We start from the raw sequence: 57032 nt of genomic DNA, 5'->3' as shown, positions 1-57032 counted from the left end.
CGACTCCTGGTACCTGGACCACACCGGCCGGATCCCCGGCGGCCTGCTGGTCGAGGCCGGCCAGGCCGACCTGCTCCTCATCAGCTGGCTGGGCGTCGACCTCCTCAACCGGGGCGAGCGCGTCTACCGGCTGCTCGGCTGCGAAGCCACCTATCACGGCAGCGCACCACGGGCGGGACAGACCCTGCGCTACGAGATCCGCATCGACGGCCACGCGGAGCACCGGGGCACGCGGCTGTTCTTCTTCCGCTACGACTGCTTCGCGGGCGACGAGCCGGTCGTCAGCATCCGCAACGCACAGGCGGGATTCTTCACCGACGCCGAACTCGCCGCGGCCGGCGGCATCGCGTGGACCCCGGGCGCGGCCCTCTCCCGCGACCTGCCCTTCGACCCGCCCACGCCGCCTCCCACCGCCGCGCGGTTCGACACCGACGCCGTACGGGCCCTCGCCGAGGGTCGCCCGTACGACTGCTTCGGACCCGCCTGGGACGTCACCCGCGCCCACGTGAGGACACCCCGCATCGACGGCGGACGGCTCCTGCTGATCGAGGAGATCACCGCGTTCGAGCCGACCGGCGGCGCACTGGGACGCGGCTACCTGCGCGCCGAGACGCGGCTGCACCCCGACGACTGGTACTTCGAGGGCCACTTCAAGAACGACCCCGTCATGGCAGGTTCCCTCATGAGCCACGGCGTGCACCAGGCCATGGCCTTCCACCTCGCCGCCCTCGGGCTGACCATCGAACGCGACGGAGCCCGCTTCGAGGCCGTACCCGGCGTCACGGCCGTGTCGCGCTGCCGCAGCCAGGCGACCCCGGCGAGCCGGCACGTGGTCTACGAGATCCACGTCGGAGGCCTGAGCACCGGCCCGGAACCCGTGCTGTACGCGGAAGCCATGGTCAGCGTCGACGGCGTCAACGCCTTCCACGGCCGGAACCTGGCGCTGCGCCTGGTGCGGGACGCCCCGCTGGACCACTGGCGGGAACTGGGACCGCACCGTGAGCAGACCACCGGCGCATGCCCCGAACCCCAACTCCTGGGCGGCCTCGTCGGCTACCACGAACGCCGCCCGGCGGTCACCGAGAACGGCTTCGCCCTCGACTACCCCTCGCTGCTCGCCTGCGCCTGGGGCCGCCCCGGCCAGGCCTTCGGGCCGTCCGCTGCCGCCTTGGACCGGGCACCGACCACCATCCATCTGCCGGGCCCGCCCTACCACTTCATGAGCCGCGTCGTGTCCCTCGACGTCTCTCCGGGCCGGCCGCGGCCGGGCAGCGTGGTCGTCGCCGAGTACGACGTGCCCGAGGAGGTCTGGTACTTCGAGCAGAACGGCACCGCCGTGATGCCCTGGGCGGTCCTGATGGAGGTCGCGCTGCAGCCGTGCGGCTGGCTGGCGGTCTGCACCGCCGACACCCGCTCCCTCACCACCGGGCCCCGGCTCGTCTTCCGTAATCTGGACGGCACCGCCCGACTGCACCGGCACGTGCGGCCGGGTGTACGTATCGTGCGTACCCGAGTGGAACTCACCGGCTCCGCCGGGCACGGGGACACGACGATCGTCTCCTTCACCGTCGACTGCACGGCCGACGGGGCGCCTCTGCTGACCGCGACAGCGTCGTTCGGGTTCTTCCCGCAGACCGCGCTCGCCCGGCAGGTCGGCCTGCCCGCCGATGCCGATGAGCGCGCGCAGTGGGCCGCACCTTGCGACGTGAGTGCCGACCTCACAGCGCAACGCCCGGCCGGTGGCGCGCGGCTTCCCGGCCCCATGCTGCGGATGCTGGACCGCGTCACCGGCCACTGGCCGGACGGCGGCCCGGCGGGCCTGGGCCGGCTGCGGGCGGAGAAGCCGGTGGACGCCGGTGCCTGGTACTTCAAGGCGCACTTCTTCAGGGACCCGGTCCAGCCCGGTTCGCTGGGTGTGGAGGCGATGGCCCAGCTGTTGCAGTTCCACCTGATCGAGACCGCCCCGGCGGCGGCGATCGCCGGCGGCACCCTCGAACCCCTGACGGGACGGGAGTTCACGTGGCGGTATCGAGGCCAGGCCGTCCCCGCCGACGGGCAGATCACCGTCGGCATCGACATCACCGAGCAGGGCGAAGACGAACAGGGACACCACGCCCTGGCCGACGGCTGGCTCTGGGTGGACGACCGCCGCATCTACCGTGTGCGGGGGCTGGGGATGCGACTGGGCCGCACATGAACCGGGAGGAGCTCACGTCCAGGCGTGAGCACCGGAGAGCGCGGACGGCCGAGTGCGCCTCCTGGAGCACTGATGCAGCCACCGGTAAGCGTTTGTGTACGGAGGGTGAGGAAATCCTCTCGGTGCGTCTTGAGGCGGCAGCCGCCGCCCCGACTCTCAGGAGGTCCGCCATCAACAGCATTCGTCGCGTGGCCGCCGCTGCCGCGGCAGGCATCCTTCTTGCCCTCGGGAGCGTGGCCGTCGCCACGCCTGCCCATGCCGACAACGAGGTCGGGAAGGCCTACTGCGCCTTCGTCGGGGTCGTCTACGCCCCGGCGCAGTTCGCCGGGTGTGCGGATCTGGAGTGAGAGCCCATCCGCCATGGCGCGCCGACTCCCTGCGTGCCGCGTACCGGGGTCTCCGCCGGCCAGGGCCGGCGGGGGCCCCGCGCCGTTGAACGGAGCAGCCCATCGCCTTCGGCATTCACGGTGTCAAGTAGGCGTGGAAGACGTTCTCCGGGTCCCATGCGGCCTTGAGTTCCTGCAGGCGGTCCCAGTCGGCGGGCGCGTACGAGAGCCGGGCCCGGGAGGCGTCGGCTTCCAGGTCCGTCTCGGCGATGTAGTGGCCGCCGTGGCCCGACGGATCGACCGAGGCCATGGCATCCCGCAGCCACTGCGCGTTGGCCCCGTCCGCGGCGGGGTCGTTCCAGATCGCGTAGCACACGAGGTAGGACTCACCGAGCGTGGAGAAGGCCATGTTCCGCAGGAGAGCGGGGTCTTCGGATACGGGCAGCACCGGCGCGAGGACGACGGATTTGTCGGAGGGCGCGTGGGCTACCGCGTCGGCCATGCGGTTCAGTTGGGTCTCGTAGGTCTCCCCTGACCACAGCGTGTCCGCCGCGTACCGGTGCGCCGAGGGCCATACCGCGTCGGCGCCCTGGTGCAGGCGGGCGAACGACGTCGGTTCGGGCGCCTGGAGGAGGACGGCGCTGTCGGCGAGGGGGCAGGACTTTGCCGGCGAGAGAGCGGCGAGTGCTTCCTCGTGTGTCGTGGCGAACGCGGTCATGCCGACCAGTACCCGTGGACCGGGCGGGGCGGTGGCGGTCGGTTCGCCGGAAGCCGTGAGGACCAGGGCCGTCTCGACGTTCGCCGGGAGTTCGCGTGCGACCCCTTCCGCCCAGGCCGCCACGGGGCCGGTCGCGGCCAGTGGGAAGGTGAGGCTGGTGGTCACGACGGCCCCCGGGTGGGGGTGCAGGCGGAGCCGGAAGCGGGTGACGACGGCGAAGAAGCCGGGCCCCGCGCCGCGGGCGGCCCAGAAGAGGTCGGGGTTCTCGGTCTCGCTGCACGTGACCGTCCGGCCGTCGGCGGTGACGGCCTGGATCTCCAGGACGTCGGCGCATGACGGTCCCCACGCGCGGGAGTTCCACCCGAGTCCGCCGCTGAGCAGGAATCCGCCCACCGCGACGGAAGGACAGTGGCCCACGGGAAAGGCGAGGTCGTACGGGGCCAGTGCCGTGACCAGGTCCCGCCCGGTGGCGGCGGGCCCCACCGTGGCCGTCATCGACCCCGGGTCGATGCTGCACCGGCGGAGCCCGGAGAGGTCGAGCAGCAGGCTCCCGTCGCGCAGCTGGGAGCCGGACCAGTTGTGTCCACCGGAACGCGTCGAGACGCGCATCCCCTCGGAGCGTGCGCAGGAAAGGGCCTCGGCGACGTCCCGCTCGGAGGCTGCCCGCACGATGGCCTCGGGGAAGCGCTCCGGCTTGAGCCCGTTCCACACGGCGGCGGCCCTGGCGCTGTCGTAGGCGGGGTCGCCCCGCCGGATCAGGGCTCCTTCGAAGCGTGCTGCGGGAGAACACCCGGGCATCATGACCTCCTCGAGGGGCCGGCCGGTCGCGGCCGGTGGGTCGCGGCCAGTGGGGCCGGTGGGGGGCGGTCAGTGGACGGTCAGGCCGAAGATCACGATGAACAGCAGATAACAGAGCACCACTACTGCCGCCCCCGCCACATGGACGCGGACACCGCGCGCGCGGCTGGGCACGAGCCAGAACGCGAGGCACTTGTTCACCAGAGGCATCAGCAGCCAGGTCAGTGCGCTGACGCTCAGCACGTTGCCGATGAACAGGCCGACGTACCCCGGGACGTTGAGCTCGTCCAGCTCGGCACCCACGGTCAGGTTCAGCACCATGACGGTGGGATAGAGCGCCAGGATCACGGACATGGCCTGCTTCCAGTTGGGCGGAGCGGTGTCCTGCGCTCCCTTGCCGAAGCGGAACCAGCCGCTGAACGCGGAGCCGACCTTGTGCACGTCGTAGGAGACGAAGTAGGCGCGCCCTTCCTCGAGCAGTCTGCTGCGGACATCGGACTCGAGCCATTCCTCGAGGTGCGCGCGAGAGTCGAACCGGAAGACGACGACCCAGCGTTCCTGAACCCCTTCGACCGGTTTGAACAACTCGGACCCCATGAATCCGGGGTACTTCTCCTGCGCCTTGAGGACCTTCTCCTGCCAGCGCAGGAAGCCCTCTTCGCGTCCGGGCTTCACCTCGTGGGAGACGACGGCGGTGACGGTCTCGGGGGCCTGTTCGGCGGGGGCGCCACCACGGAGCACCTCTTGTGTCGGTGGCCCTTCGAAGAATCTCCGGCCTTCCGCGAGAAGTTCCTGCCGGCGGTCCGACTCCAGCCAGGCGGTCAGGTAGTCGATCCCGGAGAACCGGAAGACCGTCACCCATTCGTTCTCGGAACCGGCGCCCGGCGGGTACACCTCGGAGCCCTCGAACCCATCGAATTCGCGGGCGGCCTCATTCGTCCGGTTCTGCCAGCGCTGATACTCGTCGACGTGGCCCGGTCGCACTTTCTGCGAGGTCACGACGGTGGCGTGATCGGCCGCGGAGTCACGGCTTGCACGTGGACTCACGTAGAGTAGCCTAGTTCATATAGTATTTATGCGGCAAACCGGGCATGTGATTGCCTGCTCCGCGAGCCCCTCCACAGCGGGAGACCGACACCGATGGGAGCTCCGTGATGGAACACAAAGAACTCATCACCGAGGCGGTGCGCCTCGCCACCGAGTCCGTGGAGAACGGCTGGGGCGGCCCCTTCGGTGCAGTGATCACCCGCGACGGGGAGATCATCGCGCGTGGACAGAACCGGGTCCTCCTGACCGGCGACCCCACGGCCCACGCCGAAGTCGAGACCATCCGCAAGGCCGTGCAGTACCTCAACCCCGAGGCGCCGTCGATCGCCGAAGACCGTCAGAACGAGAGCACCCTGGCCTACGTCCCCCGCCCTGACGGCTCACCGGACCCCGTGCCCGAGCGGGCCCGCATGCTCCAGGGCTGCTCCATCTACATCAGCGGCGCTCCGTGCCCGATGTGCATGAGCGCCATCTACTGGTCCCGGATCGACGCCGTGTACTTCAGCCGCAGCCTGGAGGACACCCGAAGCATCGGCTTCGACGATTCGTTCCAGTACGAGGACTTCGGGAAGCCGCTCGACGAGCGGAGGATCAAGATCGAGCAGATCCATCCCGAAATCGGCGCCCACGCCTACGACGCGTGGACGAACAAGCCCAACCGGCACCCGTATTGACCTGGCGGACGCGCCTTCGGGCTCGCGAAGCCGGCACGGCGTCGGCCCTCCGGCGCGTCAGCCACGTCTGGCGGCGCATGGTGAGCAGGCCGACGAGGTCGAGGTTCTTCAGCACGAGATTGATGGTGACCTGGGCGGCGATGTGCCACCGGGGAAGGGCGTGCCTGCGCGCGAACTTCCGTGCCGCGCCCGCCTGACGCAGGACGTACCACGCCGCCACGGCCGCCGGCACGAGCGGCTGCCCGTGGACGACCAGCACGACGAGGTAGATCTCGCACAACCAGAACCCGCCGCGGCTGATGACATCGGTAAGCGTGCCGACGGCGAGGTAGGGATACCGCCAGACCCAGCCCGTGACGAGGGCGGTGAGTCTCACCCGCCAGAAGTTACGGGCGTTCCTCAGCCGTTGGCCGAGAAACTCACGGCCGGTGCCCGGGTAGCGTGAGCACACCATGGCAGTGCGCTGGTAGACAGTGCGGTAACCGGCCCGCAGGGTCAGCTCGGTCAGACGGGTGTCGTCCCCGACGACGCACCGGCGCCCGAGGAAGGACTCGTTGACGAAGGCGTCGGCGGCCTCCGCGAGCACCGTACGCCGGTAGACCGCGGTGCGCCCGATGAGGCACATCATGGCCCGGCCCGCCGCGGTGAACGCGGACAGCCTGCCCTGTCCCTTGAAGCGTTCTCCCGCGTACTCCCAGAAGCTGTCCGGATCGAGGGCGTACTGGGCGGTCGCGACGCCGCCCACCCGCGGGTCGGCGAACGGGGCACACACCGCGTCCGCCACGCCGGGCGCCCAGACGACGTCGGAATCGACGAGTGCGACCAGGTCGGCGGAGACGGCCTGCCATCCCCGCCGCAGCGCCTCGCGCTTGTCCGCCCTGTCGGTGGTGAGGACGCGCACGGGAAAGCGGCGCGCCATCTCGAGGCAGGCGTGGTCGTCCACGTGTACCACGCAGACGACTTCGGTCACCTCGTTGGAGAGCCACGATTCCAGCGCCCGCCGGAAGAGCAGCGGGTCCTCACGGTAGACGGGCGAGACCACGGCGAGCGGCCGGCGGTAGGCGGCCGTGACGGGCCGGTAGCGTCGTCCGACCCGTCGGTGGGCCGCGTTCACGGCCCACCCGAGGGCGGCGAGGGCGGCGGGCGGCACGGCGGTCAGGGGTACGGTGCGAACGAGGGCACAGGGTGGTCCTCCGCGCTCCGGCCGACGAGACGGCAGGACGTGATCGGTCGGTGTCCTTCGCCGTCCACGGTTCCCGTTCGCCGGGAAACTCGAACGTGCCGCCGCCCTCATGTCCCGTTCTCGCCGGTCGGCCGACCGGTCGGCGCGAGGACATCCCGGGCCCGGTGTGAACCGCCGGACGATCTGCCATGCTGCCGACCATGGTCGGCATATCTTCCTCGCCGGGGCCGCAGCGTGTTCCTGGACCACAGGAACCACCGGCACCGGCCCGCATCGTGCTGCACGCCATCAATGGCGTCGGGGCCGGTCACCTGGCCCGCCAGACCGCGTTGGCGCGGCATCTACGGTCGCGGCAGCCCGGGCTGGATCCGGTCATTCTCGGTTCCGGTCCCGCCGTGGAAGAGGTCTGCGGCGACGTGCCGGTGATCGAGCTGCCGTCGATGGGACGGGCGGGACGGTACCGCGACGAGCCGGCCCATCCCGACATGCTGGCCGCCATCACGGCGATGACGCACGCGGCTCTGGCGGGCCTGCGCCCCCGGGTGGTCGTCCACGACACCCTGGTATGGCCGACTGTCGAGCGGGCGGCGGCACTGGTCGGTGCGCGGCAGGCGATCTGTCTGCGGCCGCGCCGGGATCTCGCCGACTACCTGGCCCGGCCGGACTGCCCGCTGCGGCGGATGGACTTCGTCTTCGTTCCCGACGATCCGGCCGGACATCCGGAGTTCAGGCACCAACTCGCAGCGGCCGGAATCCCGGCAGCCTGGACGGGTCCCGTCTTCCGGACCGCCGCTGCCGGACCGGCGGAGACCCGCGAAAGGCTGGGCGTCCCCGTCCCGGATCGGCTGGTGGTGGTGATGTCCGGCGGCGGGCGCGGCCACGGGCCCGAAGCACGGGAGCACTTCGACTACAGCCTGGCCGCCCTCGCGCAGGTGACCGGGCCCGGGCTGTCGGTCCTGCTGGGGCTCGGCCCGATGTTCCGCTCCCGGTTGGAGATCCCGGCGGGATTCCCGCACCGCCTCACCGTGCTGCGCGGCTCCCGCGAACTACCCGACGTCCTGAACGCGGCGGACCTGGTGATCTGCCGCGGAGGCTACGGGTCCTTGCACGAGGCCACGGCGGGAGGCGCCAGAGTCCTCGCCAGTCCCGCCCCGCGGAACTTCGACGATCAGCGGGCCCGGGTCGAACAGTTCGCGATCGACAGCGCCTGCGAGGTCGTGGAAAGCACCGTCCCCGAAGACTTGGCGGTGCAGATCGGCCGCGCGCTCAAGGCCGGGAAGGTCCGGGGCGGGGCGAAGACGCCGTGGCGGGAGTCGCTCGACCAGGTGGGAGAGCGGCTGGTGCACCTGTCGCGCCAGGACGGGGACGTTCCCCGGGGCCTGGCCGATCAGTTCATGTACCGCTGAGCCGCAGAGCCTCACTTCCACGCCTCGAAAGCCAAGAACCTCGCGCATCTCGCGGCCACCGGCCGCTACCTCGTCAACCTCGACGCCGACAACCACATCGGCGACACCATCCCCACCTGGCGCACCCTCTGGGAAGAGGATCCGCACCTGGTGATCCGGGGTTTCAGCCCTAACGCGGACGGCCGGCTGGACCCGGGCAACGGTTCGTACGGACGCATCGGACTTCCCCGCGCAGCCTTCGACAAGCTCGGCGGATACGACGAGAACCTGCTTCCGATGGGCTGCCAGGACAGCGACCTGCTGGACCGGGCACGCGCCCACGGCATGCGCGTGGTCCGCGTGCCCCAGCAGGTGCCGTTCGCCATCCGCAACACCGATGACGAGAAGGTGAAGTACACCGGGAGCTCCTTGAGCTGGCACGACATGTGGCAGCGAAATCTCCGCCAGGCCGAGGAGAACCTGCGTCTCGGACGGCTCACGGTGAACCACGACCGCACACCGGTCAAAGTCCTGCTCAACTTCACCCGGCAGATAGAACTCTGACCCACGGGCTGGAGGATCCGGGGCCTCTGTCTGAGAAGCCCCGATGCGGCGCGTTCTGCGGCGCAATGCGCCTGTTGTGCTCACACGCGCCGGCATCGTGCTGACGAGGCGCCGTGCCGGCGGTAGTGCTGCCCGGGAAGCATGGGGCCCGTTGCGTGACCTGTACCTGTCGATTGGCGGGGGGCCGAATCATCCTCGACAGCACTCGAGAAAGAGGGAGCGACATGACGGCGCAACAGGTGGAACAGGGGAAACTCCAATCCCAGGACAACGCCCGTCCGTTCTCCGCTCCATCCGCCGCAACCCTACGGTGGCGCGGAGCAGCGGTAGCGGCGCTCATTTCGCTCTACGGATTGATTGCCTGTTACGCAGCCGATTCGTCGCTCCCGACCAATGCGCTGACGCTTCCCGGGCAGAATCAGCAGGCTATTCGCTCGCTACTCCCGGAAGGATGGGCGTTCTTCACCAGATCTCCGCGCGAGAAGGATGTTCTGCTGTGGCGACGGGTGGGAAATCAGTGGCAACAGTGGTCCCTGAATCAGGCATCCGCAACGGAGTGGTTCGGGGTGAAGAGAGAACAGCGCGCCCAGAGTGTTGAAATGGGGTTGCTTCTCTCGCGGGCTGTGGAAAAGGGGGCGCACTGGAGTGACTGCGAGGCCGTTGATGTGGCGAAGCCTCTCGGGGAGATCGTTCGGCAGTGTGCGCATTCTCCAGGGAAAGCGGGTCCCCCGGTGAGGGTGCGCAGTGGGAGCCCAACGCCGACTCTGTGCGGTCCGATTGCCCTCACCAGGCAGGAACCACTGCCCTGGAGTTGGGCGCGCTTCGGCGTCGAGGAGCAGATGCCGGTGCAGATTCTCCGCATGGAGGTGTCATGCTGAGGCGTGATCGTGATCCGCTGGCGCGGCTCGGAGTGTGGGCGACACAGACACTGTGCACATCCCCCTTCACCAATGTCTACGGTGTGGCCCGTAGCCTGCTCGCTGCGGGAACCCTGATCACGTTGGTGTTGAACTCAAGCGACACTCTCTTCACCGCGGGAAGCGGAATGGAGCCGCCGCCCCAGTGCGAAGGAATCTCGGCCGCTTCCGCCTATTGCTTGTGGGGGCCGGAGCCGGGGCGATGGTTCTCCATCGCCGTCCTTCTCGTGGTAATTACTGGATTTTTCCCACGATGGACGGTCGTACCCCACTGGTATGTCGCCTTCAGCCTGAACGTCTCGGCCTCCATTGTGGATGGAGGCGATCAAATCGCAGCCGTGCTGACGCTGCTGCTCATCCCCGTCGGCCTGTGCGATGGACGGAGAACCCACTGGAGGGAACCGACGCCGGTCGGCACTGCCCCGGGCAACTGGATGCTCACCGGGTGGGTTGTGGGTTGGATCGGCATCTTCGCCATCCGTTGCCAGGCAGCCGTCGTGTATTTCCATGCCGGCGTCGCAAAACTCGGGGTCGCCGAATGGGCGGACGGAACTGCCATGTACTACTGGCTTTCCGATCCGGTGATGGGAGCGCCCGCCTGGCAGCGGTTCCTCATTGATCCGGTCATCCGTAACGATGTCACGGTCTCCCTCTTCACCTGGGCGGTCCCTCTGGGCGAGGTCGCATTGGCGATCGCGCTCGTGCTCCCGTCGCGTCGTTGGCGACCCTTTCTGTGGGGATCCATCATCTTCCATATCGGCATCGCAGTGACCATGGGGCTCATCTCCTTCTCGCTCACGATGATCGCCCTGGACATCATCTTCCTGCATCGTGCCGATCAACGGCTCTCCTGGCCGACCTGGACCAAGCCGATCCAAACGCATTCCCTATCGACGGCGGAACTGACGAAGGGGCCCACGGAATGATGCGATCCAAATTGAAGCTGGTCTCGTGGGGGCTGGCAGTGTCGACGGCAGCAGGATGGCTGTGCGTGGCTTCGCCCACGTTCGCCAGTGAGCAGAGGGCGCTTTCTTCTGCTCGTCAAGACGCCGTCGCGTACGATGCGCGAACCGTGTTCCGTGGTGTCTTCTTCGGGCATGGTCCAGTCGGAGCCGCGCTGTCCCGCCACTTCCCCGGTCTCCCTGCCGCCACTGCCCGGTCGACGGCCGAAGAGAACAAGCTCATGGATCGACTGGACGAAACGCATCCGGGCGTCATCGAGGACTTCCGGGCAGCCGTGACCAGCGGCTCCCACGTCCGCACCAAGCAAGCACTCGTCACCACCAGCCGCGTCGTCGTCGACACCGTCCGGCCCAGCGGCAGCCCTCTCGACCCGGGTGACCCGTCGGGGAAGTGCCTCGCCCTCTACCTGGCGGTGGCCGTCTGGCAGTACGCCTACGTCGATACGTACCTGTGGGAGTTGTACAAGTTTTGGCGAGCGCAAGACGCGGATCGCGTTCTCAGGGCCGACGACTTGGTCCACGACGTCATTCGGATGTCGGGACGCCACTGAACCGCTTACGAGCGAAGGGATCTGTGAGACGCGATGAAACTCAGAGTGCGATGCGTGGCGTGGGGACTGGCCATGTCAATGGTGGCAGTGGGGCTGCATGCGGCGTCGCCCACGTTCGCCAGTGAGCAGAAGGTGCTTTCGTCCGCTCGTCACGACACCGTCGCTTACGATGCGCGGACCGTGTTCCGTGGTGTCTTCTTCGGGCATGGTCCGGTCGGGGCCGCGCTCGCTCGCCACTTTCCCGGTCTCCCCGCCGCCACTCCTCGATCGACCGCCGAGGAGAACAAGCTGATGGATCGGCTCGAGGAAACGCGCCCGGGCGTCATCGAGGACTTCCGGGCAGCCGTGACCAGCGGCTCCCATGTCCGTACCAAGCAGGCGCTCGTCACCACCAGCAGCGCCCTCATCGACACCGTCCGGCCCAGCAGCGACGAACTGGAAGACACGCAGCCCAGATTCCTCTTCGCCTTCTTCTTCGTGCGCCTGGTGTTGGTGCTCTACGTTCGCGTCACGAAATTCAGGGCCGCTACGGAGGAAGGGGCTCTGGGGCTGGACACGTTGACGCACGACGTCATTACGGCGGCGCATGCCTGAGCCTTGAGCAACGAAGCCCCTCTCCTGGCGGCAGGAGAGGGGCACGAGATCACTTCTTGCGGCGCTTGCGGGGCGCGGGCACGGTCGGTGCCTCGGTCTCGCGGGCGGCGGCGAAGAAGGGCGCCATTACTTCTTCGTACTGCTTCAGGGATTCGGGACCCAGGTCGACCTCGAGCCACTTGGGCACCTGGATTTCCTTGATTTCCGTCACCGGGGAACCGTCCTCGTCCACCTCCCCGGTCAGGTCCTCCATTTCCTCGGCCACCGTTACGGCGAACTTGACCGTGGTCAGATTGTCGGTGACCTCGGGGGCGAGGTCGTCGAAGTCGATCCGCTTGACGTAAATCGTCGTCGTGATCGTCTGACCGCCGACCTCGATCGTCTTCACGCCTTCTTCCACGCTGGGCTGACCCTTGTGGGATTCGTCGACCTCAATGAATTTGGTGCCCATGGACGGCGCCTCTCCTTTCTCACTGCTGTGGGTAAAGTCTAGTGCAGCAAGGGTTGTTGACGCCAATTCAGATGAGGGTGTGCCGTCCTTGCGTGCCCTTTTCGTGTGGGAGAACCGAATCACGGGCTGTACGGATAACTACCTTTTGGTGAAAATTGTGTGTCCGTCACCACGGAATGCCGCTGGTGTGCTGCAGCCCCCCGACGCCTGCGCGATCGGGGCGTCAGCTACTCGCACGACTCCTCGAGGTACGTGCGCGCCATCGCGCCGGCGCGCGTGAACCAGTCGGCGAGCACGGCGACTTCGTCCGGCGTGTAGTCCGCGAAGAGCTCCGCGAGGAGCGTGTAGTACGGCCCGTAGACGGCTCGCACCCGCTCGGCGGCGGCCGGGACGGCGACGACGCGCACGCGGCGGCGGTCGGCGGGGTCCGGCTGCCGGGTGACGAAGCCGCCGCGCTCCAGACGGTTGAGGACTCCGGTCACCGCACCCGTCGTGACGTGCGCGCGCCCGGCCAGGTCGCCGGCGGTGACCGGGGAGTCCCCGGCCTCCAGGACGTACGCGAAGCAGATGAGGTCCGTCACGCTCAGGCCCAAGTTTCTTGCGAACTCCTGCTGTCCGACGATGCTCGTCGCGATGAGGCCGTCCATGGCGCTGATCGCGTCCGAGGCGGTGGCGGCGGGGCGGTTCTTGCCCTCCATTGAAAATCCCTTAGTGTGTAAGATAAATTCCTCACTTGCTAAGCCATCATAAGTCTGGCGCCGTAGCGGGGCCGCGGCATGCCGTGGCCCGGGCGGCGGGTAGGAGGGGGCAGGTATATGAGCGGACATCAGCACGACGAGGGCCACACCATCGCCGGATGGACCGGTTGCGTCATCGCCACGGCCGGGGCCGCGGTCGCCGGCGCGGGCATTTGCGGCTGGCGCCCGGGGATCTGGCTGGGGCTCGGCGTCATGGCATCGGCGTTGCTGGTCACTTGGGCCCTGCATCTCGCAGGCTGGGGCAAGCCGCCCGGCCCGCGGCCTGCAGACCAGTGGGCGATGAAGGTACGGGACCGCGCCGCGCGCCACGGGCACACGGGCTGCCTCGGATGCCGACTGGCCGGACGCCGCGGCGCTCCGCGACGCACGGACGCCGCACCCGAGGCCATGCCCGCCGACATCGCTTCTCGTACGAGCGCGCCCGCCGATCTGTCGTCCTGACGGCAGTCAGGACGACAGGACCGCAGCCGCCGCCGGCGCGCGGTTCCAGCGCATGCGGGACCACGGCAGGGCCAGCCGGCTCTGGTCGGGCACCTCTCGCGGCGCGAGGTCCTCGATCCGGGCGGCCTCGCGGTGGCGGGCGTAGACGGTGTCGACGTAGCGGTGGCCGGTGTCGGCGGCGATGAAGAGGATCGTTCGTTCGGGGGAGCGGTCGCGTTCGTGGCGGGCGGCGAGGTAGCCGGCGCCGGTCGACAGGCCCGCGAAGACCGCGTGTCGGCGCAGCAGGTCGACGCTGCCGGCCAGGGCCGCGTCGAAGGAGATCCAGTGCAGGGTGTCGTACAGCTCGTGCGAGACGTTCCCGAAGGGGATGGAGCTGCCGATCCCGGCGATGATGATCTCGGGGTCGGAGACGTGCTCCGCGCCGAAGGTGACGCTGCCGTACGGCTGGACGCCGACCAGTTCGACATCCGCCGAACCCGCCGAACCCGCACGCAGGTAGCGGGCCAGGGCTCCGGTCGAGGCCCCCGAGCCGACGCCGCCGACGACGGTGAGCCCGTCCGTGCCGGTCGCCTCGCGGATCCGGTCGGCGATCGCGCGGTAGCCGAGGTAGTGGACGTCGTCGTGGTACTGCCGCATCCAGTGGTACTCGGGGTGTTCGGCGAGGATCTCGTGGATCCGCTCGACGCGCCGCTTCTGGTCGAGCTTCAGATCGCTGCACGGCTCCATCTGCTCCAGCGTCGCCCCGAGTACGGCGAGCTGGGTGCGCAGCGTGTGGTCCACCGTCGTCGAGCCGACGATGTGGCAGCGCATGCCGTGCCGGTGGCAGGCCAGGGCGAGGGCGTACGCGTAGATGCCGCTGGAGCTGTCCAGCAGGGTGTCCCCGTGGCGCACCGCCCCGGTGTCCAGCAGGTGGCGTACCGCGGCGAGGGCGGAGACCACCTTCATCGTCTCAAAGCGCAGGCAGACGAGCCGGTCGTCGAGGCGTATCAGGTCCGGGCGGCCGATCGACTCCGCGATGTGTTGGTCCATCCAGGATCTCCTTGGTGGTGGTGAACGTCGTGAAGGTCCGGGTGGCGGGGATGCCGTGGGCGTCCAGGGCGCGCAGGCAGCTGCGGACGCGGTGTCGCAGGCCCGGCGCGGCCGGGTCGAACAGCACGCCCGCCACCGCTCCGCTGTGCGCGATCTGGACACCCGCCGCCCCGACCCGGCGGGCGATTGCGGTCAGGGCGTCGAATTCCGGGTGGCCGAGCACTTGTTGGCCGCGCCGCGCGCTGGCGGTGGCGACCTGGCCGAGCAGCCGTACGTCGCCGGTCGCCACCGCCCGGCGCAGCCGCGTGCGCATCCGCTCCCAGGCCCGTACGTCACTGTCGCCGGGCTCGCGTACGGGCAGGGACAGGGTGTCCACGGGCGCGCCCCCGCCGAGGGCGCAGCCCACCACGACCAGCGGCGGCAGGGCCGGGCCGAGGACCTCCAGGACCCGGCCCTCCCGCTGGGCGAACAGCACCGGGCGGCCGTCCAGCATCAGCGGATCGCAGGCCGACTCCGCGCGCACGGCCAGCCGGGCGACCGTGTCGGGGGCCGGCCGCAGCCCGTACGAGTCCGCGACCGCCCGCACGGCGGCGATCACGTCGCTGGTGGAGCTGCCCATGCCCAGGCCCACCGGTATGTCACCGGTGAGCCGCAACTCCCCGCCGCAGGGCGGCCGGCCGGTCCGCTCCGCGCACTCCGCCACCGCGAGGGCCGCGGCCCGCGCGGCCTTCGTACGGTCGGCGGGTACGACGGTGAGCGCCTCGGGCGCCGTGCCGGGCCGGCGGACGAACTCGGCGCTGCTGCCCGGCCCGGCCATCGGCAGGGTGACCAGGCCCGCGCAGCGCCGCCCTTCGTCGTCGAGGAAGACGCCCTGGAGGATCTCGCCGTGGTGGCAGGGGGCGTACCCGGTGCCGGTGACCTCCCCACCGGCACCGGCACCGGGCACGGCCGTGCGGGCGGCGGGAATCATGCGCCGCCCACCGTCCGGTAGCGGTACAGACCCGTCTCCTCGGCGCTGAACTGGGAGAAGGGGAACGGTTCCGCGGACAGGGCGGTGACGCCCGAGCCGAGGAAGGCGCGGGCGACGGCGCTGCCGGTCTGCGCGTAGACGATCAGCGGGATGCCCCGGGACCGGCAGCGCTCCAGGATGGTGTCGAACGAGCCGTTGCTGAGGGTCATTCCGGTGGCGACGACGGCCTCGGCGCGGTCCAGCACCTCGTGCATGTCGTCGGTGACGGGGTCGCCCCACTGGGTGGCCTTGAGGTTGAGGTCGCAGGGCAGCGGCCGGCCGCCGCGCTCGCGTATCGCCGCGATCAACGGGTTGACGACGCCGATGAGGCCGACCTTCGCGCCCTCCTCGATGTCCAGCAGGCCGGCGATGGCCGCGTCGCGGGCCTTCGCACGGACCTCCGGGGTACCGGCTGGCAGGGTGACGGGCTCGGCGTCGCCCGCCTCGGCGGCCACGCGGTGGGGACGGGTCTCGGAGAGGTAGGCGTCGAGGGCGGCGATCCGCAGCGGACGCGGGGCCTCGCGCAGCAGGACGTCGAGCGGGGTGCCGGAGGAGTCGCGGCAGATCGCGGGGTCGATCTCGCCGGCCTCGAAGGCACAGCCGCCGAAGGAGCCGCCGAGGCGGACCAGGACGTACTGGTTGAGGTAGGTGGTGTCGCCGCCGGCCAGGCGGGTGCCGTGGTGGATCCAGAACACGCTGGTCGCGACGAGTTCGGAGGGGAGCGGGCCGTGTTCGCCCGCGAGGACGGCCTCGACGAGGGCGTCGACGGTCGGTGCGAGGGAAGGGGCGGGGGAGGTCCGGGTCATGGGATTCCTATTCATAGGGATTCACAGGGAGGGGTGGCGCGGTCCGCGGTACGTGACCACCGGGCGCCCCAGGGCGTCGGTGGTGAGTTCGGCGTCCACCTCGAAGACCTCGGCGAGCCGCTCGGCGGTCAGGACCGCGGCGGGGGTGCCGGAGGCGATCAGGCGGCCGTGGTGCAGGAGCAGCAGCCGGTCGCAGTACCGGGCGGCGAGCGACAGGTCGTGCAGCGCGACCAGGACCGTCTGCTCGGTACCGGTCAGCAACTGCATCAGTTCCAGCTGGTGTTTGACGTCGAGGTGGTTGGTGGGCTCGTCGAGCAGGAGCCCGTACGGCTGCTGGGCCAGCGCGCGGGCGATGTGGGCCCGCTGCCGCTCGCCGCCCGACAGGGCCTTCCAGGAGCGGTCGGCGAGCGCGGTGAGCCCGACGCGCTCCAGCGCGGCGGCGACCACCGCCCGGTCGGTGGCGTCCGGTCCGCGCCAGCGGTCCCGGAACGGGGTCCGCCCCAGGCCCACGACGTCGGCGACCCGCAGATCGCTGTCCGCGCCCGAGTCCTGTTCGACGAAGGCGACATGGCGGGCGATCCGGCGCGCACTCCAGTCCCGTACGCACTCGCCGTCGTAGCGGACCGTGCCCGCGTCGGGGGCCCGCAGGCCGGCCAGGCAGCGCAGCAGCGAGGACTTGCCCGAGCCGTTGGGGCCGAGCAGCCCGACCGTCTCGCCGGGGGCGATGTCCGCGCTGACCTCGCGTACGACCGGGGTGCCCGCCACCGACCAGCTCAGCTCTTCGACGGTGATCCTCACAGTTCACCTCTCTTGCGCAGGACGAGGAGGAAGAGCGGCACGCCGAGCAGTGCGGTGATCACGCCCACGGGGACCTCGCGGGGTGCGAAGGCGATCCGCGCCAGCGCGTCCGTCCACACCAGGAACACCGCGCCCGCGAGCGCCGCGTACGGCAGCAGCATCCGGTGCAGCGGCCCGACGAGGAACCGCACACCGTGGGGGACGATCAGCCCGACGAAACCGATGGCGCCGACGGTGGCCACCGCCACCGCGGTCAGCGTGGCCGTGACCACGAGCAGCAGCATCCGCGTGCGTCGCACGCCGATCCCGAGGGACGCGGCGGTGTCGGTGCCGAACGCGAGCCCGTCGAGGGCGTTCGAGCAGAGCCACGCGCCCAGCAGCCCCAGCGGGGTGACGATCGCGCAGACCACGACGGTGTTCCAGCGCGCCGGCGCCATCGAGCCCAGCAGCCAGTGGGTGACGGCCCGCGTGGTGTCCGCGTCCGCCGAGGCCATCAGGACGAGCGAGGTCAGGGCGGTGAAGAGCTGGCCGACGACCACGCCGGTGAGGACGATGCGGACCGAGTCCAGGCCGGTGCGCCGCAGCAGCGACAGCAGTAGCCCGAAGGAGAGCAGCGCGCCGGCGAGCGCGCCGCCGGTGATCCCGAGCGCGCTCGCGCCCACGCCGAGGACGATCACGGCGACGGCTCCCGTGGACGCGCCCGAGGAGACGCCGAGCAGGTAGGGGTCGGCGAGCGCGTTGCGGGTGACCGCCTGGAGCACCGTGCCGCACACGGCGAGCGAGGCGCCGACGAGCGCGGCCATCAGCACGCGCGGCAGCCGCAGGTCCCAGATGAGGGAGTCCATCAATGGGGGCAACGGCTCCACGTCCAGGCCGAGATGGGTGCCGAGGACGCGGGCGAGGTCGGTCCAGCCCACGTCGGCGGTGCCGATGCGCACGGCCGCCGTGACCGAGCCCGCCAGGGCGAGTGCGGCGAGGAGGAAGAGGACCGCCCGGGTCGCAGTGGACCTGCCGGACCGCGGGGTGGTGACGGAGCCCTCCGTCACCACCCGCCCGCGGGCCGTCGGAAGCAGGACATCCACCGACCCCGCCCGGGCCACAGGGTCAGCGGACATACCCGAGGTCCTTCATCCCCTTGGCCAGCAGTCCCAGGGCGTGCACCGAGCGCACGGACGGGTCCAGCTCGATGCCCGGCACCTCGAGGATCTTGTTGTCACGGACCGCCGCGAGCTGGGAGACCACCGGGTGCCCGGTCATCGCGGCGCGCTTCTCGGCCGCGCTGTCGCCCGGCCGTCCGCGCTCGGACAGGTCGCCGATCACGATGAAGTCGGGGTCGCGCTTGGCGACTTCCTCCCAGGAGACCTCCGGCCAGTCCTCGTTCACGTCGTCGAAGGCGTTCTTCGCGCCGACGATCCGGCTCATCTCGCTGGGCAGGCCGCTCTTGCCCGCCACGTACGGCATGCCGTTGAAGACGGAGTAGAGGTAGACCACGGTGGGCCGGTCGTCGCCCCGGGGAACCTTGGAGGCGTTCTCCCCGGCCCTGGCGACCGCCGCGCGCTGGTCGGCGGCGAGCTTGCGGGCCCGCTCCTCGGTGCCGAAGACCTTGCCCAGGTTCTCGTAGTCGGAGAAGAGCAGCTCGAAGGGGGTCTTGCCGGCCGGGTTCTGCTGCGGGCAGTCGACGGCGCTGACGAAGGTGGGGACCTTGAGGGAGGCCAGCTCCTCGCGGGTGCCGGCGCGGTCCTTGGTGTAGAGGTCCGTGGAGCCGGCGACGACGAAGTCGGGGGTGGCGGCGCGCAGCTGCTCACCGGTGGCGATCTTCGGGGCGATGACCGGGACCTTGGCGTACGCGGCCCCGTACTGCGCGGGCATCTTCGTCTTGAGGTTGGCCGTTCCCGCCATCCGGTCCTGGAGCCCGAGTTCGAGCAGGGTCTCGGTCGAGGTCTGGTCCAGGGTGACGGCCCGCTTCGGGGGCCCCGCGACGGACACCTGGCGGCCGCAGCTGGTGACGGAGGCCGCCGGGGCGGCGGCCCGGGCGCCGGGCTCGGCGTCCGTCCTGGAGCCGTCGCCGGCTGCCGTGGAGCAGCCCGCGGTGGCGAGGGCGATGGTCAGGGCGATGCCGAGGCGGGCTGGGTGGCGCATGGGTTCTCCGGTCTGGGAGGGGAGGGAGGGGAGGCGAGCGGAAGGCGTGGGTGTTGTCGTGCACCGGGCAGGAGTGCCGCGTTCGAAGGGTACTGTAATGGTATTCATTTTCATTAACGAATCCGGGTGCGGTTCGCCGAGCCGCCACCCCCACCCCCGAGGAGCAGCCACACCGTGCCGACCACACCCGCGCCGACAGCGGCCAAGACCGATGCCCCGCCCCCGCGTTCGGTCCTCCGCGACACCGCGTTCCTGCGCCTGTGGGCGGGCACCACCGCCTCCGGCCTCGCGACCTGGGCCCTGCCCTTCGTCCTCGGACTCGCCGTCCTCCACCGCGACCTCGGCGCCGCCGGCCTCGGCCTGGTCCTCGCCGCACGCACCGCCGGCTTCCTCGTCGCCGTCGCCGTCGGCGGCGTGCTGGCCGACCGGCACTCCCGCCGCGCGGTCGTCCTCTGGTCGGCCCTCGCGGCCGCGGTCGCCGCGCCCCTCCTCGCCGCCGGTCTCGGCCGCTCGCTCGTGCTGATGACGGCCGCCGCCGCCCTCGCGGGCGCCGGCCAGGGCGCCTGCCGCCCGGCGTTCCAGGCGCTCACCGCCGAGACCGTCGCCCCCGAGCGCCGTCAGCAGGCCAACGCCGCCATGACCATGGCGGTACGGAGCGCCACGCTCACCGGACCCGCCCTGACCGCGCTGCTCGCGGCCTTCCTCGACGTCTCGACGCTCCTGCTCGGCATCGGCCTGCTCTGGCTGGTCGCCGCGCTCGTCCCGGGCAAGGGGGGCGATGCGGTGAACCTCGCCGCCGAGCCCGCCCCGCGCGCCGGCTTCCGCGCCGAGTTCCTCGAGGGGATACGCGAGGCGCGCCGCCACCCCTGGTTCCTCGCCGGACTGGCCGCTCTCGTCGCCGTCATCGCCCTCGGCTACTCCGCCACCAGCGTCGCCCTGCCCCTGATCAGCCGGGACCGCTACGACACCCAGTGGGTGCTGGCCGCGGCCATGACCGCGTACACCGTGGGCGCGCTCGGCGGGGCCCTGGTCATCGCCCGCTGGCGGCCGCGTTCCCAGGGCTGGGCCGCCTTCGCCGGGCTGGCCGCGTACGGCGTCGCGCCGCTGAGCCTGATGCTGCCCGTGCACCCGGTCGTGGTCGTGGCCGCGTACGCCGTCGCCGGGATCGGCATCGAGCTGTTCAACGTGCCCTGGTTCACCGCCACCCAGCGCGAGGTCGCCCCGGAGAAGCTGGCCCGCGTCTCCTCGCTGGACTTCCTCGTCTCCTACGGCCTGGCGCCCATCGGCCTGGCCCTGATCGCCCCGGCCATCGACGCGTTCGGGGTCACGCCCGTCCTCGCCGTGTGCGCCGCCGCCTGCTTCCTCGTACCGGCCGCAGCGGCGCTGGTGCCGACCGCCCGTCACTTCGCGCGTACGGCTCCGAAGACGGCGGACTGACCGGGCAGGTCACAGCACGCTCCCGCCCCGAGCGGGCATGCCAGGGCCCCGGCCGGTCTTTCCGCTACCGGCCGGGGCCCTCGCCGGCCGAGCGGCTCATCCCCGCCGAGGGCGCCGACATCATCGCCCACCAGGACCTCGCGCCGTGGAACCTCGTGGCCGGCGGCGAGGACGCGTGGGCCTTCATCGACTGGGACACGGCCGCGCCCGGCTCCCGGCTCTGGGATGTCGCCTACGCGGTGCACGGCTTCATCCCGCTGTCCGCGGATCCCGACTGGCAGCGCACCGATGCGGCGGACCGGCTGCGGGTCTTCGCCGAGGCCTACGGGCTCGACGAGGCCGAGCGGCGTCAGTTGGTGCCCCTGCTGGGGCGTCGGACGCGCTCCATGCATGACTTCCTGCGCGACCGGGCAGCCCAGGGCGATCAGCCCTGGGCCACCCTCTGGGCCGAAGGTCACGGCGACATCTGGCGAAGCGATGCCGAATACATCGAGCAGCGCGAAGAACTGTGGGCGCGTGCCCTGCTCGCGGGCTGAGCTCGGCTCAGAGAGCCACCTGCCTGGTCACCGTTACGCGGTGACCTTGGCGAAGATGCGGTCCAGCGCGGCGTCCGGCAGCAGCCGGGACAGCGCCATGGCCGTCCTCGCGTCGGCGCCGACGTGGTAGCGGGGCCTGGTCCGGGAGGTGGTCAGGACGCGGAAGACCGTACGCGCGAAGTCCTCGGGCCGTGTCCCGCTCGACTGCGCCCGCTCCTCGTTCATCTGCAGGAAACGCTCGAACGACGCGCGGTACAGGCCGGCGACGTCGGCAGGGGCACGGTTGAGGAGCTCCTCGCCGGCCTCCCGTACCTTGTCCCAGATCGGGGTCGCTATCGCGCCCGGCCGTACGACACTGACCGAGACGCCGAAGGGGCGCAGTTCGCGGCGGAAGGCGTCGCTCATGCCCTCCTTGGCGAACTGGCCCGTCGCGTACGCGCCGAGGTAGGGAGCCGCGAGAGCGCCCAGGCCCGAGGAGACGTTGACGACGCGCCCGCCGGTGCGGCGCAGGTGGGGGAGGAAGGCCTGGGTGACGGCGACCGCTCCGACGACGTTGACGTCCAGCTGCGCGCGCAGCCGCTCGGGCGTGACGCACTCCAGCGGTGCCGACACGCAGGTACCGGCGTTGTTCACCAACCCCCACACGCCCTGCTCGCCGGCCGCGTCGACGACCTCGGCCGTCGCCGTCCGGATGGACTCCTCGTCGGTCACGTCCAGGAGCACCGGGCGCAGGCGGGTGGAGGAGGCGTCGGCGCGGAGCTTCTCGCCGTCCTCCGCCCTGCGGACACCGGCGAAGACGCGGAAGCCACGCCGTTCCAGATGGAGCGCGCACTCCCTGCCGAGCCCGGACGAGGCACCGGTGAGGACTACGGCGCGTCCGGCCGGAGGGATGGGCTTCGGCTGTCGGATCAACGGTTCTCTCCTTCTGTGCAGTGGATGGCGGACAGCACCGTGCGTACGGACTCGTCGGCGATGCGCCGTGCGCGATCGGCGGGCACGATGCCGTCGACATAGCTGAAGTTCCACGCGAGCCGGCCGTGGCTGGTGTTGGCGGTCGCCACGACGGCGCCCGTCACCGAGACGGCCGCGACCAGCTGGGTGTCGGAGACGCGCCAAGGGCCTATCCGGGCGGGGAAGTCGTAGCGGCCGAGGTTGGACAGGCACAGGTTGAGCGGCCCTTGCTCGTCCATGTACCGCATGAAGGGCTCGTAGTCGGCCGAGGACTTCGGCCCCGCCCTTCCCAGCAGGTTGATCACGGACAGATGTTCCTCGCGCTCGCGGCGCGCCACCAGGTCCCGGCCGATGGCCCCGGCCATGGGCCACAGCGGCGTGCCGGGCCGGTAGAGCACGCGGGACGGGAGGGTGGCCGCGTAGGAACCGGCCTCGTCGTAGGAGACGGCGGGGTCCAGTTCACCGCGGAAGTCGACCGGGGAACCGATCGAGAAGTAGGCGGGCTCCGAGGTCCCCGCCTCCCGGGCGACGGCGGTCACCATGGCGGCGGCGAGGGCTCCGTGCACCGTGGTGCCGTGCCGCCTGCAGGCCCGTACCAGCAGCTCCAGCTGCTCGGCCGTGAGGGACCGGTGCACCATCCGGGTGCGCCGCTCCCCGAAGGGCACCGGGTCGCTGGGGACCACCCGCCGCGGCCTCAGCCGCTCGGTCTCCTCCTGGTCGCGCTCCATCAGGGCCGTGAGAGCGGCCGCGCCCTCCGCGCCCCGGTGGCGGCGGGGGAGCAGGTCCTCCGTGGCGGGCAGCGCCCGCAGCGAGGTGCGGGGCAGCGCCTCGCCGTCGCCCAGCCGGGCGGCGAGCTCGATCCACTGCCTCATCATGGACAGGCCCGTCATGCCGTCGGCGATGCAGTGCGAGGCCGTGAGCAGCAGGTCGTGGACGTCCTCCGGGTGCCCGGGGCCCGCCTCCCGCGTGATCACGACGGCGCGCACCAGCGGCCCCTCGCGCCAGTCGATGCGCTCGACGAGCTCGTGCTCGTCGACCTCTCGCTCCCACCGGGTGTCGGCCGCGGGGTCCGTCGGCGAGACCGTGACCTGGCGCAGCGGGATCGGCCGCCCACCCACCGGCCGGAACGCGGGCTCCACCCCCGCCGTCCCGTCCGCGGCGCCGGTGACGGCGACGCGCAGCAGGGGGTGCCGGGCCTGGAGGGCGTCCAGGGCGCCGCGCAGCAGCGGCACCGGCAGGGGGCCGTGGAGCCGGGCCCGGAAGACGCCGCTGAGCGACGATGCCCGGTCGGCCGTCCAGTACCAGCGCTCCAGCGGGCTGAGCGGGCGCCGCACGCGCGGCTCGGGGTCCGGGACTGCGGGGAAGGTGAGGGCCTCCTCGTTCTGCCGGGCGAGCTCCTCCCTGGGCGTCAGCCGGAAGTAGTCGTCCCGGACCTTCCGCAGGCCGGGGGTGTCGGCCTGTTCGAGGTCGCTCATCGACCGGGAGGCGGCGACCATGGCCCGGGTGCGGTCGCGGCGGCGGTCCTCGTACGTGCGCAGGGCCAGCGGCAGGTCCTCGCACGCCCCCGGCTCGGCGAGCGTGTGCGCCAGGACGACGGCGTCCTCGATGGCCATGGCCGAACCCTGCCCGAGCGTGGTCAGCATGGGGTGGGCGGCGTCGCCGAGGAGGGTGACGGGCCCGTCACCCCACCGCTCCAGGAAGGCGCGGTCCCGGGAGGGCACGGCGAGGATGTCCTCCGGCGGGGTGGCCTCGATCACCGCCCGCACCTCGTCGGCCCACCCCGCATACGCCTCGGTGATCTCGTCCTTGGTGCCGTCCCACGCGTGCGAGCGGGCGGCGGGCATGTTCTTGGTGCCCCACCAGTAATAGCGGCCGTGGCCGATGTCGATGAGGCCGAAGCGCTGCCCGCTGCCCCAGTAATGGCGCACGGCCCCCGGGGTGAGCACCGGATGGTCGAAGGGGACGATGCCGAGCCAGCAGACGTAGCCGCTGTCCTCGGACGCCTCGGGGCCGACGAGGTGGGCGCGTACGGCCGAGTGGAAGCCGTCGGCGCCGATGAGGAGGTCGCCGCGGGCCGAACGCCCGTCCGCGAAGCGGACGGTGACGCCGTCGCCGTCGGCCTCGACGCCGGTGGCGGTCGCGCCCAGGTGGAGGGGGACGCCGCCGGCCGCGTCGAGCAGGGCCTCCTGGAGGTCCGAGCGGCTCAGGCAGACGCTGGGCGCGCCCACCTTGTCGCAGATCTCCTTGAACGGCAGGTCCCGTATCCCGCCGCCCAGTTGGTCCAGGACCAGGAAGGACTCCGCGACCTGGCCGCGCTTGTCCAGGCCGAGGTCGATGCCGAGCGTGGCCAGCGCGTTGACGGCGTTGCTCATCACCGAGAGACCGGATCCCGCCGCGCGGAGCTCGGTGGCGCGCTCGTACACCTCGACGTCGACTCCGACCCGTCGAAGGGCCACGGCACAGGCCAGGCCGCCGATGCCGGCGCCGATGACGAGGGCCTTGGCAGGCTGTCGTCCCGTCATGGCGTCACTTCCCCTCTACGGAGGCGGCCGGGCCGCTCCCGAGCAGCTCCACGACGGTCCTGGCAACGTGTTCCACGTACGGTTCCTCCATGATCGTGAGATGGTCGCCGGGCACGTCGACGACGCGGAGCCGGCCGCTGGTCATCTCGCGCCAGCCGTTGGCCCGGTCCTGGTGGCGGCTTCCGGCGGCGCCGTGCATGGCGGTCAGGACGTCCGGAAGCGGCTCCATGGCGCGGATCAGGGTCAGGTCCTGCTCCTGGACGCCCGGCCGGTACTCCAGCGTCGCCTGCCAGTTGGCCCGGTAGACGCCGAAGAGCCGGCGTATGACGGCTCCCGAACTGCCCGCGGGCAGGACGCCCGCGTCGCTCGCGAGCCGGGCGATGAAGTCGAACTTCTCCTCGAGGGAGGTCAGTTCGTCCGGAATGGTCTCCATCGGGGAGTCACCGCCGCGCTCCAGCAGGAGCAGCTCCCAGAAGAACCACCGCAGCAGAGCGTCGTCGTCGTGCCGGACGCGCGCCCCCTGGTCCAGCGCGGTGGTGTCCAGCAGCACCAGGCGGGACACCTCCTCGCCCGCGGCCCGCAGCTGCCGGGCGATCTCGAAGGCGACGAAGCCGCCGAAGGACCACCCGCCGACGGCGTACGGGCCCTGCGGCTGCACCCCGCGCAGCGCGGCGACGTAGCCGGCCGCGATCTCCTCGACGGTGCGCAGCGGTGTGGTGCCCGGGTCCGCGCCGGCGGCCTGGAGGGCGTACAGCGGCTGGTCGTCCGGGAGGTGCCGGGAGAAGGGGACGTAGCAGAGCACGTTGCCGCCCATGGGGTGGACCATGAACAGCGGCGGCCGGGTGCCCTCCGGGCGGATCGGGACCACCGGGTCGTACGCGGCGACCGCGTCGCCCGCGCGCAGCCGCGCCGCGAGAGCGGCCACGGTCGGTGCGGCGACGAACCCGGACAGCGGGATGTGCACGCCGTAGCGCTGCTCGATCTGGACCACCAGCCGCATGGCCGTGAGCGAGGTGCCGCCCAGGTCGAAGAGGCTGTCGCGGATGCCGACGGCGGGCAGCCGCAGCAGGTCCGCGAGCATCTCGGCGAGCGCGCGCTCGTAGGCGTCGCGCGGCTCGGCGTCGGTGCCGGTGGCACCGGGGGTGGTGGTGAGCGGGGTTCGGCGCAGTGCGGCGTCGTCGCGCTTGCCGCTGGGGGTCAGGGGCAGGGACGCCACCCATTGCAGGTGCGCGGGGACCATGTGGTCGGGCAGCGTCGCGCGCAGGTGCTCGCGGATGCCGGCCAGGTCCGCGGCCGTGCCCTCGCCCACGAGGAACGCCGCGAGGAAGCAGTCGCCGTCGTCGCGACGCCGGGCCACGACCGCGGCGTCGAGCAGGCCCGGGTACCGTCCGGTGAGGTCGGTGAGGGCCAGCTCCACCTCCGCGGGCTCGACGCGGAACCCGCGCACCTTGACCTGGGAGTCCGCCCGGCCGGCGTAGGCGATCGTCCCGTCGGGCAGCACCAGGCCGAGGTCGCCGGTGTCGTAGAGCCGCCGCTCCTCGCCGCCGAAGGGATGGGGGACGAAGCGCTCCTTGGTCAGGTCGGGGCGGCCCTCGTAGCCGTCGGCCAGGCAGGCGCCACCGAGGTGGATCACCCCGCGCGCCCCGGCGGGCACCGGGCGCATCCGGGCGTCCAGCACCTGCGCCTCGGCCCCGTCGACGGGCCGGCCGACCGGCGGGAGCGCCGGGAACGCGGCCGGGTCCCCGGTCATGGTGAAGGCGGTGGCGACATGCGTCTCGGTCGGCCCGTACTGGTTCTCCAGGACGGCGCCCGGCAGCGCGGCGCACAGCCCTCGGATCTCCTCGGTGACGCGTAGCTGTTCGCCGGAGGAGATCAGTACGCGCAGGGCGCGGGGGACGATGTCCAGCGCGGCCGCGGTCTCGGCCAGTTGCTGGAGCGCGACGTAGGGGAGGAAGACCCGCTCGACGCCCTCGTGGTCGATCAGCCGCAGCAGGCGGGACATGTCGCGCCGCTCGGTGTCGCCCACCAGGTGCAGCGTGCCGCCGGAGCACAGGGTGGAGAAGATCTCCTGGAAGGACACGTCGAAGCTCAGCGGCGCGTACTGCAGGGTCGTCCCGCCCACGGCGCCGCTCGCGGTCCCGTTCTGCCAGGCCACGAGGCCGGCCAGGGAGCGGTGCGGCATCGTCACGCCCTTGGGCCGGCCGGTGGAGCCGGAGGTGAACAGGACGTAGGCGGCACTGTCGGCGTCGATCCGCGGCGCGGCCGCGGCGGGTTCCGCCGGCGCCCGGGTCAGGGATTCGGCGGGCAGTACGAGCGACGGGTCGCCGGCGAGGTGGGCGTACGGGGCGTGGGCGACGACCCGGAAGGGCCGGGCCTGCTCCAGCATCGCGGCCAGCCGCCGGGCGGGGTAGCCGACGTCCAGCGGTACCACCGCGCACCCGGCCCGCACCACGCCCAGCAGCACGGCGATCATCTCGGGCGAGCGGTCCATCGCGATGCCGATCCGGGCCTGCGGCGGGGCGCCGAGCGCGCGCAGCCGCCCGGCCACCCGGTCGGCGGCCTCGGCCAGCCGCGCGTAGCTCCACCGCTCCTCCCGCATCGCCAGGGCGGTCGCCCCCGGGGTGCGGGCGGCCTGCTCGGCGAAGAGTTCGACGACGGTGGGGCGCGCCACGGGCTCCGCGAGGACCGGGGGGTCGGCGAGGAAGGCGAAGTGGGGCTCCTCGTGCGGCTCCTGCACCATCTTCCGCAGGATCCGAAGGAATCCGCGCGCGTAGAGCTCGGTCCGCTCGGCGCAGAACGTCTCGCCGTCACCGTCGATCCGCAGCCACACGCGCCCGCCGTCGGGGTCGGTGACCGCGTTCACCAGGAGCCGGAAGTTGGTCTCCTCCCAGGTATGGAAGTCCAGCAGGCGCACGCCGGGCAGGCGCAGGACCTCGGCGAGCTGGTGGAAGTGCACGTAGTTGAAGGCGGTGTCCAGGACGGGGCCGCCGTGGTCCTCCTGGACGGCGCTCAGCGGATACCGGCGGTGGGCGTGCCCGTCCTGCTCCTGCCGGAAGGCCTCGCGCACCACGTCCAGCCAGCTGATGCGCCCGGTGCCCAGACGCAGGGGCACGGTATTGAGGAAGAGTCCGGCGACGCGCTCCGCGTGGGCGAGCTCGGGCCGCCCGTGGGTGACCAGCCCGGTGGTCACGTCGTCAGTGCCGGCGAACACGGACAGCGTCAGGCAGTGCGCCGCCAGGAGCGCGGACTTCACGGGCACGCTGTGCTCGGCGGCGAAGGCCCGCAGCTGTGCCTGCAGATCGGCGGGCAGGTCGACGCGGTGGGCGGCCGGCCCCCGGCGGGCGTGCGGCGGCCGGTGCGGCCGGAACGTCTCGATCTGCAAGGGTTCGCAGCCGGCCAGCTTCTCCTTCCAGTAGCGCCGCGTCTCCTCGGACCCCAGGGAGATCCGCTCCTCCCGCACATGCGCCGCCGCCGACGGCAGCGCCGTGGCGTCGACGGGGCCGATGCCCAGCCCGAGGTCGTGCGCGTAGTCCTGGAGGAGTTCCTGGAGGAGGTTGGCCACGCTGCCGCCGTCGAGGAGCGCGTGATGGAAGCTGAGGACCAGATCGACGGTCGTGGGCCGGACGTGGACCCGGGCGAGGTACAGCGGCGCCCGGTCGAAGGCGTAGGCGTGGTGGCGCCGTTCCTCGATGTGCGCGTGGACCTCGGCGTCGGCCGCGGCGCCGTCGAGGGAGCGCAGGTCGACGACGTCCAGGCCACCGTCCACCCGGGGGTGGACGATCTGCAGCGGCTCGGAGAAGCCCGCCAGGTCGAAGCCGGAGCGCAGCGCCGGATGCCGCGCCACCATCCGGGCGAACGACCGGCGGAACCGCTCCTCGTCCCATGGCATCTCGAGGCGGTACAGGAAGACGTCCTTGTACATGGCGGACGTCTCGTGCCGACGGCTGTGGTAGAGCAGACCGAGCTGCAGCCGGGTGAGCGGCCAGGCGTCCTCGGCGCCTTCCAGCCGGGCCCGGTCCACCGTGGATATGAGACCGAACGGCGCCGGGACGTCCCCGCCGCCGGCCGCCGGGGCGCTGTCGGCGCGGGCGGCGAGACCGGCCACCGTCGGATGGCGGATCAGGTGGGTGAGCGAGAAGCGCAGGCCCCGCTCCTCGGCCTCGGCCCGCACCTTGAGCATCAGGATGGAGTCCCCGCCGAGCGCGAAGTAGTCGTCGTGGACGCCGACGCTCGCCACGCCCAGCACCTGGGCCCAGATCTCGGCCAGGACGGCCTCGGTACGGTTCCGCGCCCGTCCGCCGGCGGCCGGCTGCGCGGGCTCCCCGGGTACGGGCAGCGCGCGGCGGTCGGCCTTGCCGTTCGGCGTCAGCGGAATGCCGTCGATGCGGACGAAATAGGCCGGAACCATGAACACCGGCAGCGTCCGCGCGAGCCGCTCCCGCAGCGACTCCGGGTCGATGTCGGCGTCGGCCACGTAATAGCCGACGAGGTGGGTGCCGCGGGCATCGGTGGCGCGGTCCACGACGAGGGCGTCGCGGACGCCCGGCACCGTGCGCAGAGCGGCCGCCACCTCGCCGAGCTCCACGCGATTGCCGCGGATCTTCACCTGGCCGTCGATGCGCCCGAGGTATTCCAGGGTGCCGTCCGCCAGCCAGCGGGCGAGGTCGCCGGTACGGTACATCCGGCCACCCGGCACGAACGGGTCCCGCAGGAACTTCTCGGCGGTCAGCTCCGGCCGGTCCAGATACCCCCGGGCGACACCGACGCCCCCGATGCACAGCTCGCCGGCGACGCCGACCGGCTGCGGATGGTCGTCGGGCCCCAGCACGTACAGCCGGGTGTTGTCGATCGGCCGGCCGATGGGCACCCGGGCGATGTGCCCTTCGCGCGGGCAGTCGTGGTACGAGACGTCGACGGTGGCCTCGGTCGGACCGTAGAGATTCACCAGCCGTACGGGGGAGTGCGCGCCGAAAACGCGGTTGAACTGCTCGACGCGAGCGGAGGGTAAGGCCTCACCGCTGCAGAAGACGTACCGCAGGGAGCCGAGTCCCTCGACGGCCTGCGGTGTCTCCTGGAGCAGGTCGAGGAACGGCCCCAGCATCGAGGGGACGAAGTGCGCGGCGCTGACCCGCTGCTCGCGGACGGTCCGCAGGATCTCCCGCGGGTCCTGCTGCCCGCCGGGCGGCAGCAGCGCCACACTCGCGCCCTCGATCGCCCACCAGAACAGCTCCCACACCGACACGTCGAAGGAGACCGGTGTCTTCTGCAACAGGACGTCGTTCGCCCCGAGCGGATAGCGGCTCTGCATCCACGCGAGGCGGTTGACCACACTGTGGTGTTCCACCATCACCCCCTTGGGGCGGCCGGTCGAGCCGGAGGTGTAGATGACGTACGCCAGGTCATGGGAGGTGCCGAGCGGTTCGAGCGGGGCGCCGTCCGCGCGCAGCAGGTCCTCGACGCACCGCACCGTCGTCCCCTCGGCGGCATCCGCGACCGGCCCGTCGCCGTCCACGATCACCACCTTGGCGCGGCTGTCCTCCAGCAGGAGCCGCACGCGCTCGGCCGGGTAGCCGCGGTCCACCGGCACGTAGGCGCCACCGGACTTCAGCGTGCCCAGGAGCGCCACCAGCAGCTTCGGCCCCCGCTCCATCATCACCGCGACCCGGTCGCCCGGGCCGACGCCCTCGGCGCGCAGGGCGCGGGCGACCCGGTTGGCCCGCTCGTCCAGCTCGGCGTACGTCAGGGTCTCCCCGTCGGCGCCGGTCACGGCCGTCCGGCCGGGCCTGCGGGCGGCCTGTGCCTCGAACAGGCCGTGCAGTGTGGCCTCGTCCGCGTACGGGACGTCCGGGCCCTGGGCGCGCACCACGGTGAGGTCCTCGTACTCGGCGGCAGCCAGCATCGGCACGGCCGGGGCGGGCCGGTCCAGCATGTCCACACCGTTGCGCAGGAGCGTGGTGAGATGCCGGGCGACCGACGCGATGGGCAGGTCGTCGTCGAAGACGTCGCAGGCGTAGTCCAGGTCGACGTGGAGGTCGGCGGTGTCGTCGAAGGCGGACACCACGATGCCCAGGGCGTCCTGCTCGTGCGAGGGGGCCCTCATGGCCGTCCGCCGCTCGATGCCGGGGAGCCGGTCCTGCTGGGGCCAGTGGATGTAGGAGAGCGTCACGTCGAACAGCTGACGGGGGCCCTCGGCGGAGGAGGGAAGCCCGCGCAGGACGTCACCGAGGGAGAGCCGCTGGTGCCGCTGGAGCGCCCGGGTCGCGTCCTGGGTTCCGGCGACCAGTTCCCGCACCGACCGCTCGCCGGCGGCCGGTATGCGCAGCGGCAGGGCGTTGGCGAACTGGCCGAGGATGTCCCGCCATCCGCCCGGCCGGTTGAGGAAGGGGACGCCCAGCACGACCTCCTCGCTGCGGTGCAGGCGTGTCAGGTACGTACCGACCATGGCGGCGATGTACGCGAACGGCGAGAGGCCGGCGGCACGGACCCGGTCGACGAGGGCGCTCTCGATCGTGAACGAGTGGCGGCCGCGCCCGCCTCCGGCCGCCGCGCGGGTGAAGAGGGCAGGGGCCACTCCCGCCAGGGTCTCCCGGTGGAAGACGCGATCGCGGTCGGCGTCCGCGCCGGAACGGTAGGCGGCCTCCTCCTCCACGAAGGCGAGATAGGAGGTCGGCGGGCGGACGTCGCTCATCCTGGCGGCCACGGTCCGCGCGTAGTCGTCGAGGATCTCGGTGCTCAGCTTGTGGAAGGTCCAGGCGTCGGCGACGATGTGGTGTGCCTTGATGTGCACATGGGTGACGCCCGGACCCTCGAGCAGCAATGTGGCTTCGACGAGGGGGCTGTCGACCAGCGGCAGAGGCGTCTCCAGGGAACGCCGCATCCACTCGGCGCACGCCGCCTCCGGCTCGGGCTCCTTGGCCAAATCGACCCTGTCGACCCCGACACCTTCCGGATCAGCCCACTGGAACGGCGTCCCCGCTCGCTCGTCTAACCGCAGCCGGAACGTTTCATGGCGGCCTAACGCATGTTCGATACAGGCGGTGAGCGCGTCGAGGTCGACGCTGCCCAGCAGACGCTCGTGGAGGACGCAGTTGAACTGCGGCGAGTGGGGGGCCTGGGAACCCGCGGCCCAGATGTCCCGCTGGTAGGCCGTCAGGGGGTGCTGTACTTGACTGATCACGTGTATCTGCTTTCCACGGGTGGACCGCCCTGTCAGTCGCAGTCCCTGTCGTGATCGACATCATGCCTACTTGGAAGTAGTCGAATTGCTGGTCCTGGGTCACGGTGGGGCAAAGCGAGGAGGAGGAAACCAGTCACTCGTCCACGCGGCTGTCGGCGTGCGCGATGGCCGGAGTCGTGGAACGGTGATCTGCGTGAGGCGCCCCGCTTCGTGGGGCGCCGTAGGGTTCATGGGAACGACGCGTCGAGGGGCGGAGCGCATGGCCGTCACACCGCTGACGAGCTTGGCCGAGTTCGAGGTGGCCATCAGCCAGGACAAGCCCGTGGTGGTGGGCTTCTGTGCGACATGGGCCCCTCGCTGCCGGGTGATCGGCCCTGTCTTCGTACGGCTCTCCGAGCTTCCCGAATTCGCCGGAACCGTCGACTTCCGTTCGGTGGACATCGACGAGGCGTTCGAGATCGCCCAGAAGGCGGGTGTCGGACCCGTCCCCGTCTTCATGGCGTTCCTCAACGGCACCAAACTCGCCGAGGTCGTGGCCCCCCATCCGCAGGCGCTGGGGGAGTGGGTCGGCCAGGCCTGCGCGGGAAGCGGGTGACGACACCCGTTCGGCCCCTCTTGACAACCCGACCTGGAGTGAAGAACATGGGCATCACATTGGAAAGTTTGTGCCCACCGGCGCCTCGCCGCCGGTCCTGACACCTCTCGTCGCCGTCGCGACACGTGACCGAGGCACCTTTCCGAATCCGCACCAGCATCTTTCCGCACCACATGACTCCCAGAGCGGCCCGGGTGATCCCGGGCCGCTCTTCGTTTGCAGTCGAGGAGGGAACATGACGAACGGAGCCGGAAGGACCGCGCTCGTCACCGGAGCGACCAGCGGCATCGGCCTGGCGATCGCGCACCAGCTCGGGGAGCTCGGCCACCGGGTCTTCCTGTGCGCCCGCAGCGCGGCCGATGTGAAGCTGACCGTCGAGCAGTTGAGGGCCAAGGGCTACGACGCCGACGGCACCGACTGCGACGTCCGCTCGGCCGAGCAGGTACGGGCCACGGTGACCGCGGCGGTCGAGCGCTACGGCAGCATCGACGTCCTCGTCAACAACGCGGGATGCGGAGGCGGCGGCGTCACCGCGGACCTCACCGACGAGACATGGCTCAACGTCATCGACACGAACCTCAACAGCGTCTTCTACATGACGCGCGACGTGCTCTCGGTCGGCGGAATGCGGGACAAGAGCTGGGGCCGGATCGTCAACATCGCCTCCACCGCCGGAAAGCAGGGCGTCGTGCTGGCATCCCCCTATTCGGCGTCGAAGCACGGCGTCGTCGGATTCACCAAGTCCCTAGGCAACGAACTCGCGAAGACCGGGATCACCGTGAACGCGGTCTGCCCGGGGTACGTGGAGACGCCGATGGCCGAGCGCGTCCGCAGCAATTACGCGAAGGCCTGGGAGACGACCGAGGACGACATCCTCCAGAGGTTCGAGGCGAAGATCCCGCTCGGTCGCTACTCGACCGTGGACGAGGTGGCGGGCATGGTCGGCTACCTCGTCGGCGACAGGGCCGCCTCGGTGACCTCGCAGGCCCTCAACGTCTGCGGCGGCCTGGGCAACTTCTGAGCCGCCCCCCGTCCCACGGCCGGCCGGGCGCCGGCAGCGACAAGGAGACCTTCCTGTGCACTACACAGCATTCCTCGGGGTCCGATTCGAGCCCGAATGGTTCCTCAAGTCCCGCGCCGAGCGCGAGGAATTCGAGGCCAAGCACCTGTTCCCCGTCATCGGGAAGCACGCGCAGGTCCTGCAGATCCAGCCGTTCCGCGCCGCGGCGTTCAGCGCCCGGCTCAGCAATTTCTTCCTCGTCCACTTCGACGACGTCACGGCCTACAACGACCTCGTCGAGGAACTGCACGAATGCCCGCTGATGGCCGAGAGGTTCGCCGTCATCACGGACAACGTCATCGGCATGCAGGGGACCTACTACGCCGACCGGGAGCAGGCATGACCAGGATCGGCATCATCCTCGGCAGCACCCGGCCGGGACGCAACGGCGAAGCGGTCGCCCGCTGGGTCCACGACATCGCGAGCCGCCGCGACGACGCCGAGTACGAGCTCGTCGACATCGCCGACCACGCACTGCCGCACCTCGACGAAGCCGTCCCGCCGATGGCCGGCGTCTACACCCAGCCGCACACCCTCGCCTGGGCCGAGCGCATCGCACGGCTCGACGGGTTCGTCTTCGTGACGCCCGAGTACAACCACTCGATACCCGGCGCCCTGAAGAACGCCATCGACTTCCTGTACGCGGAGTGGGGCGACAAGGCCGCCGGCTTCGTCGGCTACGGACCGCTGGGCGCCACCCGCGCCGTCGAGCACCTCCGCCTGATCCTGGCCGAACTCCAGGTCGCCACGGTGCGCGCCCAGGCGGCGCTGACCTTCGCCACCGACTTCGCCGACCACAGCACCTTCCGGCCCGCCGAGGCGAGCCGGGCGTCGGTCGAGGCCGTACTGGACCGGACCGTGGCCTGGAGCCGGGCGCTGGAGCCCCTGCGGCGCAAGGCATCCGCGTGAACGGCGACGCCGCCCACCGCACCACCGCCCCGGAGGTCGACGCACCGGTGATCGTGGCCGGGGCGGGGCCGACCGGCCTCATGCTGGCCGGGGAGCTCCGCCTCGGCGGCGCCGAGGTGATCGTCGTCGAGCGGCTGACCGAGCCCGTCACCGAGTCCCGCGGACTCGGCTTCACCGCCCGCGCCACCGAAGTGTTCGACCAGCGCGGACTGCTGGACCACTTCACGAACCCCGAGATCAGCACCAAGGGCCACTTCGGCGGCATCCCCATGGACTACGGCGTGCTGCCCGACGGCCACTTCGGCGTACGCAACGTCGAGCAGAGCGAGACCGAAGGGGTGCTGGCACGCTGGGCCACCGGGCTGGGCGCCACGGTCCTGCGCGGACACGAGGTCACCGACGTACGCCCCGGCGACGACCTCGTCGAGATCTCCGTCTCCACGCCCGCCGGCGACCGCGTGCTGCGCTGCTCCTACCTCGTCGGCGCCGACGGCGGCCGCAGCAGCGTCCGGCAGGCCGCCGGCTTCGACTTCCCCGGCCACGACGCGACCAGCGAGATGTTCCTCGCCGACATCGCGGGCGCCGACGTGCGCCCGCGCTTCATCGGCGAACGCGTCCACGGCGGCATGGTCATGGCCGCCAGACTGCGCGACGACGTCGACCGGGTCATCGTCTGCGAACGCGGCACCGCCCCCCGCGAACGCACGGGCCCGCCCACCTTCGCCGAGGTGGCCGGCGCCTGGAAGCGGCTCACCGGCGAGGACATCGGCCACGGCGAGGCCCGGTGGATCAGCTCCTTCACCGACGCCTCCCGCCTGGTCACCGCCTACCGCCGCGGACGCGTGCTGCTGGCCGGCGACGCCGCCCACATCCACCTGCCCGCGGGCGGCCAGGGGCTCAGCGTCGGCGTGCAGGACGCCGTCAACCTCGGCTGGAAGCTCGCCGCCGTCGTCACCGGCCGCAGCGAAGCGGACCTGCTCGACACCTACCACCGGGAGCGCCACCCCGTCGGGGAGCGCGTCCTGACCAACACCCGGGCCCAGGGCCTCATCTACCTGGGCGGCAGCGACGTGGAACCGCTCCGCGCGGTGCTGGGCGAGCTGCTGCGCGACGACGACGTCGCCCGCCACCTCGCCGGCATGGTCACCGGCCTCGACATCCGCTACGACACCGGACCGGGACAGCACCCGCTCCTGGGACGGCGGATGCCCCCGTGCGAGGTCCTCACCGGCTCCGGCCCCACCACCACGGCGAAACTGCTCCACCCCGCCCGGGGAGTGCTCCTCGACCTCACCGACGACCCGGCACTGCGCCGCACCGGCGAGCGCTGGGCGGACCGCGTGGACGTGGTGACGGCGACCGTCGAGGACGAACGGCTCACCGGTACGAGCGGGCTGCTGCTGCGCCCCGACGGCCACATCGCCTGGGCGGCCCCCGACGGCGGGGACCTGACCGCAGCACTCGGCACCTGGTTCGGCGCGGGCCGCGCCCAGGAGACGGAGCTCGTCGCACACCGGTGACGGCCCGCGACGCCGCAACGGACGGAACGAAGGAGACGGCAATGCACAGCACTTTGATCGTCGCACGCATGGACCCGAACTCGATCGACGGAGTCGGTAAGCTCTTCACGGAATTCGACCGCACGGACATGCCGCAGCGCATGGGAACACTGCGCCGGCAGCTCTTCAGCTACCAGGGGCTGTACTTCCACCTCCAGGACTTCCACTCCCAGGACGGCGGCGAGCGGATCGCCGAAGCACGCTCGCACCCGCTCTTCGTGGGAATCAGCGACGACCTGAAGAAACACATCAGCGCCTACGACCCCGAGACCTGGCGCTCGCCCGCCGACGCGATCGCGCAGCGCTTCTACCACTGGGAACAGGGCGCCTGAAACAGGACGGACGAAAGGAGAAGCACACATGACGGTGATGACGTTCACCATCGACGATCTCAAGAGGATATTGCTCAGCGCGGCCGGCACGGAAGAGGGCGTCGACCTGGACGGCGACATCCTGGACTCGCCGTTCACCGACCTCGGATACGACTCGCTCGCGCTGCTGGAGACCGCCTCGGTCATCTCCCGGGAATACGGCGTCGACCTGGACGACGACGCCGTGACCGGCGCCACCACGCCCCGCAGCTTCATCGAGCTGATCAATTCCGCCTGAGCCCTCGGACCGCGGGTCGCGAGAACTCTCTTCGACGAATCGACGAACGAGCCCGGGAGGCACGATGAGCGGATCGGAAGGCCACGAAGTCGAGCACGACATCACGGTCGACGCACCGGCGAAGACCGTGTACCAGCTCCTCGAAGAGGTGGAGAACTGGCCACAGGTGTTCCCGCCGAGCGTCCACGTGGAGCGCATCGAACGTGGCGGCGACAACGAACGGATCCGGATCTGGGCCACCGCCAACGGCGTGGCCAAGACCTGGACGTCCCGCAGGCGGCTGCTGCCCGCCGACGGTCGCATCGAGTTCCGCCAGGAGGTCTCCAGCCACCCGGTCGCCGCGATGGGCGGCGCCTGGATCGTCGAGGCCGACGGCGACGAGCGGTGTCGCGTGCGCCTGCTGCACGACTACCGCGCCGTCGACGGCGAGCCCGGCGCCCTGGAGTGGATCACCACGGCCGTCGACCGCAACAGCCGAGCCGAACTGGGCGCGCTCAAGGCCCACGCGGAGGCCGCCGCCGGCGCATCGCCGGCGCTGCTGTCGTTCGAGGACACCACGCAGATCGCCGGCAGCGCCCAGGACGTCTTCGCCTTCATCAACGAGGCGCACCTGTGGCAGGAGCGCCTCCCGCACGTCGCACGGGTACGGCTGGAGGACGAGGACGGGCTGCAGCTGCTCGAGATGGACACCCGCACCACCGACGGAACCGTCCACACCACCACGTCGGTGCGGGTGTGCCTGCCGCCCGGCCGTATCCACTACAAGCAGATCCAGGTACCGCCGCTGATGACCCTGCACACCGGGCAGTGGCGGTTCGAGGAGAACGCCGACGGCGTCCTGGCGACCTCGCAGCACACGGTCGTCATCAACGAGGCCAACATCGCGGCGGTCCTCGGCACCGACGCTGGCCTCGACGAGGCGCGCACCATGGTCCGCAAGGCACTGGGCACCAACAGCCTGAGCACCCTCGCCCACGCCAAGGCCCACATCGAGGGCGACCGGCCATGACCTCGCGCACCGACGGCCCGGGGCCGACGCCATGACGCCCCCGGACGCGACCGCGCAGGTCGTCGTGGTCGGCGCCGGCCCCGTCGGGCTGCTGCTGGCGGGCGACCTGCGGCTGCACGGCGTGCGCGTGGTGCTCGCCGACACCCTCGCCGAGCCCATGACCGAGTCCCGCGCCTCCCAGCTCAACGCCCGCACGATGGAACTCCTCGCCCAGCGCGGCCTCGTGGAGGCGTTCGACGACCTCGCACACGAGGCGGCCGGCCACTTCGGCGGCCTCGCGTTCGACGCCCGCACCACGGCGAGCAGATACGCGGGCAACTGGAAGGTCCCCCAGTTCCGTACGGAGGCGGTGCTGGGGGAGCGGGCCCGCGCCGCGGGGGTGGACCTGCGCCGGGAGCACCGGCTGCGCACGCTCCACGTCACCGACGACGGCGTCGAGGCGCGGTTCGACACGCCCGCCGGTCCCCGCACGCTCCGCGCCGACTACCTGGTGGGCTGTGACGGGGCCGGGAGCACGGTGCGCGACCTCGCGGGCTTCGAGCTCTCCGGCAGCGCCGCCGTGCGCGAACTGCTGCGCGCGGACATCACCGGCATCGAGGTGCCCGACCGCCGGTTCGAGCGCTTCGAGCGCGGCTTCGCCGCCTCCTCGCGACGGGCCGACGGCGTCACACGGGTCATGGTCCACACCTCCGGCCGGCCCCCGGCACCCCGCACCGGCCCCCCGTCGTTCGCCGAGGTCGCCCAGGCCTGGCGGACGGTCACGGGCGAGGACATCGCCGGGGCCACCGCGATCTGGCTCGACGCCTTCGACGACGCCCGCGCCCAGGCCACCGCCTACCGGCGCGGCCGCGTCCTGCTCGCGGGCGACGCCGCCCACGTGCACATGCCCGTCGGCGGCCAGGCCCTCAACCTCGGCCTGCAGGACGCCGCCAACCTCGGCTGGAAGCTCGCCGCGCAGGTGCACGGATGGGCGCCCCCCGACCTGCTCGACAGCTACCACGAGGAGCGCCATCCCGTCGGCCGGCGGGTCCTGGACAACGTCCAGGCGCAGGGCATGCTGCTGTTCGGCGGAGCCGGGACCGCCCCCGTGCGCGACGTGCTCGCCGAGCTGCTGGCCCGCCCGCAGCTCCACGAGCTGTTCGCCGGCATGGTGAGCGGCCTCGATGTGCGCTACGCCGTGGGACCCGACAACGGCCCGCTCCTGGGCGCGCGCATGCCCGACCTCGACGTGACCGTCGACGGGACACCCACGACGGTCTCCCGCCTGCTCGGCGACGGCCACGCCGTCCTGCTCGACCTGACAGGGGACCGGACGTCCGCCGGGGACCTCCTCCAGGCCGCACGCCCCTGGACCGGCCGCGTGCGCGTCGTCGGCGGCACCTGCGACGCGGACCTCACCGACGGCGCCGCGTTCCTGCTGCGGCCGGACGGACACGTCGTATGGACCGACCGGGCGCGGCTGCCCCTGCGGCAGGCGCTGCGCCGCTGGTTCGGCGACGCCGAAACGGTTGCCCAGCCGGCGTGAGGGGAATTCACCAGGGCCGCCCTGCGCGGGGCGGCCCTCCAGCATGTCCGGATTCACATTCCTGTCGCTGTTCTGAAGGGATAGATGATGAGGCGGCGAGTTGTCATCACTGGAATAGGGGTGCTGGCACCGGGAGGTGTCGGCACCAAGAACTTCTGGTCTCTGATCAGTGAGGGGCGCACGGCGACGCGGACGCTGTCGCACTTCGACCCGACGCCGTACCGCTCACGGCTCGCGGCCGAAGTCGACTTCCGGCCGCAGGAACACGGCCTGGGCGCCCAGGAGATCCGCCGGATGGACCGCGCCGCGCAGTTCGCCGTGGTCTCCACCCGGGAAGCGGTGCTCGACAGCGGGCTCGAGCTCGCCGACCTCGACCCGCACCGCGTCGGCGTGACGATCGGCAACGCCGTCGGGGCCACCACCAGCCTCGAGGACGAGTACCGGGTGGTGAGCGACGACGGGGCGCTGAACCTCGTCGACCACTCCTACGCCACCCCGCACCTTTACGACTACCTCGTGCCCAGTTCGCTCGCCACGGAGGTGGCGTGGTCGGTGGGCGCCGAGGGACCGTGCACGGTGGTCTCCACCGGTTGCACCTCGGGCATCGACGCCGTGGGACACGCCGTCGAGCTGATCCGCGAAGGTGCCGCCGACGTGATGATCACGGGCGCGACGGAGGCCCCGATCTCGCCCATCACGGTCGCCTGCTTCGACGCGATCAAGGCGACGAGCGTCCACAACGACGATCCCGAACACGCCTCCCGCCCCTACGACAGCACCCGCAACGGCTTCGTCCTCGGCGAGGGCGCCGCGGGCTTCGTCCTGGAGGAGTACGAGACGGCCCGGCGGCGCGGCGCGACCGTCTACGCCGAGATCCTCGGCTACGCCACCCGCAGCAACGCCTACCACATGACCGGACTGCGCGCGGACGGCGCCGAGATGGCCGAGGCCATCACCGTGGCGCTCGACGAGGCCCGGCTGCACCCGGCCGACCTCGACTACGTCAACGCCCACGGCTCCGGCACCAAGCAGAACGACCGGCACGAGACCGCGGCGTTCAAGCGCAGCCTCGGCGAGCACGCCTACCGCGTGCCGGTGAGCTCCATCAAGTCGATGGTGGGCCACTCGCTCGGCGCGATCGGCTCGATCGAGATCGCCGCCTCCGCGCTGACGATCAAGGAGAACGTGGTGCCGCCCACCGCGAACCTGCACCACCAGGACCCCGAACTCGACCTGGACTACGTGCCGTTGACGGCCCGCGACTGGAAGACCGACCGCGTGCTCACCGTGGGCAGCGGCTTCGGCGGCTTCCAGAGCGCGATGGTCCTGGCCGACCCCGAGAGGAGCACCGCGTGACGGCCGTGGCAGTGACCGGGATCGGCGCCATCGCGCCGAACGGCAAGGGCACCGACGCGTACTGGAAGTCCACGGTCGAAGGGGCCGGCGGCATCACCGCCCTCAGCCGCTTCGACGCCTCGCGGTACCCCGCGAAGGTGGCCGGCGAGGTGCCCTTCGACCCCGCGGCCCACCTGCCGAGCCGGCTGATCCCGCAGACCGACCACATGACCCGCCTCGCGCTGACCGCCGCTGCCTGGGCGCTGGACGACGCCGGCGTCCAGCCCTCCGAGCTGCCCGACTTCAGCACGGGAGTGATCACCGCCAGCTCCGCGGGCGGCTTCGAGTTCGGCCAGCGCGAGCTGGAGAGGCTGTGGAGCAAGGGGCCCGAGTACGTCAGCGCGTACCAGTCCTACGCCTGGTTCTACGCCGTCAACACGGGACAGATCTCCATCCGGCACGGGATGCGGGGCCCCAGCGGCGTGGTCGTCAGCGACCAGGCGGGCGGCCTGGACGCCATCGCCCAGGCCCGCCGCCAGCTCCGCAAGGGAACCAAGCTCATCATCTCGGGCGGAGTGGACGGCTCCCTGTGTCCCTGGGGCTGGGTCGCACAGATGGCCGGCAACCGCATGAGCACCTCACAGGACCCGGACGCCGCCTACCTCCCCTTCGACTCCAAGGCCGACGGGCACGTGCCGGGCGAGGGTGGCGCGCTGCTCGTGATGGAGGACCTGGCATCCGCACGGCAGCGGGGCGCGGAGATCTACGGCGAGATCGCCGGGTACGGCGCCACGATGGACCCCAAGCCGGGCAGCGCCCGCGAGCCCGGCCTGCGCAGGGCGATCACGACCGCCCTCGACGACGCGGGAGTGTCCCCGGACGAGGTGGACGTCGTCTTCGCGGACGCGGCCGCCGTGCCCGAGCTCGACCGGCTCGAAGTCGAGGCGATCAACGCGGTGTTCGGGGCCGGCCGTGTGCCCGTCACCGCCCCCAAGACGATGACCGGCCGGCTGGCGGGGGGCGCCGGAGCGCTCGACGTGGCGGCCGCACTGCTGTCGATCCGCGACGGGGTGATACCGCCGACGGTGAACGTCTGCCGCGCACCGGAGTACGACATCGACCTGGTCTGCGGGGAGGCCCGCCCCGCCCGGGTGCGCACCGCGGTCGTCCTCGGTCGGGGACAGGGCGGCTTCAACTCCGCCGTCGTGGTGCGGGCGGCACGGTGAGCGCACCGTACGCACCGCCGACGACATCCCCTCGACTTCCCAGGGCCGGGTGCGCCCGGCCGACGACGACCTCTGCGAACGGGGCGGAAGCATGAACCGGACATTCGACATCGAGGACCTCAAGCGCATCCTCCGGGAGGGCGCGGGCGGCGTCAGCATGCTCGAAGGCGACGTCTCGGACGTGTCGTTCGAGGAGCTCGGATACGACTCGCTCGCGCTCCTGGAGACCGCGAGCCGCATCGGCCGCGAGTACGGGCTCAAGTTCGAGGACACGGCCTTCGTCGACATCGAGACCCCCGACGACCTGGTCCAGGTCGTCAACGCCCATCTGCTGGACCACTCGCTCCACAACTGACCAAGGAGATCCGCATGGCGGCGAACACCATTCCCCGTACCGACATCGATCCCTACACCGACGCCTCGATCCTCTCGCCCTACGAGGACTACCGGCGGCTGCGTGACCTCGGACCGGTGGTGTGGCTGGAAGCCCACCAGGTCTTCGCCGTCGCCCGCTACCGCGAGGTCTACGACGCGCTGCACGACCACACCACCTTCTCCTCCGGATCCGGTGTGGGGCTGACCGAGACGCTGAACAAGGCGCAGAAGGGCAGCAGCTTCACCAGCGACCCGCCCTACCACGGCTATGTGCGCGGCCTCGTGGCCCGGCACCTCAAGCCCAAGGCGCTGGAGCAGTTCCACGACTACATCGAGGGCTGGGCGAACAAACTGGTCGACGAGCTCGTCGAGAAGGGCACGTTCGACGCGGTCACCGACTTCGCCCAGGCGTTCCCGCTGGCGGTGGTCCCCGACCTGCTCGGCTGGCCGGTGGAGGAGGGCAAGGAGCGGCTGCTGGAGTGGGCGACCGCCGGCTTCAACGCCTTCGGACCGCTCAACGAGCGCACCATGTCGGGATTCCCGCTGCTCCAGGAGATGTCCGAGTTCCTCCAGCGGATGTCGGTACCCGGAAACCTGCGCCCCGACAGCTGGGGCGCCCAGCTGGTGAGCGACGCCAAGGAGGGAAAGATCGAGGAGCACCTGCTCCCGGGCCTCCTGGGGGACTTCCTTGCCCCCTCGATGGACACCTCCGTCAGCGCGCTGTCCAGCATGCTGTGGCTGTTCGGCTCGCACCCGGACCAGTGGGACCGGGTCCGCGCGGACGAGGCCGTCATCTCCTCCGCGTTCAACGAGATCCTCCGCATCGAGTCCCCGCTGCGCGGCTTCACCCGCCTGGTGACGCGCGAGCGGGAGCTGGGCGGCGTCACCCTGGAGACCGACGCACGGGTGCTCCTGCTGTACGGCTCCGCCAACCGCGACGAGCGCCAGTGGAGCGACCCGGAGACGTTCGACGTCAACCGGCCCGGCGTCGCCCAGCACATCGGATTCGGCCACGGCATCCACGGCTGCGTCGGCCAGGCGCTCTCCCGGCTGGAGGGCCACAGCCTCCTGAAGGCGCTCTCCCGGCGGGTCCGGTCCATCGAGATCGGCGAGCCCACCTGGCGCCTGCACAACACCATCCGCGGCATCGCGTCCCTGCCGGTGTCGCTGAGGACCTGATCTCTTTCGACGAAGGGCTGCCGGGATGAAGATCACCGTCGACCGACGCCGCTGCGAAGGACACGGCTTGTGCGAGGGCGTGGCGCCGGGTCTGCTCAGCGCCGACGAAGGCCACGCCGAACTCCTCGTGGACGGCGACGTGCCGACGGACCAGCAGGGCGCCGCGATGAGCGCGGTGCGGGTGTGTCCCATCGCGGCGCTCAGGATCTCCTGAGCGCCGCCGTCGAAGAATCGAAGGTGGTGCCGAAGATGAACACGACAGCCTTCGTGTTCCCCGGTCAGGGCTCGCAACGCGTCGGCATGGGCCGCGCACTGGTCGAGCGACGCCCCGAACTCCTCGACTCGTACTACCGGGTCGCCGACGAGATCCTGGGCCTTCCCCTGACCGAGCTGTGTTTCGAGGGGCCGGCCGACGAACTGCGCGCCATGCCCGTGACCCAGCCGGCGGTGTTCCTCACCAGCGTCGTCGCCCACGAGGTCCTCCGGGGCCATGGCGTCGTGCCGGGCTTCGTGGCCGGGCACAGCCTGGGCGAGTTCGCCGCGATGGTCGCGGCCGGCGTCCTCGACTGGACCGACGGCCTGCGTCTGGTCCGGCTGCGCGGCGAGCTGATGGACTCGGTCAACCGCAGCGTCCCGGGATGCCTGGGGGCCGTCGTCGGCCTCGTCCTGGCCGACGTGGAGGACCTCTGCGTCCGGGCCGCCGCCGACACCGGCGAGGTCGTCGAGATCGCCAACCACAACCACCACCGACAGGTGGTGGTGTCGGGCCAGCGCGGGGGAGTGGCCCGCCTGCTCGCCCTCGCCGAACGGGCCGGCGCGGAGCGGGTGCTCACGCTCGACATCGGCGGCCCGGCCCACTGCAGCCTGCTGTCGGGCATCGAGGAGGAGTTCGGGCAGGCGATCGAGGGGACCGCCCTGCGCGACCCCGAACTGCCCGTCCTGTCGGCCGTCACGGCCGCGCCCGTACGCACCGCGCAGGAGGCAGCCACCTGTCTGCGCCGCCAGTTCACCAGCCGGGTGCTGTGGACCGACACGGTCGAGGCCCTGGCGGCGGCCGGCGCCGACCGGTTCGTGGAAGTCGGCCCTGGCAAGGCGCTGAGCGTGCTGTGCGGCCGGCTGTGCCCGGAGGCCGAGGTGCACCGGACCGGTGACGCCGAGCGCCTCGACCGCGCGGTCGAGGCGCTCGGCGCGCGGGAGTGCCGCGGGGCGTGGGCGGGATGAGCGAACTGCCCGTCGCCCTGCTGCTCGCGGGCCAGGGCTTCCAGCACGCCGGCATGGCCGTCGAGCTCTACGAACGGGAGCCGGCCTTCACCGCCGCCGCCGACGAGTTCCTCACCGCCCTGGGCCCCGAGGGCAAGGCCGTCCGCGACGACTGGCTGGCCCGCGTGGACGGCGCATCGGCCGACCGGGGCACCCGGGCACAGCCACTGCTGTTCATGATCGGGTACGGGATCGGCCGCGTGCTGGCCGACCGGGGCGTCCGGCCGGCCGTGATGATCGGCCACAGCGTCGGCGAACTGGCCGCCGCCACCCTGGCCGGGGTGTTCGACCTGCCCGCGGCGGCGCGGATCATCGCGGCGCGCTGTGCCGTACTGGACGATGCTCCGCCGGGCGGCATGCTCGCCGTGGCGGGCGCGCCGGAGCGGGTCCTGGACCGCCTGCGCAGCCGGGGGGTGGGCCAGGACGTGGTGGTGGGCGCGCACAACGGTCCCCTGCAGACGGTGCTCGCCGGGCCGGAACCCGGGCTGTCCGAGGCCGAACGGGCCCTGCGGGACGAGGGCATGGTCGCCCGCCGGGTGCGGGCGCTCGAACCGTGGCACTCGCCGGCGATGGCCCGGGCCGCCCGCGGGTTCGGCGCGGCGATCGCGGCCGAGACGCTGCGCCCGCCGGGGATCCCGATCGTGTCGACCCGCACCGCTCGTGTCGTCACGGCGGAGGAGGGGGTGCGGCCCGAGTTCTGGGCGGGGCAGATGGCGGCGCCGGTGTTGTTCTGGCCCGCCCTCGAGACCCTGCTCGACGGCGGGCGGTACCTCGTGGCCGACGGCGGCCCGGCCGGTGGGCTCGCGACCCTGGCGCGCAGGCACCCGTCGGTGCGCGAAGGGCGCAGCACGGTGGTGACGTTGCTGGCGCCTGCGGGACGGGACGCCGGTACGGCCTGGACGCATGGGCTCGTACGACTGGGCGCGCGCCCCTGACCGGCGGCGCGGCGGCGCACCGGGCCACGCGAACGGCGCGGGGTGGGGCCATGAGCCCGCACCCCGCGCCCGTGACGGTCGGTCAGCTACCGAGGGCGGCGGTGACGTCCGCGTGGTGGTAGTAGACCTTTCCGGAGACCTTGCGGCGCCGCCACTGGTTCTGGCTGGCGAGGCGGTAGACGCTCCCGCTGGAGATGTTCCTGAGCGCTTCGATGTCCGCCACGCTGTACCAGACGCGGCCGGAACCCTCGTGCGCGTGCATGCCCGTGCTGAGCGCGGCCCATTCGTCGGAGGCCCACCAGTGCCCGTCGTCGGCGCTGCACCGGATCTCCGACGGCTTGGGGCGCGCGCCCGGGACGACCTTGACCACGGCGCGGAGCTTGCCGGTGCACCGGGACCGTACGCAGTCGCCGACCGGGACGATGCGCACCTGCCGCGGTTCGCACGCCCGCCGGGCCAGCCGGGTCAGGGTGGTGAACTCCTCGACGGCGTCACCGGCCGCCCAGTGGGCGCAGAGCCAGCGGACGTTCTCGTGGACGAACCGGGCCAGTTGGACGACGTGGCGCTGCGGCGCCCCGATGCCGCGCTCGTCGGCGATGAGGGCCGCCCACGATGCCAGGACGGATGTGATCGACGAACGCACCTCGGCCGCCGCCGCGTTGAACGGCATGTCCTGCCGGCTGTGGGACGTCGATACCCTTTCTTGCGGCGTGCGTGTTCCCCCGAGTGCGATCTCACAGCCGAGATAAAGAGCGGGGAGTTCGCGCAGACAGGAGGAAAGCCGCTCTCTGCAGCTGTCGCACAGCATTTTTCCCGGGGTTTCCCTGAAGCACCCGAGCGAACTCCGTCGAGCATGGTCGAGATTCTTCGATAGGCATTCCATAGCGGCCGTCCATTTCCCCCTGTTCCGGACTGTGCTGCTTACCTTTCCGATCTCCAAGGTATGGCAGAGCATCTCCATGCGGGAGTGTCTCCATCATGAATGCATTGTGGAATCATCCGATTCGATCATGGAAAATTCACACCTGTTCTCATGGTGGCGTCACTTCCGCGGATCCGGGAACCCGGGGTAAACATGACAAAGCCCCTGCCGGGCGGGGGAATTACCACCGCTCCGGCGGGAGCTTTTTATCATGGGGACATTGCAGGAACGTTACAGCCAGCCGGCGTCCACGGCGATGCGGACGGCGTCCACACGGGTGCGCGCGTTGAGTTTGGCGGCCACGGTGGTCAGGTAATTGCGGACGGTGCCGGGGGACAGATGCAGCCGTGCCGCGATGTCGGGCACGTCCTCACCCGCGGCCGCGAGCCGCAGGACCTCCAGCTCGCGTTCGGTGAGCGGGGGCGCGGGCGCCTGCCAGGCGGACACCGCCAGCTCCGCGTCGATCACCCGGTGTCCTGCCGCCAGGTCCCGGATGGCGCTGACGAGCTTCTCCGGTGGCGAATCCTTGAGCAGGAATCCACCGACCTCCATGTTCAGCGCCCGGCGCACCGTGGCGGGGCGCCAGTGATGAGTGAGGATCAGTGCACGCGTCTTTGGAAGCTCGTGATGGAGCTTATCGATTATGGAGAGGTCGTCCTGCCCGGGCATGTCTATGTCGATCACCGCGACATCCGGCCGGTGAAGCCGGGCGGCGGGCAGGACTTCGTTGGTGTCACCTAAGTCCGCGACGACGTCGATGTCGTCTTCCCGCGCCAGTAGTGCGATAAATGCCCCCCGTACCATGAACACGCCTTCGGCGAGCAGAACCCTAATCACTTGCCCTCCAGAGGTGAACGCGAGTGCCGTGCAGTGCGCCCAGGGCGCTGGTGGGGCAAGAGCCTAGCTCTTGGTCGATGTTTTTTACAGCTAATGCTTCCGCGTCAGGTATCCGGGCGGCTCTGCGATCTCCGCGCCCGATCTCCGTGCTCGATATGTTGAATGAGGGATTCAATAAGTGAAGTCCGTCGGGGGAGTCGTAGCGGTCCGGGGCGCTTTGCGTCTCCCGTGCGCCTTTTGAGCAGGGAGGACGTGCGCGCGATGGGGACGGGCGGTGAGGGCTGTGCGGAGAGTGTACGAGAGGGGCAACCGAGGACGCTTGGCTTCCGCTAGCGGTCGGCGCGCAGCACGGAAGGCCCAGGCGCCGAAGACCTGGACCTTCTCGAGCGTGCGTCGCGTCGGGGGGTGCCCAGCGGTGTTCAACTGCAGTGCGGGGGCCGGGCGTCGGCCGGTTGAACACCCCTCACAGGACCGCGCGGTCCTTCAGTGGCTCCCACCAGTGGCGGTGGCGCCGGTACCAGGCGACGGTCTCGGCCAGCCCGGTCGCGAAGTCCTTGCGCGGCCGGTACCCCAACTCCGTCCGGATCTTCGTGCAGTCGACGGAGTAGCGCAGGTCGTGCCCCTTGCGGTCGGCGACGTACTCCACCATGTCCCAGTCCGCGCCGCACTCCGCGAGCAGGTATCCGGTGAGCTCCTTGTTGGTCAGCTCCGTGCCGCCGCCGATGTTGTAGATCTCGCCGGGACGTCCCCCGGTGCGGACCAGTTCGATCCCCCGCACGTGGTCGTCGATGTGCAGCCAGTCCCGGACGTTGCGCCCGTCGCCGTACAGCGGCACCTTCTTCCCGTCGAGCAGGTTGGTCACGAACAGCGGTATGGCCTTCTCCGGGAAGTGGTGGTGCCCGTAATTGTTGGAGCACCGGGTCACGCGTACGTCCAGCCCGTGGGTGCGGTGGTAGCTGAGGGCCAGCAGGTCGCTGGAGGCCTTGGACGCCGAGTAGGGCGAGGTGGGGCGCAGCGGGTGCTCCTCCGGCCAGGATCCCTCGGCGATCGAGCCGTAGACCTCGTCCGTGGAGATGTGCACGAAGGTGCGCGCACCCGCGCGCAGGGCCGCGTCGAGCAGGACCTGGGTGCCCATGACGTTGGTCCGTACGAACGCGGTCGAGCCCCGGATCGAGCGGTCCACGTGGGACTCGGCGGCGAAGTGCACCACGTGGCCGGCCCGGCCCATCAGCGAGTCGACGAGCGGTGCGTCGCAGATGTCGCCCTGGACGAAGGTGAACCGCGGGTGCGAGCGCACCGGATCGAGGTTGGCCGGGTTTCCCGCGTAGGTGAGCTTGTCCAGCACGGTCACCGCGACGTCGCCCGGGCCCTGGGGGCCGAGGAGGGTGCGTACGTAGTGGGAGCCGATGAACCCCGCACCGCCGGTCACCAGCACGTCGGTGACGGTCATGAGGAGATCTGCACCGTGCTGTGGTCGCCGAGGACGAGGCGGTGGGCGTGGGGGACGGCCGGCGCCGGGGTGACCGTGACGTTGCGTCCGATCAGGGACGCCTCGACCCTGCGCACGCCCTTGATCGACGAATCCCGGAGCACGATCGAGAACTCGATCTCGCTGTTCTCGATGCGGCAGTCCTCCGAGACGGAGGTGTAGGCGCCGATGTAGGAGTCGCTGATCACCGTGGAGCGGCCGATGATGGCGGGACCGACGACGCGGGACCTGTGCACCCGCGCGCCCTCCTCGATCAGGACCCGGCCGATGATCTGGCTCTCCTCGTCGACCTCCCCCTCGATCCGCGGTTCCAGCGTCTCCAGCACCGTCCGGTTGACCTCCAGCATGTCCATCACGTTGCCGGTGTCCTTCCAGTAGCCGGAGACCGTCGTGGAGCGCACGGTCCGCCGCGTGTCGATGAGCCATTGGATGGCGTGGGTGATCTCCAGCTCGCCCCGCAGGGACGGTGTGATCGAGCGGACCGCCTCGTGGATGGCGGGCGTGAACAAATACACGCCGACCACCGCGAGGTCGCTCTTGGGGTGGAGTGGTTTCTCCTCCAGGCGCACCACGCTTCCCGACGCGCCCAGTTCGGCCACGCCGAAGACGGTGGGGTCGCTCACCCGGGTCAGCAGGATCTGGGCGTCCGGGCGCTCCAGGCGGAAATTGTCGACGAGCCGGGAGATTCCGCCGACGAGGAAGTTGTCGCCCAGATACATGACGAAGTCGTCGTCCCCGAGGAATTCCCGTGCGATCAGGACGGCGTGGGCCAGTCCGAGCGGCTCCGCCTGGGGAATGTAGGTGACGTCGAGGCCGAACTTCGAGCCGTCGCCGATGGCGTCCCGGATCTCGTCGGCGGTCTCGCCGACGATGATGCCGACGTCCCTGATGCCCGCCCGGGCGATGGCCTCCAGGCCGTAGAAGAGGACGGGCTTGTTGGCCACGGGCACCAGTTGCTTCGCGGTGGTGTGGGTGAGCGGCCGCATCCGCGTGCCCGCGCCCCCCGACAGTACGAGGGCCTTCATGACGCGCCGCCCCGGGTGCGCAGGCCTTCAAGGGTCATGGGTATGTGCGACGACATCAGTATCCCCCAAGCGTCTGTGCACGTTCCTGCAATTAAAGCTAGGCGCTCCGGAGTTGGCTTGTCCAGGGATCCCGGATATTAATTGTCAATTCCTGCGGAGTTCGAATGGGATGGCGCCGCACAAGTGATTTCCACACCATTGCCGCCTGTATTTCTCATGGCTTCCCGGCCGAATCGCGTGGAAGTGCCGGAAGGCATACGAAAGGCGGCCCGGTCGGAGGTCACGGGGGGTTCCTCCGACCGGGCCGCCCGGGGCGCCGGCAAACGCCGGCGCGGGATGGCCGCGCCGCGCACGGTCCGTGCGGGATCAGTGCGGGCTCGGCTCCGGCTCCGCGTGCTCGTACGTCGCGGTGGCGGTCTTCGGGGAGATGAACAGCGTGGCCGCGAGCGCCAGCACCAGCAGCCCGGCGCAGACGTAGCTGGAGATCTCGAGGCCGGTGGTCATCGCCTCGCGCGCGGCGTCCGCCGCCGCGGCGGTCTTCGGGTCGGCCGACAGCGCCGGGATCACCGATCCGGCGCTCTCCGTCACCGCCCCGCTGAGCCGCTCGGCGTCCTGGCCCGAGAGCCCGTTGTCGGTGAGACGGTCGGTCAGGTCGGAGGTGAGCGTGCTGAAGAACAGCGTGGCGAGGGCGGCGATGCCCAGCGCGGAGCCGAGCTGGCGCGCCGAGCTCTGGATGCCCGAGCCCTGTCCGGCGCTCCGCGGCGGCACGTCGGCGAGCACGATGTTGGTGACCTGCGCGGTGGCGAACCCGACGCCGATGCCGTAGACGAACAGCGCCAGCGCGATCAGCCACCAGGCGCTGTCGGTGGCCGCGATCAGCCCCAGGATCACCAGACCGGCGGCCTCCAGGAACAGACCGATCCGCACCTGCTGCAGCGCCGGGACCGAAGCGGTCATCGAGAAGCTCGCACCGCTGGCGCAGAAACTGCCCCCGGCCAGGGCGACGAGCGCGAGCCCGGCCTGGAACGCGGAGTAGTCCAGGGCGAACTGCAGCCACAGCGGCAGCACCGCGATGATGCCGAACTCACCGAGGCCGACGGCGAGCGTCACGACGTTGCCGTTGCGGAACGAGGGGATGGAGAACAGCCGCACGTCCATCAGCGGCTCGCCGTCCTTGCGGCCGAGCGCCGCCTGCCGGCGCCAGAAGGCGAACAGGGCCACGGCCGAGGCGAGGAGTGCGACGAGGACGGGGGAGGGGTTGCCGCTCCAGGAGAATCCGCCGATCTCCATCGGCTCGATGGTCTCCAGCCAGCCGTAGGTGCGTCCTTCGATCAGTGCGAACGCCAGCAGGCCCAGTCCGACGGCCGACAGCACGCTGCCGAGGACGTCGATGCGCCCCCGGCCGGCGGGCGAGGCGGACAGATAGACCAGGACGCCCGCGGCGACCACGATCACGAGCGGGATGTTGATGCCGAAGGCCCAGCGCCAGGAGAAGTCCGCGAGCCAGCCGCCCAGCAGCGGGCCGACCGCCGCGGCGGCGCCGATCGTCGATCCCCAGATGGCGAACGCCTGCCCACGGGCCTTGCCGCTGAACGTCATGTTCACCAGGGCCAGCGACGTCGGCAGGATCATGGCCCCGCCGATGCCCTGGACGAACCGGGCCAGGATCAGCAGGCCGCCGTTGGGCGCGACCGCGGCCATCAGGCTCGTCACGCCGAACACGGCGAGGCCGATGAGGAAGATCTTGCGGGCGCCGTACAGGTCGGAGAGGCGTCCGGTGAGCAGGAGCAGCGCGGCGAAGGCGATCGCGTACGACTCCTGGATCCACTGGGCCTCGACCGAGTCGATCTCGAGGTCCTCGATGACGGGGGCGAGGATCACGTTGACGATGGTGACGTCCACGACAATCAGTGCCACACCCAGCGATACGGCGATAAGGCCTAACCACTGACGCTTGGCAGGGGATTCTGCAGTGCCGTTCAAGGTGCCTCCACTCTGATGTATCTTCGCCATGAAGATATTTTGGGGCAGGGTAGGTTGTCAAATGGAGTGGCAGAGCACGCCCTCTGCGCAGATGGAGAAGTGGAGCATGTCGATGGGGAAACCGGAGTCCGGCAGCATTGAGGTCCAGCGCGACCGCCTCATGGAGGGGCTGCGAGCATTCGGCGCCAACTACACGGAGTTCACCCAGCGGTTCGCGACCTGGCTGGGGCTGCACTCCACCGACGCCGCGGCCCTGGCGGAGATCCTGTACGCCGAGGACAAGGGGGTGCCCCTGTCGCCGGCCCGGCTGAGCGAGCGCATCTCCCTGTCGTCCGGAGCGACGACCGCCCTGCTCAACCGCCTCGAACTGGCCGGCCACATCGTCCGCACCCGCGAGCACACCGACCGCAGGATCGTGACCCTGCGCAGCAGCCCCCACGTCAAGCCGCGCGCCGAGGAGTTCTTCGGCCCGTTCGCCCAGCGCATGGCCACGGAGATGTCGCAGTACACCCCGGAGCAGCTGCGGCAGTTCGAGGACTTCATCGGCCACCTCCGCGAGACCATGGATTCGCTGCTCGCCCACGAGTATCAGGAGCACCGCCCGAGCGCACGCCCCTCACGCGGCAGCAGCTGACCCGCCGACGCCTCGCGTCCATACGTCCCCTCCCGCGCCCTTCACCGGCGCGGGGGGAGAGCGGGATGCGGACCGTGACCGAGGCGCCCCAGGAGGAGTTGGGGCTGGACGAGCCGGTTCTCACCGAACCGCACGTGAGCCGCACACCCGAGAGGTCCGCATGCCTCCTGTCGCAGTCCACTTCAACGGCGGGGTCAACCTGCCGGACTCCGCCACCGTCCTCAGAGCCCTCGCCGAACGGGTCCCCCAAGGCTTACGGCGCCTGCCCGACGGCGAGACCGGCGGCCGGGCCCAGTGGATCGGCTACCAATACCCCCGCCTCCTGGCGACCCCGGGCCTGCAGCAGGCCGACGGCCCCTGCGACGCCGACTCCGACTCCGGCGACTCCTATACGGGCGGCCCCTCGGTGCGCCTCGCCGACGGCGTCGACCCCAGTGCGATCCAGTGGCCCGACCTCGGCTACGCGGCCGAGTACGAGAAGTCCTACGCGACCTTCGCGGCGCTGCGCGACGAGGGCGTGATCCCCGCCGGCGTCCGCATGCAGGCCGAGTACCCCACCCCCACGGCGGTCGGCACGCTCTTCCACCCCCGCGACAAGGACCGCATCGGCCCCTCCTACGCACGTGCGCTGCTCGCCGACCTGGACCGGCTCCTGGCCCGCGTGCCGCACCACGACGTGGCCGTGCAGTGGGACGCGGCGGTGGAGACCGTCATGGCCGACCAGGATCCCGCCCTCCTGGAGCCGATGGCGTCGCGCCTCGCGGCGCTCATGGACCACCTTCCGGCGGATGTGCCGGTCGGACTGCACCTGTGCTACGGCGACTTCGAGCACCGGCACATGATCGAGCCCAAGTCCCTGGCCACCCAGGTCGCGCTCACCAACGCGGTGACCGCGCACGCCGCCCGGCCACCGGCCTGGATCTCCTTCACCGTGCCCCAGGACCGCGACGACGAGGCGTACTTCTCCCCGCTGACCGACCTGGAGAACCACCCCGCGACCGAGCTCTACCTCTCGATCGTCCCCTACCACCCCGACCGCCAGCGAGAGGGCACGATCGACGCACAGGTCGCCCTCATCGACCGGTACCTGCCCGAGGGCGGCCGGCCGTGGGGCATCTGCACCGAGTGCGGCATGGCCCGGGCCGACCGCGAGGACGTACCGCGCCTGATTGAGCTGCACCGCGAGATCCTCGCGAAGTACAGCGCGGGCGAGTAACCCACCACCGACGACGGCCGCCCCGCGCCCCGGGGCGGCCGTCGCCTTGCGTGCGCCCTGCTGGTCGCGACGAACGGCCCGAACTGCCGTGCGGCGGCCCGCCCTTGACAAGGCCACCTGCGGCGAAGAAGATACCTTCCATCTTGGAACGCATGTGCCCAGCTGCCGCGTTCCCTTCGTTTCCTCATCTCCGCCGGTAGGCCTTCCGACGCCTCCACACCGGCTTTCCTCCCCTCGGCCGTGCGACCTGCCGACGTCTCCTGGCTCTGTCTGCTCACGAGCCCGCCGCCGGTCGTCGAGGCCAGGCCCCAAGGAGAAGCATGAAAGTTCTCTTCATCGCCGCGGGCACGAGCCCGGCGGGTGTCTTCGCGCTGGCCCCGCTCGCGACGGCGGTGCGCAACGCCGGACACGAGATCATGGTCGCGGCGTTCGACGAGCTGACCCCCACGATCGCGGCCGTCGGGCTGCCACCGGTGGCCGTGGCCACCGACCACACGACGGAGAGCATCAAAACACTGGACCGGCCGGGCGGGCCGATCGAGTTCCCGTGGTCCACCGAGCAGGAGCTGCCCTATGTCGGCCGGTGGTTCGGCCGTCAGGCGGCGGTCAGCCTCGACGGACTGCTGAAGCTCGCCGAGGTCTGGCGCCCGGACCTCGTGATCGGCGGCACCGACGCCCACGCCGGCCCGCTGCTCGGCGCCCACCTCGGCGTACCGTACGTCCGGCAGGCGTGGGACTGGCTGCACTTCGACGGCGTCGAGAGGTACGTGAACGAGGAACTCGCCCCGGAACTCGCGGCGTTCGACCTCGACCGGCTGCCCGACCCGGACCTGTTCCTCGACATCTGCCCGCCGAGCCTGATCCCGCCGGGCGCACCGCCCGGCAGGCCCATGCGGTGGGTGCCGGGAAACCGGCAGTGCAAGCTGGAGCCCTGGATGTACAGCCCGGGCCCGCGCCCCCGCGTGTGCGTCACGCTCGGCAGCTTCCGCACCGCCATGCCGGAGATGTTCGACTACCTCTGCGCGCTGGTGACGCGGCTGTCCGAGCTCGACGCCGAGATCGTGGTCGCCGCGAACGAACGGGCGGCCGAGAAGCTGCGCGTCCGCTTCCCGGAGGTGCGCAGCGGCTGGGCGCCGATGGAGTACCTCGTCCGCACCTGCGACGCCATCGTGCACTGCGGCGGCCTGACCGCCCTCAACGCCATGGCGGCGGGCACGCCCCAGGTCGTGGTCAACCAGTTCGAGGCGTTCGAGAGATCGCTGCGGCTGCTGGAGCAGCAGGGTTCGAGCGTGGTGCTCCACCGGGGCGACGGATCGCCGGACAACACCTTCGAGGCCTGCCACAAGATCCTCAAGGACGACGGCTACGCGCGGCAGGCCCGGGAACTCGCCCGTGAACTCCACGGGCTGCCCACCCCCAACGACGTCGTCGGCGACCTGGAAGCACTGGCGCGCGGATGACCGCCCGCTGATGCCCGCGCCCCGCCCACGCCACCCGTCCCCACCCCGCGACCGAAAGGGTCCGCCCGTCATGGAGACCTCACTTCCGAAGCCGCCCCCCTCCGTCCGCGTGCTGCAGCTGGCGACGTCGAGCTGGATGGCCGCCGCCGTGAGCGCCGCCGCCGAACTCGGTGTCGCCGACGCGCTGGCGGACGGCGCCCGGCCCGTGGACGAGATCGCCGAGGAGGCCGGCGCGCACGCGCCGACGCTCTACCGGCTGCTGCGCGCCTGCGCCGCCATCGGGCTCTTCGAGGAGCGCGACGGCAAGGTGTTCGCGCTGACCGACGTCGGTGACGCGCTCCGCAGCGACTCGCCGGCCTCGATGCGCAACTTCGCACGGTGGGTCGGCCTCGCCGCCGACCGCAACACCTGGGCCGGCCTCGCGGACAGCGTCCGCACCGGCGAGAGCGCCTTCGAGCGGATCCACGGGCAGGACGTCTGGGACTTCATGCGCGAGCGCGACGACGTCTCGCGCGTGTTCGACGACGCCATGACCGAGGCGTCGCGCCAGCTGATCGCCCCCGTGGTCGGCGCCTACGACTTCGGCGGCCTCGGCACGATCGTGGACGTCGCGGGCGGCCACGGCGCCCTGCTCGCCGCGGTCCTCGCCGCCAACCCCGACGCCCGCGGCCTGCTGTACGACCAGCCCGACGTCGTCACCGGCGCGAAGCGCACGTTCCAGGAGAGCGGCGTCGACGACCGCGTCGACATCGTCGCCGGCGACTTCTTCGACTCCGTGCCGGCCGGCGGCGACGCCTATCTGCTGTCGAACGTCATCCACGACTGGGACGACGAGCGGTCGCTGAGGATCCTGGCCAACTGCCGCGAGGCCCTGACCGGTGACGGCCGGGTGCTGCTCGTCGAGGCGGTCATGCCGGGCCCGGCCGAGCCGTCGGGGACCGTCACGCTGATGGACCTCAACATGCTGGTGCTCTGCGGCGGCCGGCAGCGCACCGAGGCCGAGTTCGCCGACCTCTTCGCCCGCGCCGGGCTCCGGCTGACCCGGATCGTCCCGGCGGGCCTGCACAGCGTCGTCGAAGCAGTCCGGGCCTGATCCCGGATCCGCACCTGATCCAAGCCAAGCGGAGGGACCGGAAGACATGCCATTCATCACGCCGGACAACGGATCGCTCACGGTGTTCAACCTGTTCGACACCGCCACCCGGGAGGACCAGAAGACCCTGCTCGACACGATGCAGGGCATCATCGAGGGGGCGAACTACCCGGGGTGGCGGTCCTCCACCCTGCACGGCGGCCTGGACAAGCCGTGTGCCGCCAACTACATCCAGTGGCGCAGCGTGGACGACCTCCAGGACCGCTACGAGGGCGAGAACTTCAAGCACAACACGGTGCCGTACTTCACCGAGCTGACCACGTCGGTCCATCTGCTCAAGACCGAGGTGGTGGCCACCCACCTCGCGCCCTCGCTGGAGCACATCGAGATATCGCCCGACCGCGACGACTTCACGGTCATCGTCATCATGGGCGTCGAGCCCGCGAACCAGGCGAAGCTCGTCGACCTGTTCGCCAAGCCCGACGAGTGGATGCACGACGTGCCGGGCTTCCGCTCCAACTCCATCCTGCGCGGGCTGGAGGGCGACTTCGTCGTCAACTACGCCCAGTGGGACGACCGCGAGGCCTACCAGGCGTTCCACGACCTGCCGGAAGCGGACCGCCCGGCCGAAACGCGCGCCATGCGCGCCGCCGCCCGGCCGCTGCTGACGTCGCGGTCGTCCAACACCTACGAGGTCGTCTTCTCGCGGTCGGCCGCCGACCAGCCGGCCGGTCGCCAGGGCTGCTTGTCGCTCGGGGCCCAGCCGTCCATGGTCATCACGGCCGGCAGGAAGGCCTTCCACTGCAGGTCGCGCACGTACGTCTTCG

At 71.1% G+C, this 57032-nt stretch carries 52 protein-coding genes (1 of these 52 running past the window's edge); 33 read left to right on the top strand and 19 right to left on the bottom strand.

What is annotated here, in order from left to right; all coding sequences use genetic code 11:
* On the top strand, positions 1–2197 hold the final stretch of the coding sequence (locus AB0G59_RS10750) for a beta-ketoacyl synthase N-terminal-like domain-containing protein (RefSeq protein WP_360910121.1). 4007 nt of this gene lie to the left of the window's left edge; the window shows 2197 of its 6204 coding nt (coding positions 4008–6204); its start codon lies beyond the left edge, outside the window; it ends in the stop codon at positions 2195–2197.
* Between the two features lie 188 nt (positions 2198–2385).
* Positions 2386–2544, top strand: coding sequence for a hypothetical protein (locus tag AB0G59_RS10745; protein ID WP_360910119.1), 159 nt, complete (start codon positions 2386–2388; stop codon positions 2542–2544).
* 115 nt (positions 2545–2659) lie between these two features.
* On the opposite strand, the gene AB0G59_RS10740 is transcribed toward AB0G59_RS10745, so the two are convergent.
* Both AB0G59_RS10740 and AB0G59_RS10735 read right to left on the bottom strand, forming a co-directional pair.
* Entirely contained in the window at positions 2660–4042 is a 1383-nt protein-coding gene (locus tag AB0G59_RS10740) for an FAD-binding oxidoreductase (RefSeq protein ID WP_360910117.1), read from the bottom strand.
* 66 nt (positions 4043–4108) lie between these two features.
* On the bottom strand, positions 4109–5086 hold the full coding sequence (locus AB0G59_RS10735; RefSeq protein ID WP_360910115.1) for an antibiotic biosynthesis monooxygenase: 978 nt from the start codon (positions 5084–5086) through the stop codon (positions 4109–4111).
* Positions 5087–5193: 107 nt separating this feature from the next.
* Between AB0G59_RS10735 and AB0G59_RS10730 the strand changes: the two genes are divergently transcribed.
* Complete coding sequence (locus AB0G59_RS10730) at positions 5194–5760, top strand: nucleoside deaminase (protein WP_071966962.1); 567 nt, start codon at positions 5194–5196, stop codon at positions 5758–5760.
* Here AB0G59_RS10730 and AB0G59_RS10725 read toward each other — a convergent pair.
* A complete protein-coding gene (locus AB0G59_RS10725; protein ID WP_360910113.1) occupies positions 5678–6910 on the bottom strand; it encodes a glycosyltransferase in 1233 nt (410 codons plus the stop codon). The two genes, AB0G59_RS10730 and AB0G59_RS10725, sit on opposite strands and share 83 nt — an antisense overlap.
* Positions 6911–7338: 428 nt before the next feature.
* Between AB0G59_RS10725 and AB0G59_RS10720 the strand changes: the two genes are divergently transcribed.
* The 6 genes from AB0G59_RS10720 (at position 7339) to AB0G59_RS10695 (ending at position 11916) form a co-directional block, all read left to right on the top strand.
* On the top strand, positions 7339–8349 hold the full coding sequence (locus AB0G59_RS10720; RefSeq protein ID WP_360910111.1) for a glycosyltransferase: 1011 nt from the start codon (positions 7339–7341) through the stop codon (positions 8347–8349).
* A gap of 150 nt (positions 8350–8499) precedes the next feature.
* Positions 8500–8892 (top strand): galactosyltransferase-related protein, encoded by a 393-nt coding sequence (locus AB0G59_RS10715; protein ID WP_360910110.1) that lies wholly within the window; start codon positions 8500–8502, stop codon positions 8890–8892.
* A 224-nt stretch (positions 8893–9116) separates the two neighbouring features.
* On the top strand, positions 9117–9770 hold the full coding sequence (locus AB0G59_RS10710) for an SdpA family antimicrobial peptide system protein (protein ID WP_360910109.1): 654 nt from the start codon (positions 9117–9119) through the stop codon (positions 9768–9770).
* Entirely contained in the window at positions 9764–10735 is a 972-nt protein-coding gene (locus AB0G59_RS10705) for a sporulation-delaying protein SdpB family protein (protein WP_360910107.1), read from the top strand. Before AB0G59_RS10710 ends, AB0G59_RS10705 begins: the two co-directional genes overlap by 7 nt.
* 257 nt (positions 10736–10992) lie before the next feature.
* Positions 10993–11322, top strand: a complete 330-nt coding sequence (locus AB0G59_RS10700) for a hypothetical protein (RefSeq protein WP_360910105.1) — start codon at positions 10993–10995, stop codon at positions 11320–11322.
* Positions 11323–11376: 54 nt separating this feature from the next.
* Positions 11377–11916, top strand: coding sequence for a hypothetical protein (locus AB0G59_RS10695; protein WP_360910103.1), 540 nt, complete (start codon positions 11377–11379; stop codon positions 11914–11916).
* A 49-nt stretch (positions 11917–11965) separates the two neighbouring features.
* On the opposite strand, the gene AB0G59_RS10690 is transcribed toward AB0G59_RS10695, so the two are convergent.
* Positions 11966–12367 (bottom strand): hypothetical protein, encoded by a 402-nt coding sequence (locus AB0G59_RS10690; protein WP_360910101.1) that lies wholly within the window; start codon positions 12365–12367, stop codon positions 11966–11968.
* A gap of 227 nt (positions 12368–12594) precedes the next feature.
* A complete protein-coding gene (locus AB0G59_RS10685; RefSeq protein ID WP_360910099.1) occupies positions 12595–13065 on the bottom strand; it encodes a MarR family transcriptional regulator in 471 nt (156 codons plus the stop codon).
* A gap of 117 nt (positions 13066–13182) precedes the next feature.
* Between AB0G59_RS10685 and AB0G59_RS10680 the strand changes: the two genes are divergently transcribed.
* Complete coding sequence (locus AB0G59_RS10680; protein ID WP_360910097.1) at positions 13183–13566, top strand: HGxxPAAW family protein; 384 nt, start codon at positions 13183–13185, stop codon at positions 13564–13566.
* Between the two features lie 6 nt (positions 13567–13572).
* On the opposite strand, the gene AB0G59_RS10675 is transcribed toward AB0G59_RS10680, so the two are convergent.
* Genes AB0G59_RS10675 through AB0G59_RS10650 form a run of 6 tightly spaced genes read right to left on the bottom strand, consistent with a single transcriptional unit; the run spans position 13573 to position 19347 of the window.
* On the bottom strand, positions 13573–14595 hold the full coding sequence (locus AB0G59_RS10675; RefSeq protein ID WP_360910095.1) for a pyridoxal-phosphate dependent enzyme: 1023 nt from the start codon (positions 14593–14595) through the stop codon (positions 13573–13575).
* A complete protein-coding gene (locus AB0G59_RS10670; protein WP_360910093.1) occupies positions 14516–15565 on the bottom strand; it encodes a GHMP kinase in 1050 nt (349 codons plus the stop codon). Before AB0G59_RS10670 ends, AB0G59_RS10675 begins: the two co-directional genes overlap by 80 nt.
* A complete protein-coding gene (locus AB0G59_RS10665) occupies positions 15562–16410 on the bottom strand; it encodes a DUF364 domain-containing protein (protein ID WP_360910091.1) in 849 nt (282 codons plus the stop codon). Before AB0G59_RS10665 ends, AB0G59_RS10670 begins: the two co-directional genes overlap by 4 nt.
* A gap of 21 nt (positions 16411–16431) precedes the next feature.
* Positions 16432–17208 carry an ABC transporter ATP-binding protein gene (locus tag AB0G59_RS10660; protein ID WP_360910089.1) on the bottom strand — a complete coding sequence of 259 codons (777 nt, stop codon included), beginning with the start codon at positions 17206–17208 and terminating at the stop codon, positions 16432–16434.
* The gene (locus AB0G59_RS10655; RefSeq protein ID WP_360910087.1) at positions 17205–18323 is read right to left on the bottom strand and encodes an iron ABC transporter permease; all 1119 of its coding nucleotides are present in this window, start codon (positions 18321–18323) and stop codon (positions 17205–17207) included. Before AB0G59_RS10655 ends, AB0G59_RS10660 begins: the two co-directional genes overlap by 4 nt.
* Positions 18313–19347 (bottom strand): ABC transporter substrate-binding protein, encoded by a 1035-nt coding sequence (locus AB0G59_RS10650; RefSeq protein WP_360910085.1) that lies wholly within the window; start codon positions 19345–19347, stop codon positions 18313–18315. Before AB0G59_RS10650 ends, AB0G59_RS10655 begins: the two co-directional genes overlap by 11 nt.
* Before the next feature lie 174 nt (positions 19348–19521).
* On the opposite strand from AB0G59_RS10650, the gene AB0G59_RS10645 reads away from it, so the two are divergent.
* Together AB0G59_RS10645 and AB0G59_RS10640 are read left to right on the top strand one after the other, a co-directional pair.
* Positions 19522–20784: an MFS transporter gene (locus AB0G59_RS10645; RefSeq protein ID WP_360910083.1), complete on the top strand. Its 1263-nt coding sequence runs from the start codon at positions 19522–19524 to the stop codon at positions 20782–20784.
* Complete coding sequence (locus AB0G59_RS10640; RefSeq protein ID WP_360910080.1) at positions 20691–21320, top strand: phosphotransferase; 630 nt, start codon at positions 20691–20693, stop codon at positions 21318–21320. Before AB0G59_RS10645 ends, AB0G59_RS10640 begins: the two co-directional genes overlap by 94 nt.
* A 33-nt stretch (positions 21321–21353) precedes the next feature.
* Here the strand turns inward: AB0G59_RS10640 and AB0G59_RS10635 are convergent, their stop codons facing one another.
* The 3 genes from AB0G59_RS10635 to AB0G59_RS10625 are packed head-to-tail and all read right to left on the bottom strand — an operon-like array spanning position 21354 to position 31970.
* Positions 21354–22232: an SDR family oxidoreductase gene (locus AB0G59_RS10635; RefSeq protein ID WP_360910078.1), complete on the bottom strand. Its 879-nt coding sequence runs from the start codon at positions 22230–22232 to the stop codon at positions 21354–21356.
* On the bottom strand, positions 22229–24793 hold the full coding sequence (locus AB0G59_RS10630; RefSeq protein ID WP_360910076.1) for an FAD-dependent monooxygenase: 2565 nt from the start codon (positions 24791–24793) through the stop codon (positions 22229–22231). Before AB0G59_RS10630 ends, AB0G59_RS10635 begins: the two co-directional genes overlap by 4 nt.
* 4 nt (positions 24794–24797) lie before the next feature.
* The gene (locus AB0G59_RS10625; protein WP_360910074.1) at positions 24798–31970 is read right to left on the bottom strand and encodes an amino acid adenylation domain-containing protein; all 7173 of its coding nucleotides are present in this window, start codon (positions 31968–31970) and stop codon (positions 24798–24800) included.
* 259 nt (positions 31971–32229) lie between these two features.
* Here AB0G59_RS10625 and AB0G59_RS10620 point away from each other — a divergent pair, with 259 nt between their 5' ends.
* From AB0G59_RS10620 to AB0G59_RS10545, 16 genes are all read left to right on the top strand, one after another.
* On the top strand, positions 32230–32565 hold the full coding sequence (locus tag AB0G59_RS10620) for a thioredoxin family protein (protein ID WP_360910072.1): 336 nt from the start codon (positions 32230–32232) through the stop codon (positions 32563–32565).
* Positions 32566–32800: 235 nt separating this feature from the next.
* Positions 32801–33586 (top strand): SDR family NAD(P)-dependent oxidoreductase, encoded by a 786-nt coding sequence (locus AB0G59_RS10615; protein WP_360910070.1) that lies wholly within the window; start codon positions 32801–32803, stop codon positions 33584–33586.
* 55 nt (positions 33587–33641) lie between these two features.
* On the top strand, positions 33642–33968 hold the full coding sequence (locus tag AB0G59_RS10610; protein WP_360910068.1) for a darcynin family protein: 327 nt from the start codon (positions 33642–33644) through the stop codon (positions 33966–33968).
* The gene (locus AB0G59_RS10605; protein WP_360910066.1) at positions 33965–34534 is read left to right on the top strand and encodes an NAD(P)H-dependent oxidoreductase; all 570 of its coding nucleotides are present in this window, start codon (positions 33965–33967) and stop codon (positions 34532–34534) included. Before AB0G59_RS10610 ends, AB0G59_RS10605 begins: the two co-directional genes overlap by 4 nt.
* Positions 34531–36054, top strand: coding sequence for an FAD-dependent monooxygenase (locus AB0G59_RS10600; RefSeq protein ID WP_360910064.1), 1524 nt, complete (start codon positions 34531–34533; stop codon positions 36052–36054). The genes AB0G59_RS10605 and AB0G59_RS10600 overlap by 4 nt, the downstream gene beginning before the upstream one ends.
* Before the next feature lie 41 nt (positions 36055–36095).
* Entirely contained in the window at positions 36096–36425 is a 330-nt protein-coding gene (locus AB0G59_RS10595) for a TcmI family type II polyketide cyclase (RefSeq protein ID WP_360910062.1), read from the top strand.
* A 28-nt stretch (positions 36426–36453) separates the two neighbouring features.
* On the top strand, positions 36454–36702 hold the full coding sequence (locus tag AB0G59_RS10590) for an acyl carrier protein (protein ID WP_360910060.1): 249 nt from the start codon (positions 36454–36456) through the stop codon (positions 36700–36702).
* A gap of 64 nt (positions 36703–36766) precedes the next feature.
* On the top strand, positions 36767–37711 hold the full coding sequence (locus tag AB0G59_RS10585) for an aromatase/cyclase (protein WP_360910058.1): 945 nt from the start codon (positions 36767–36769) through the stop codon (positions 37709–37711).
* Between the two features lie 31 nt (positions 37712–37742).
* Entirely contained in the window at positions 37743–39236 is a 1494-nt protein-coding gene (locus AB0G59_RS10580; protein ID WP_360910056.1) for an FAD-dependent monooxygenase, read from the top strand.
* 84 nt (positions 39237–39320) lie between these two features.
* Positions 39321–40592, top strand: coding sequence for a beta-ketoacyl-[acyl-carrier-protein] synthase family protein (locus tag AB0G59_RS10575; RefSeq protein WP_360910054.1), 1272 nt, complete (start codon positions 39321–39323; stop codon positions 40590–40592).
* Positions 40589–41797, top strand: coding sequence for a ketosynthase chain-length factor (locus AB0G59_RS10570; RefSeq protein ID WP_360910052.1), 1209 nt, complete (start codon positions 40589–40591; stop codon positions 41795–41797). The genes AB0G59_RS10575 and AB0G59_RS10570 overlap by 4 nt, the downstream gene beginning before the upstream one ends.
* Positions 41798–41888: 91 nt before the next feature.
* Complete coding sequence (locus AB0G59_RS10565) at positions 41889–42152, top strand: acyl carrier protein (protein WP_071967007.1); 264 nt, start codon at positions 41889–41891, stop codon at positions 42150–42152.
* A gap of 14 nt (positions 42153–42166) precedes the next feature.
* The gene (locus tag AB0G59_RS10560; protein WP_360910050.1) at positions 42167–43351 is read left to right on the top strand and encodes a cytochrome P450; all 1185 of its coding nucleotides are present in this window, start codon (positions 42167–42169) and stop codon (positions 43349–43351) included.
* Between the two features lie 25 nt (positions 43352–43376).
* Entirely contained in the window at positions 43377–43565 is a 189-nt protein-coding gene (locus AB0G59_RS10555; RefSeq protein WP_360910048.1) for a ferredoxin, read from the top strand.
* Between the two features lie 35 nt (positions 43566–43600).
* Positions 43601–44572: an ACP S-malonyltransferase gene (gene fabD / locus AB0G59_RS10550; protein WP_360910046.1), complete on the top strand. Its 972-nt coding sequence runs from the start codon at positions 43601–43603 to the stop codon at positions 44570–44572.
* Positions 44569–45546 (top strand): acyltransferase domain-containing protein, encoded by a 978-nt coding sequence (locus AB0G59_RS10545; RefSeq protein WP_360910044.1) that lies wholly within the window; start codon positions 44569–44571, stop codon positions 45544–45546. The genes fabD and AB0G59_RS10545 overlap by 4 nt, the downstream gene beginning before the upstream one ends.
* A gap of 82 nt (positions 45547–45628) precedes the next feature.
* Here AB0G59_RS10545 and AB0G59_RS10540 read toward each other — a convergent pair whose 3' ends face one another.
* The 5 genes from AB0G59_RS10540 to AB0G59_RS10520 all read right to left on the bottom strand — a co-directional run bounded on the left by AB0G59_RS10540 (position 45629) and on the right by AB0G59_RS10520 (position 51832).
* Positions 45629–46216 carry a hypothetical protein gene (locus AB0G59_RS10540; RefSeq protein WP_071966931.1) on the bottom strand — a complete coding sequence of 196 codons (588 nt, stop codon included), beginning with the start codon at positions 46214–46216 and terminating at the stop codon, positions 45629–45631.
* Between the two features lie 483 nt (positions 46217–46699).
* Complete coding sequence (locus tag AB0G59_RS10535) at positions 46700–47305, bottom strand: response regulator transcription factor (protein WP_360910042.1); 606 nt, start codon at positions 47303–47305, stop codon at positions 46700–46702.
* Positions 47306–47768: 463 nt separating this feature from the next.
* Positions 47769–48755: a dTDP-glucose 4,6-dehydratase gene (gene rfbB, locus AB0G59_RS10530; RefSeq protein ID WP_360910040.1), complete on the bottom strand. Its 987-nt coding sequence runs from the start codon at positions 48753–48755 to the stop codon at positions 47769–47771.
* Positions 48752–49819, bottom strand: coding sequence for a glucose-1-phosphate thymidylyltransferase (locus AB0G59_RS10525; RefSeq protein ID WP_360910038.1), 1068 nt, complete (start codon positions 49817–49819; stop codon positions 48752–48754). Before AB0G59_RS10525 ends, rfbB begins: the two co-directional genes overlap by 4 nt.
* 366 nt (positions 49820–50185) lie before the next feature.
* Complete coding sequence (locus tag AB0G59_RS10520; RefSeq protein ID WP_360910036.1) at positions 50186–51832, bottom strand: DHA2 family efflux MFS transporter permease subunit; 1647 nt, start codon at positions 51830–51832, stop codon at positions 50186–50188.
* A gap of 76 nt (positions 51833–51908) precedes the next feature.
* On the opposite strand from AB0G59_RS10520, the gene AB0G59_RS10515 reads away from it, so the two are divergent.
* The 5 genes from AB0G59_RS10515 to AB0G59_RS10495 form a co-directional block, all read left to right on the top strand.
* Positions 51909–52436: a MarR family transcriptional regulator gene (locus AB0G59_RS10515; protein WP_360910477.1), complete on the top strand. Its 528-nt coding sequence runs from the start codon at positions 51909–51911 to the stop codon at positions 52434–52436.
* A gap of 160 nt (positions 52437–52596) precedes the next feature.
* On the top strand, positions 52597–53652 hold the full coding sequence (locus tag AB0G59_RS10510; protein ID WP_360910034.1) for a hypothetical protein: 1056 nt from the start codon (positions 52597–52599) through the stop codon (positions 53650–53652).
* A gap of 320 nt (positions 53653–53972) precedes the next feature.
* Positions 53973–55112, top strand: a complete 1140-nt coding sequence (locus AB0G59_RS10505) for a nucleotide disphospho-sugar-binding domain-containing protein (RefSeq protein ID WP_360910032.1) — start codon at positions 53973–53975, stop codon at positions 55110–55112.
* A 70-nt stretch (positions 55113–55182) separates the two neighbouring features.
* Complete coding sequence (locus AB0G59_RS10500) at positions 55183–56205, top strand: methyltransferase (RefSeq protein WP_360910030.1); 1023 nt, start codon at positions 55183–55185, stop codon at positions 56203–56205.
* 46 nt (positions 56206–56251) lie between these two features.
* Positions 56252–57032: antibiotic biosynthesis monooxygenase family protein (locus AB0G59_RS10495; RefSeq protein WP_360910028.1), on the top strand; the 781-nt coding region annotated here is incomplete at its 3' end.

The organism is Streptomyces sp. NPDC021096 (assembly GCF_040641275.1).
In the GTDB taxonomy this organism is placed as follows: domain Bacteria; phylum Actinomycetota; class Actinomycetes; order Streptomycetales; family Streptomycetaceae; genus Streptomyces.
Note: the sequence above shows the minus strand (reverse complement) of the source record. Positions and strands in the feature narration are given on the sequence as shown.

Excerpts from the sequence above, each read along its gene's own strand:
- AB0G59_RS10730 (WP_071966962.1), top strand. The coding sequence starts at position 5,194 with ATGGAACACAAAGAACTCATCACCGAGGCGGTGCGCCTCGCCACCGAG.
- AB0G59_RS10620 (WP_360910072.1), top strand. The coding sequence starts at position 32,230 with ATGGCCGTCACACCGCTGACGAGCTTGGCCGAGTTCGAGGTGGCCATC.
- AB0G59_RS10540 (WP_071966931.1), bottom strand. The coding sequence starts at position 46,216 with ATGCCGTTCAACGCGGCGGCGGCCGAGGTGCGTTCGTCGATCACATCC.
- AB0G59_RS10595 (WP_360910062.1), top strand. The coding sequence starts at position 36,096 with ATGCACAGCACTTTGATCGTCGCACGCATGGACCCGAACTCGATCGAC.
- AB0G59_RS10500 (WP_360910030.1), top strand. The coding sequence starts at position 55,183 with ATGGAGACCTCACTTCCGAAGCCGCCCCCCTCCGTCCGCGTGCTGCAG.
- AB0G59_RS10700 (WP_360910105.1), top strand. The coding sequence starts at position 10,993 with ATGGATCGACTGGACGAAACGCATCCGGGCGTCATCGAGGACTTCCGG.
- AB0G59_RS10585 (WP_360910058.1), top strand. The coding sequence starts at position 36,767 with ATGAGCGGATCGGAAGGCCACGAAGTCGAGCACGACATCACGGTCGAC.
- AB0G59_RS10710 (WP_360910109.1), top strand. The coding sequence starts at position 9,117 with ATGACGGCGCAACAGGTGGAACAGGGGAAACTCCAATCCCAGGACAAC.
- AB0G59_RS10685 (WP_360910099.1), bottom strand. The coding sequence starts at position 13,065 with ATGGAGGGCAAGAACCGCCCCGCCGCCACCGCCTCGGACGCGATCAGC.
- AB0G59_RS10665 (WP_360910091.1), bottom strand. The coding sequence starts at position 16,410 with ATGACCCGGACCTCCCCCGCCCCTTCCCTCGCACCGACCGTCGACGCC.
- AB0G59_RS10520 (WP_360910036.1), bottom strand. The coding sequence starts at position 51,832 with ATGGCGAAGATACATCAGAGTGGAGGCACCTTGAACGGCACTGCAGAA.
- AB0G59_RS10525 (WP_360910038.1), bottom strand. The coding sequence starts at position 49,819 with ATGAAGGCCCTCGTACTGTCGGGGGGCGCGGGCACGCGGATGCGGCCG.
- fabD (WP_360910046.1), top strand. The coding sequence starts at position 43,601 with ATGAACACGACAGCCTTCGTGTTCCCCGGTCAGGGCTCGCAACGCGTC.
- rfbB (WP_360910040.1), bottom strand. The coding sequence starts at position 48,755 with ATGACCGTCACCGACGTGCTGGTGACCGGCGGTGCGGGGTTCATCGGC.
- AB0G59_RS10655 (WP_360910087.1), bottom strand. The coding sequence starts at position 18,323 with ATGTCCGCTGACCCTGTGGCCCGGGCGGGGTCGGTGGATGTCCTGCTT.
- AB0G59_RS10545 (WP_360910044.1), top strand. The coding sequence starts at position 44,569 with ATGAGCGAACTGCCCGTCGCCCTGCTGCTCGCGGGCCAGGGCTTCCAG.
- AB0G59_RS10575 (WP_360910054.1), top strand. The coding sequence starts at position 39,321 with ATGATGAGGCGGCGAGTTGTCATCACTGGAATAGGGGTGCTGGCACCG.
- AB0G59_RS10510 (WP_360910034.1), top strand. The coding sequence starts at position 52,597 with ATGCCTCCTGTCGCAGTCCACTTCAACGGCGGGGTCAACCTGCCGGAC.
- AB0G59_RS10690 (WP_360910101.1), bottom strand. The coding sequence starts at position 12,367 with ATGGGCACCAAATTCATTGAGGTCGACGAATCCCACAAGGGTCAGCCC.
- AB0G59_RS10680 (WP_360910097.1), top strand. The coding sequence starts at position 13,183 with ATGAGCGGACATCAGCACGACGAGGGCCACACCATCGCCGGATGGACC.
- AB0G59_RS10705 (WP_360910107.1), top strand. The coding sequence starts at position 9,764 with ATGCTGAGGCGTGATCGTGATCCGCTGGCGCGGCTCGGAGTGTGGGCG.
- AB0G59_RS10505 (WP_360910032.1), top strand. The coding sequence starts at position 53,973 with ATGAAAGTTCTCTTCATCGCCGCGGGCACGAGCCCGGCGGGTGTCTTC.
- AB0G59_RS10560 (WP_360910050.1), top strand. The coding sequence starts at position 42,167 with ATGGCGGCGAACACCATTCCCCGTACCGACATCGATCCCTACACCGAC.
- AB0G59_RS10630 (WP_360910076.1), bottom strand. The coding sequence starts at position 24,793 with ATGACGGGACGACAGCCTGCCAAGGCCCTCGTCATCGGCGCCGGCATC.
- AB0G59_RS10590 (WP_360910060.1), top strand. The coding sequence starts at position 36,454 with ATGACGGTGATGACGTTCACCATCGACGATCTCAAGAGGATATTGCTC.
- AB0G59_RS10565 (WP_071967007.1), top strand. The coding sequence starts at position 41,889 with ATGAACCGGACATTCGACATCGAGGACCTCAAGCGCATCCTCCGGGAG.
- AB0G59_RS10580 (WP_360910056.1), top strand. The coding sequence starts at position 37,743 with ATGACGCCCCCGGACGCGACCGCGCAGGTCGTCGTGGTCGGCGCCGGC.
- AB0G59_RS10675 (WP_360910095.1), bottom strand. The coding sequence starts at position 14,595 with ATGGACCAACACATCGCGGAGTCGATCGGCCGCCCGGACCTGATACGC.
- AB0G59_RS10515 (WP_360910477.1), top strand. The coding sequence starts at position 51,909 with ATGTCGATGGGGAAACCGGAGTCCGGCAGCATTGAGGTCCAGCGCGAC.
- AB0G59_RS10670 (WP_360910093.1), bottom strand. The coding sequence starts at position 15,565 with ATGATTCCCGCCGCCCGCACGGCCGTGCCCGGTGCCGGTGCCGGTGGG.
- AB0G59_RS10605 (WP_360910066.1), top strand. The coding sequence starts at position 33,965 with ATGACCAGGATCGGCATCATCCTCGGCAGCACCCGGCCGGGACGCAAC.
- AB0G59_RS10740 (WP_360910117.1), bottom strand. The coding sequence starts at position 4,042 with ATGATGCCCGGGTGTTCTCCCGCAGCACGCTTCGAAGGAGCCCTGATC.
- AB0G59_RS10615 (WP_360910070.1), top strand. The coding sequence starts at position 32,801 with ATGACGAACGGAGCCGGAAGGACCGCGCTCGTCACCGGAGCGACCAGC.
- AB0G59_RS10650 (WP_360910085.1), bottom strand. The coding sequence starts at position 19,347 with ATGCGCCACCCAGCCCGCCTCGGCATCGCCCTGACCATCGCCCTCGCC.
- AB0G59_RS10555 (WP_360910048.1), top strand. The coding sequence starts at position 43,377 with ATGAAGATCACCGTCGACCGACGCCGCTGCGAAGGACACGGCTTGTGC.